This is a genomic window from Nonomuraea sp. NPDC050227, assembly GCF_044459705.1.
Classification (GTDB): domain Bacteria; phylum Actinomycetota; class Actinomycetes; order Streptosporangiales; family Streptosporangiaceae; genus Nonomuraea.
In genome coordinates this window covers 336,895-393,450 of sequence record NZ_JBITJF010000012.1, presented here as the reverse complement: position 1 = coordinate 393,450, position 56,556 = coordinate 336,895, and the positions used below count along the sequence as shown (strand labels likewise).

Genomic DNA, 56,556 nt, shown 5'->3' with positions numbered 1-56,556 from the left:
CGAGCGCATGCTGTGCAGCGCGAAGCCGCGCTCGGTCCTGGCGTAGATCAGCTCCTCCGACGACGGCGCCACCTCGGCCAGGACGCCGAGCCAGGCGAAGGGGTACTCCCGCTCGAACACCTCCAGGACCCCGTCCGGGACGCTCGGCCGCGAGACGCCGTGGAAGCCGTCGCACCCGGCGATCACGTCGCAGTCGAGCCGCTCGCCGCCGAAGGTGAGGTACGGCTCGGACTCCGGCGAGTGCACCTCGACGTCCTCGACCTCGAACCGCAGGTCGCCGCCCGCCGCCAGCCGGGCCGCGATCAGGTCCTTGACGACCTCCTGCTGCCCGTAGACGGTGATGGCCCGGCCGGGGACGAGCTTGTCGAAGGCGATGCGGTGGCCCGCGCCGCCGTACCGCAGCTCGATGCCGTGGTGCGGCAGGCCCTCGCGCAGCAGGCGCGCGCCGACGCCCGCCTCGACGAGCGTGTCCACCGTGCCCTGCTCCAGGACGCCCGCGCGGACCCGCCGCTCGACGTAGGCGCGGCTGCGCTTCTCCAGCACCACCGAGGAGATGCCGCGCAGGTGGAGCAGATGAGACAGCAGCAGGCCCGCGGGGCCCGCGCCGATGATCCCGACCTGAGTTCGCATGAGGGAAGTCTGCTGCCTGCCGGCCCTCGGAGCCGAGTAGCCTCTTCCACTGAGTGGAAGATGTGCGCAGGAGTGTGGTCATGTCCGGAGGAGCCCGGCGTCCCGGGCAGACGGTGACGTCCAAGGTGCTGGCCATCCTGGGGGCGTTCGACGCGGCCCATCCGCAGCTCACGCTGACCGACCTGGCCAGGCGGAGCGGGGTGCCGCTGAGCACGGCCCACCGGCTGGTGGCCGAGCTGGAGGAGTGGCAGGCGCTCAGCCGCTCCCCCGACGGGCGGCTACGGGTGGGGCTGCGGCTGTGGGAGCTCGGCCAGCTCGCGCCCGGCAGCCTCCAGGGCCGCGCGCACCCCTGGCTCCAGGAGCTGTTCGCCACCACCGGCGAGAACGTGCACCTCGCCGTCCGCGACGGCCTGGAGGTCCTGTACGTGGACAAGGTGTACGGCAGGCGGGCCGTGCCCATCGTCTCGCGCACGGGCGGGCGGTTGCCGATGCACCCGACCGGGGTGGGCAAGGCGCTGCTGGCCTTCGAGCCGGAGTGGTTCGTGCAGGCGTACCTGGCCCGGGCGCTCGAACGGCCCACGCCGCACACCGTCACCGAGCCGGGCCGGCTGGCCAGGGAGCTGGCGGCGGTGCGGGCGCAGGGCTACGCGCTGACGCACGAGGAGATGACGCTCGGCTCGTGCTCGGCGGCCGCGCCGGTCGTCGTGGACGGGCGGGCGGTGGCCGCCGTGGGGATCGTGCTGGCCTCGCGGCGCGCCCGCGAGCTGCCCCGGCTGGTGGACCCGCTGCTGGAGACCGCCGCCCGGATCGCCGCCGCCTGCCGGGCCCCCTGACCGGCCGCCGGACGGCGGTCAGTCGGTGAACTTCTGGATGCGGTCCTTGAACAGGGTGGTCGCGATGGCCGCCTTGTGCGGCTGCCCCTTCAGGAACGCCTGGGCGAAGCTCTTGGCCTGGTCGTAGGAGACCTTGCCGGGCATGGGCGGCTCGTTCGGGTTGACGTCCACGTCCACCAGGGCGGGGCCGTCGTGGGCGAGCGCCTGCCTGATCGCCGCGGCCACGTCCCCGGACTTGGTGACCTTGGCGCCGAACCCGCCGCATGCCCTGGCCCAGACCGAGTAGTCGGCCTCCGGCTGGGCGAAGCGCACGCCGTGCTCGGGGTAGCCGAGGACCATCTGCTCCCACAGGATCTGGCCGAGCGAGTTGTTGTTGTTGATGACGACCTTGACCGGCAGCCGGTGCTGGGCGGCGGTCAGGAACTCGGCCATCAGCATCGCGAAGCCGCCGTCGCCGACGTAGGCGATGACCTGCCGGCCGGGGAAGGCGTGCTGCATGGCGATGGCGTACGGCAGGCCGGGCGCCATCGTGGCCAGCGTGCCCGACAGGTAGAACTCGCGCCCGCCGCGGATGGTCCAGTGGCGGGCGGCCCAGGTGGCGATCGTGCCGCTGTCGCAGGTCAGGATGGCGTCGTCGGCGGCCAGGTCGTCCAGGACGGACATGGCGTACTGGGGGGCGATCGGGTCCCTGTCGGGGTTCTCCAGGCTGTCCATGTCGGAGCGCCACTTGGCCATGAGCTTCTGGTACTTGGCCAGGTGTCCGTCGCCGCCGCGCCGGGTGAGCAGCGGCAGCAGCTCGCGCAGGCCCTCCTTGGCGTCGCACACCACGGGCACGTCGGTCGGCACCCGCGCCCCGGCCCTGGTCGGCTCGGCCTCGAACTGCACCACCCGCGCCTTGCCCGGCTCGGGGAGGAACTTCGAGTAGGGGAAGTTCGTGCCGATCATGAACAGGACGTCGGCCTCGTCCATCAGCTCCTCGCTCGGCTTGGTGCCGAGCAGCCCGATCCCGCCCGTCGTGTACGGCGAGTCGTCCGGGACGACCGCCTTGCCGGGCAGCGTCTTGACCACCGGCGCGCCCAGCGCCTCGGCCACGGCCAGCACCTCCTGCCGGGCGTGCAGCGCGCCCTGCCCGGCCAGGATGGCGGGCCGTTCGGCGGCGTTGAGCACCTCGGCGGCGCGCGCCAGGTCCTCCCGGCGCGGCAGCCCCGGGGGCCGCAGGTAGATCGGCGCGGTCTCCGGCGCGCGCACCGGCGCGACCGTCCGGTACGGGTCCTCCCCCGCGTCGGCCACCTGGATGTCGTTGGGCAGCGTGAGATGGGCGACGCCGCGCCGCGCGTAGGCCGTCCGGACGGCCAGGTCCACCAGCGAGGGCAGCTGGGCCGGGTTGGTGATCATCATGTTGTACTCGGCCACGTCGGCGAACAGCTTGTCGAGGTGGACCTCCTGCTGGTAGCCGGTGCCGAGCACGGCGGTCTCCTGCATGCCGGTGATGGCCAGCACGGGGACGTGGTCGAGCTTGGCGTCGTAGAGGCCGTTGAGCAGGTGGATGCCGCCGGGGCCGGAGGTGGCCAGGCAGACGCCGATCCGTCCCGTGGCCTTGGCGTAGCCGGTGGCCATGAAGGCGGCGGCCTCCTCGTGGTGCACCAGCACGAACCGCACCCGATCACGATGACGGCGCAGCCCCTCCATGATGCCGTTGATGCCGTCGCCCGGCAGGCCGAAGACGGTGTCCACGCCCCACTCGGCGAGCCGTTCGATCAGGGATTCGGATGCGATACGAGCCATATTGGCGGCTCTACCCCGCACCGCCGTCCACAGACCTCGTCACGAAAATCATTGTCATCTCTGGGGATTCGCGGGTATGGACCCGGCATGCGCATTCTGGTCACAGGAGCCACCGGCACCCTCGGCAGGGCCCTCGTGCCCGTCCTGCTCAAGGCGGGACATCGAGTACGGGCGCTCAGCCGTACCCGGCACGAGGACCGCGGGGGCGTGGAGTGGGTGTGGGGCGATCTGGCCTCGGGCAAGGGCGTCGCCGAGGCCGTCCGGCAGGTCGAGGCCGTCGCGCACCTGGCCACCGGCGGCCGACAGGGCCGCGCCCAGGTGGACCTGGCCGGCACCCGCACGCTGACCGCGGCGGCCCGCGCGGCCGGGGCCTCGCACGTGCTGCTGCCCTCGATCGCCGGCGCGGACCGCGCGCCCGGCCACCGCCACAAGCTGGAGGCCGAACGGCTGGTCAGGGAGAGCGGCATGGCCTGGACGGTCGTTCGCGCCACCCCGTTCCACCAGTCGGTGGACCGGCTGCTGCGCGACCTGGCGGCGCTGCCCGTGCTGCCCATGGACCGCTCGCTGCTGTGGCAGCCGGTGCACGTGGACGACGTCGCCGGCCGTCTGGCCGCGCTGCTGGCCGGCGGCCCGGCCTGCGCCGTCCTCGAGTACGGCGGCCCGCAGGTCCTCGGCACCGAGGAGCTGACCAGGACCTGGCTGGACGCCCGCCGCCTGCGCCGCCTGTGCCTGCCGGTGCGCATCCCGGGCAGGCTGGCCGCCGCGCAGCGCGCGGGCGCGTTCACCACCGAGGCCGACCCCAAGGGCCGGATCACCTGGCACGATTACCTGTTCCCGCCGCCGCCCGTGCCCTCGGACGACTTCGCCGAGGAGCACACCGCCTCGCCGACCAGCCCGGCCACGCAGCCCGAGCGGGACCCGTCGGTGCGCGTCTACGGCGGCGACGAGGGCTACCAGCGGCCGACGCGCGGCTGACCCGCGGCCGATCCGCAGCCGATCCGCGCCGTCCCGCGGCTGGGACCGGTTACCGATTCGTTAGGCACCCCCCTCTTGCTGGGCTTTCTCCGCCGTCGGTACCGTCACTGAACAACTTGTTCAGCCTGACCGATCGAGAGGTTCGATGACGGACCTGGGCACCCGCATCCGGGTCTACCGAGGCATGCGCGGCATGACCGTGCGCGCCCTGGCCGGCGAGGCCAAGGCGAGCCCCAGCTTCATCAGCCAGCTCGAACGCGGGCAGACCAGCGCGAGCATCGGCATGCTGCGCAGGATCGCCTCCGCGCTCGGCATCACCGTGGCCGACCTGTTCAACGAGGACGACGAGCCCGCCCACCGCGTGGTGCGCCGCGCCGAGCGTCCCGAGCTGGCCACCGCGCCGGGCACCCGCAAGTTCCTGATCTCCCAGCGCCCGCTGCGCACTGTGGAGATGTACGCCGGCGAGTTCGACCCCGGCGCCTCCACCGGCGACGAGCCGTACACGCACGGCGACTCGCAGGAGATCTTCCTCGTGCTGCGCGGCAGCCTCACGCTCTGGCTGGGCCCGGCCGGGTCCGCCGCCGCGCACCCGCTGGGGCCCGGCGACAGCGTGGAGTACCGCACATCGGTCCCGCACCGGGTGGTCAACGACGGCGACGAGACCGCCGAGGTGCTCTGGGTGATCAGCCCGCCCACCCCGTCCGCCGGGGACAGAGCGGATGGGGAATCAGCGGAGGGGCACGTAGCAGCCGTGGAGGCAGAACAGTCATGACAGGCATCCCGCTCACCGACGACTACGCCAACGGGGGCGTCTCGTTCTGGTACCGGCAGATCGGCCTGCCCGCCAGGCGGCCCGCGCTGCCCGGCTCCCGCGAGTACGACGTGGCGATCGTCGGCGGCGGCTACACCGGCCTGTGGACGGCGTACTACCTGAAGAAGGCCCAGCCCGACCTGCGGATCGCGATCCTGGAGAAGGAGTTCGCCGGGTTCGGCGCCTCCGGGCGCAACGGCGGCTGGCTGTCGGCCGAGTTCGCCGGCTCCCGCGAGCGGCACGCCCAGGCCCGCGGCCGGCAGGCCATGATCGACCTTCAGCACGCCATGTTCCGCGCGGTGGACGAGGTCATCGACGTCACCCGCGCCGAGGGCATCGACGCCGACGTGCACAAGGGCGGTCTGGTGCACGTGGCGACCAACCCGGCCCAGCGGCGGCGGCTCCGCGAGGAGGTCGCCGACCTGCGCTCCTGGGGCTACGGCGAGGACGACATGCGGCTGATGGACCGCGACGAGCAGCGCGAACGCCTCCAGGTGGCGGGCACGCTGGAGGCCGCGTACTCGCCGCACTGCGCCCGCGTGCAGCCGGCCAAGCTCGCCGTCGGCCTGGCCTCGGCCGTGGCCGCGCTGGGCGTGGACGTCTTCGAGGGCACGACGGTGACCGAGATCCGGCCGCGCGTGGGCGGCGGCAAGGCGACCGCGCACACGCCGCTCGGCGTCGTCTCGGCCGACTACGTCATCCGCGCCACCGAGGGCTTCACCGCGTCACTGGCCGGGCAGCACCGGCAGTGGCTGCCGATGAACAGCTCGATGATCGTCACCGAGCCGCTGCCCGCCGAGGTGTGGAAGCACATCGGCTGGGCCGGGCACGAGCTGCTCGGCGACCAGGCCCACGCCTACGTCTACGCCCAGCGCACGGCCGACGACCGGATCGCGATCGGCGGGCGTGGGGTGCCGTACCGGTTCGGGTCGCGTACCGACCGCCGGGGGGCCACCCAGGCGCGGACGGTGGCGCTGCTGTGGCGGATGCTGGTGAAGCTCTTCCCGGCGGCGGCCGACGCGCGGGTGCAGCACTCGTGGTGCGGCGTACTCGGCGTGCCGCGCGACTGGTGCTCGACCGTGCACCTCGACCACGCGAGCGGGCTGGGCTGGGCCGGCGGTTACGTCGGCAGCGGCGTCACCACCACGAACCTGGCCGGGCGCACGCTGCGCGACCTGGTGCTGCGGCGGGACACCGAGCTGACGGCGCTGCCGTGGGTGGGCCGGCAGGTGCGGCAGTGGGAGCCGGAGCCGCTGCGGTGGGCGGGCGTGCAGCTCATCTACACGCTGTTCCGGGCCGCCGACCGCCACGAGAACGACCGCGGCACCGGCACCTCGCTGTACGCCCGCCTCGGCAACCTCGTCTCCGGCCGCTGACCCGCCCCACCGGACCGGTCAGGGGCCGCCGGCGCCCTGCCAGGGGTCGTAGTCGACCTCCAGCGGCTCCTGCGCCGGCCGCTCGCCCTCCGGCACGTGCTGGAGGTTGACCCGGATCCGGTACCACACGCTGCTGCGCCCGCGCATGCCGTCGACCAGCACGTCGGCGGGCTCCAGCAGGGCCGCGACCGCGGGGTGGCGGGCCTTCCAGCGGTCGAGCCCGGCCAGGGCCTCCTCCTTGTGCTGGGCCCTGGCGATCTCGATGACCGGCATGGTCTGCTGCCTGCGCCCGCTGCCCTTGGGCGGCTTGGGCGCGGGCCCGAGCTCCTCGGCCAGCTCCAGCAGGCCGTCGAGCGAGCCGGCGTGCAGGTCCATGTCCTCCCACGGGTCGCCGAGCTCGGCCAGCCGCTTCGGCACGCTGTCGACGGTGAACTCCTCGGGCCGGCAGCCGGGCACCTCCTCCCAGCTCAGCGGGGTGGACACGCGGGCGTCGGGCACCGCCCGCACCGAGTACGCCGAGGCCACCGTGCGGTCGTAGGCGTTCTGGTTGAAGTCGACGAACACGCCGTGGCGCTCCTCCTTCCACCACCGGCTGGTCGCCAGGTCGGGGGCCCGCCGCTCGACCTCGCGCGCCACGGTCTCGGCCGCCTTGCGCACCTGGGCGAACGACCACCGCCGGTCGATCCGGGCATAGACATGGAAGCCCCGCGACCCGGACGTCTTGGGCCAGGCGACCAGCCCGTGGTCGGCCAGCACCTCGCGCGCCACCTGCGCGGTCGCCAGCACGTCGGCCCACCCGACGCCCGGGACGGGGTCGAGGTCGATGCGCAGCTCGTCGGGCCTGGCCAGGTCGTCGGCGCGGACCGGATGGGGGTTGAGGTCGACGCAGCCGAGGTTGACCACCCAGAGCAACTGCGCCAGATCGGTGCAGACCACCTCTTCGGCGCTCAGCCCGGACCGGTAGCGCAGCTCGGCCACCTCGATCCAGTCGGGCCGCTTGGCCGGCGCGCGCTTCTGGAAGAACGCCTCCTGCTCGATGCCGTGGACGAACCGCTTGAGCACCATCGGCCGCCCGTGCACGCCGCGCAGCGCCGCCTCGCCGACCGCCTGGTAGAACCGGATCAGGTCGAGCTTGGTGTGGCCGGACTGCGGGAAGACCACCTTGTCGGGGCTGGTGACGCGGACGGAACGGCCCGCGACCTCGATGTCAGGCATGAGATCACGATACGCGGCGGGTCCGACAGTCAGCCGGGACGCCACCCCCGGCTGCGCGCCTCCCAGTAGGTCAGCCCGAGCCGCCGGTGCAGCTCGACGGCGGCCTCGTTGTGCTCGCGCGCCTCCCGTCCGCGGCCGAGCCGCCGGGCCAGCTCGGCCAGCACGTCGTGCACCGAGCCCCAGGCGGCGCTGCCCATGCCCATGACGATGAGCTGGCCGGCGCTGGGCAGCAGCCGTTCGTACAGCTCGGCGGGGTCGGGCGTGCCGAGGCGGGCGGCCACCAGCCCCCAGACGGGGTGCAGGAAGTCGGCGGCCCAGTCCTCGCGCAGCTCCACCCCCCACCGGCCGATCAGCTCCCGGGCCAGCTCCGGCCGCCCGGCCTCCAGCGCGGCGAGCACGGCCAGCGGGCGCACCGGGCTCATCAGCGGCCGCTCCCCCGCCGCCACCAGCTCCGCCAGCAGCTCCGCGCCCCGGCCCTGGCCGCGCCGGCAGGTGTAGAGGGTGCCCAGGCGGCGCGCCTCGATCCCCCACAGGCTGCCGCCGAACGCGAGCCCTGGGAAGCGGGCGAGCAGGGCCTCGGCCTCGTCCCAGCGGGCGTGCAGGGTGTGCGCGGCGGTCTGGGAGACGCGGACCATGGCCTCCAGCTCGGGCCGGGCGACCTCGTGCAGGAGCTGCTCGCAGCGGTCCAGGTCCCTGGCCCACTCGGCCAGGTCGCCCGCGCGCAGCAGGCACGACATGCGCAGGACGCGCCCGACCAGCCGGGCCTCCCTCGGCAGGCCGGGCACGGCCAGCATCTCCTCGGCCGCCCGGCGCCGCGCGTCGTTGCGGCCCGGGACGAACCCGGCGATCAGGTAGTTGTTCAGCGCCTTGGCCAGCAGCATCGGGTCGTCCAGGCCGCGGGCCAGCTCGACGGCCTCCAGCGCCAGCCGCTCGCCCTCCGCGCGGCGCGGGCCGTAGTGCAGCTCGATGCCGAGCGTGCCGAGCAGCGCCGCCCTGGACGCCGGGTCCTGGCCGCCGGCGAGCAGGTCCTCCAGCACCGCGACCATCGTCTCGTCCACGACGCCGTACGGCCGCCAGTTCCACACCGACAGCCCGCCGAACACCGAGACAGCGGCCACCAGCGCGTCCCGGTCGCCGAGCCGCTGGGCCTGCGCGACGGCCTCGTCCAGGTCGCGGTGGGCGCCGGCGGCGTCGCCCAGGCTGCGGCGGGCCCGGCCCAGCTCGGTGAGCAGCCGGCAGCGCCGCGGCGAGTCGCCGGGCGGGAGGTGGGCGAGCGCCAGCTCCCACAGCTCGACGGCCTCCTGGTAGCCGTGCCGGGCGGCGGCCTGGGCGGCGGCCTCGCAGGCGTGCGTGACGGCCTTGGGCGCGCCGCCCAGCCTGGCCGCCGCGGCGAAGTGGCCGGCCAGCAGCGCCGGGTCGGCGCCGGGCACGCTCTCCAGGTGCAGGCCGGCGCGCAGGTGCAGCCGGGCGCGGGCGAGCGTGGTCAGGCCGGCGTCCAGGGCCTGGCGGACGAGGGCGTGCGAGAAGCGGTAATCGGCGGCCTCGGTCAGCAGCCCGGCGGCCAGGGCCGGCTCCAGGCCGGTCATGACGTCCTCGACCGGCCGCTCCACGAGCGCGGCCAGCAGGTCCACCTCGACCTCGCGGCCCGCGACGGCGGCGGCCCTGAGCAGGTCCAGCGTCCTCCCGGGCAGCCTGGCCAGCCTGCGGTCGATCACGTCGCGTGCGCCGGGCGGGACGAGATGGCGTTCGCGTTCGGGCAGCCGCAGCAGCTCGGTGAGGTAGAACGGGTTGCCGCCGGAGCGGTCGAGCAGCTCTTCCGGGTCGGCGCTCACCTCGCGCAGGCGCAGGAAGTCGCGCACCCCGTCGGCGTCGAACGGCGCGAGCGGCAGCCTGCGGCCCTCCCTGGACAGGGCGGCCAGGGTCTCGCGGAGCTGGGCCGGGTGACCGTCCGGCTCGGGCCTGAGCGTGGCCAGCACCAGGGCGGACGTGCCCGCCAGCTCGCCGGCGACGTGGCCGAGCAGCTTCAGCGAGGAGGCGTCGGCCCAGTGCAGGTCCTCCAGCACCAGCAGCAGCGGGCCGCCGCGCAGCGAGTCGAGCACGGCGTCGTAGAGGTCGAACAGCTCGGCGTGCGGCGACGGCGGGATCATGCCCGCCCGCGTCCACGGCCAGAACGCCGGGGCCCTGGCGTCGTCCAGGCACCTGCCCCACTCCACCCGGAATCCACGGGCGGCGGCCAGGTCGGCGGCGGCCCTGGCCAGGCTGGTCTTGCCGATGCCGGGCTCGCCGGTGACCAGCGCCAGCCCGCCGCGCCCGGCCCGCGCCGCGCCCAGCAGCTCCTCCAGGGTCCGCAGCTCCGCCTCCCGTCCCACCAGCCGCTCCCCCGCGCCCCGGCCCGCCATGGGCGGCGGCTCCGGAGCGGCCTCCGCCCCCCGGTCCGCCGCCGGGCGGCCGATCGTCGCGCCGGGGACGTCCAGGGCCGGGGACTGGTCGAAGACGGCCTGTTCCAGGCGTCTGAGCTCCGGGCCCGGCTCGATGCCCAGCCGTCCGGCCAGCAGGCCGCGCACCCGGCGCAGGGCGGCCAGCGCGTCGGCCTGCCGGCCCGCCCGGTAGAGCCCGAGCACCAGCAGCCGCCACGCCCGCTCCCGGTACGGGTACGCCTCGGCCAGCGCCTCCAGGTCGGGCACGGTGGCCTCGCCCAGCTCCAGCCGCGCCTCCAGCCGGTCCTCCTCGGCCGCCAGCCGCAGCCGCTCCAGCCGGGCCGGCACCTCGGGCGCGAGCCCGGGGAACTCGGCCAGCGGCTCGCCGCGCCACAGGCCGAGCGCCCGGTCGAGCACCCGCGCCGCCTCGCCGTGCCGTCCCCGCCGCACCAGCCGGGCGCCGTCGGCCGTCCAGGAGGCGAAGCGGGCGACGTCCGTCTGGCCGGGCGCGATGTCCAGCAGGTAGCCGGGCTCGCGGGTGAGCAGCACCCGGGGCGGCGTGCGCGGCCTGCGTCCGGGTTCGAGCACCCGCCGCAGGTGCGACACGTACGCCTGGAGCGTGGCGGTGGCCCTGGCCGGGGCCTCCCCCGCCCACAGCTCGTCGATCAGCCGGTCGAGCGGCACGATGCGGCCCGGTTCCAGCGCCAGCATGGCCAGCACCGCGCGCTGCTTGCGGGTGCCGAGGTCGAGCCGGACGCCGTCGGCGTCGTCCACCTCAAGCGGCCCGAAAAGTCTGAACTCCACAGACCTCAAGTCAACCCCAATTCCCACGCAAGTGGGACGACGCATCATTGATCACATGAACGAACTGAGGAACATGACGGCCGGCCCGGTGCTGCTCCCCGGCGACGACGGCTTCGACCAGGCGCGACGTCCTTGGAACGTGGCAGTTGGCCAGCCGGTGCGCGCGGTGGTCGAGGCGGCCGACGCCGACGACGTGGCCGCCGTGATCGGCTACGCCCGCCTGCACGGCCTGGCGGTCACGGCGCAGCCGAGCGGCCACGGCGCGTCGGGCGACACCGAGGGGACGATCCTGCTGCGCACCGGCCGGCTGGGCGGGGTGGAGATCCGCGACGGCGTGGCGCGCGTCGGCGCGGGCGTGAAGTGGGGCGAGGTGCTGGCGGCCGCGAGCCCGCTCGGGCTGACCGGCCTGGCGGGCAGCTCGCCGGTGGTGAGCGTGACCGGATACACCCTGGGCGGCGGCCTGAGCTGGTTCAGCCGCAGGTACGGCTTCGCCGCCGACAGCGTGCGCGCCGTCGAGGCCGTGGACGCCGACGGCGGCAGGGTCAGGGTGACCGCCGAGCGCGACCCCGAGCTGTTCTGGGCCCTGCGCGGCGGCGGCGGCGACTTCGCGATCGTGACGGCGCTGGAGTTCGACCTGCACCCCGCGCCCGTGCTGTACGGCGGCCGGATCATCTGGCCGGCCGACCGCGCCGAGCAGGTCATGGCGGCCTTCCGCGAGGTCACCGCCGGCGCGCCGGAGGAGCTGTCGGTGTGGTTCCAGCTCCTGACGCCGCCCGGCGCCCCCGGCTTCGTCATGGCCGACTGCACCTACCTCGGGGCCGACCCCGGGGCGCTGCTGCGGCCGTTCGAGGCGGTGGGCGGGGCGATCGCCGACACCAGGCGGCGGCTGCCGGTGGCCGAGCTGGCCTCGATCTGCGACGAGCCGGTCGACCCGAGCCCGGGCGTGGGCCACACCGAGCTGCTGACCAGGCTGGACGACGAGGTCGCCGGCGTGCTGGCCGGCGAGCCGATCGAGCCGCTGCTGGCGGTGCAGGTCCGGCACCTGGGCGGGGCCGTGGCCAGGCCGGTCGAGGGCGGGGGCGCGGTGGAGCGGCTGGCGGAGCCGTACCTCGTGCACGCGCTGGGCCTGCCGTCGCCGGAGGTGGCCGAGCGGATGGAGCGGCTCGGCAAGTCGCTGGTGCCGTTCAGCACCGGGCGGCGTCCGTTCACGATGCTGCACGGCGGGGAGCAGGCGGCGGCGGCGTTCTCGCCCGAGACGCTGGCCCGGCTGCGCGACCTCAAGCGCGCCCGCGACCCGCTGAGCGTCATCAGGTCCAACTTCCCGGTGCTGGGCTGACCGGCCTACGGCTCTTCGAGGACCAGGTCGCACGTCGCCCGGGGATCGAGGAAGGCGCACAACCGGGCGGCCTCGGTCAGCAGGGCGTCGCGATCCGTGCGGCGCAACGGGGTGAACGGCCGGATGCGCAACGTCCGGTCCCGGATCTGCCAGGTGCCCTGCCACATGCCGTCGACCAGGAAGGTGCCGGTGGTCGCGCCGTTGCCCGGAGGGAGCGGGACGGGGCGGTTGCCGGGGATCACCCGGGTCCGGTCCTTGTGTGACAGCAGCAGATTGTCGTATTCGGGGAGGAATCTGGGCGGGGCGGGCACGTCCTCGGCCGGGCGGGGCGCGTCGGGCAGGTCGTACCGCACCTGCCGCTCCTCCCCGCGGAACACTCGCAGGGGCAGCCGCTCCACCACCTCGCGCAGGTGGGTCAGCCCGGACCACAGCTGCACGTCCGCGACGCTCGCCGGGCCGAACGCGCCGAGATGGCGCAGCACCAGCGCGTCCACCGGCACCGGGCGCAGCGGCGCGCCCAGCCAGCTCTCCACCGGCGCCCACGCGGCGGGGCCGGTGCCGCCCCAGACGCCCCGCGGCGGCACCTGGCACAGCGCGAGGTGATGCGTGACCGCGTAGGCCAGCGCGCTCGGATCGGCGCCCGGCCGGCTCCGCGCGAGCAGCCTGCCGAGCTCGCCGCGGGTGCGCGGCCGCTCCGCCAGCAGCCGCCCGGCCTGGTCGAGCAGCGCCTCCCGGTCCGCGTCGCCGAGGCCGTGGCGGAAGTGCGCGCGGAAGCCGGCGGCGTGCAGCGGACGGAACAGCGCGCGCCAGCCCAGGCAGTCGCGCGCGCTGACGAGGTGCACGGTGTTGCGCATCAGGTGCAGCCGCACCACCTGGCGCTGCTCGGTCAGCGCCGACAGCTCATCCGGCGCGAAGCCCCGCAGCCGGGTCCACAACCCCACGTACGGGGCCAGCGGCGCCTGGGACTGCATGCCCCCCAGGTGCTCGATCGTGTCGACCGCCCGGCCCGGCGCGCGTTCCAGCAGGTACTGGCGGGCCAGCGTGGCCCGGTTGAGACGACGCCGGCTCAGCACGTCGCTCACCGCAGCGGCCCGAAGAAGGCCCGCAGGTCGGCCGCCAGCAGGGCGGGGGCCTCCATCGCGGGGAAGTGCCTGCCGCGCTCGAACTCGCTCCAGTGCGCGCCGGCCGGCGCGGGCACCAGCCGGCGCACGGTCTCGTCGGCGCCGAAGACCGCGAACCCCTGCGGCACGGCGGGCGGCGCGCCCCAGTCGGCGGAGTGGGCCTGCTCGTAGAGGGTGTGCGCGGCGGAGGCGCCGGAGCCGGTGAACCAGTACAGGCTGACCGTGGTGAGCAGCTGGTCGCGGTCGACCGGCAGGTCGGTCCATTCGTGGACCTTCTCGGCGATCCAGGCGAGCTGCAGCAGCGGCGAGTCGGCCAGGCCGTAACCGATGGTCTGCGGCCTGGTGTTCTGGATGGCCAGGTAGCCGGAGCCGTCCTGCTGGAAGGCGTCCATCCGGCTCAGGATCAGCTTGTCGACCGGGTCGTCGGCGTCGAGCCGGTCGGCGATCCCCGGCATGAAGGTGGCGACGTTCGCGGCGGTGAACGGATCGGTCACCACGTGCACGCCGACGACGTGCTCGCCGTCGAGGCCGGCGAGCAGGCCGGACACGCCCGCGCCGACGTCGCCGCCGTGCACGCCGTACCGCTCGTAGCCGAGGCGGCCCATCAGCTCGGCCCAGGCGCGTGCGGTGCGCCCCATCGACCAGCCGGTCCCGCCCAACGGCGTGGAGAAGGCGTAGCCGGGCAGCGACGGCGCGACGACGTGGAAGGCCGGGCCCTCGTCCGGGGCGACCAGCGGCTCGATCAGGTGCAGGAACTCGGCGACGGAGCTCGGGTAGCCGTGGGTGATCAGCAGCGGCCTGGCGTCGGGCCGGTCGGACCTGACGTGCAGGAAGTGGATGCGCTGGCCGTCGATCTCGGTCGTGAACTGCGGGTACCGGTTGAGCCGGGCCTCCTGGGCGCGCCAGTCGTACTGCGTGCGCCAGTACCCGGCGAGCTCCTTCAGGTGGCCGAGCGGCACGCCGCGGGTCCATCCGACGCCGGGCAGCTCGCCGGGCCAGCGGGCGTGGGCGAGCCGGTCGCGCAGGTGGTCGACGTCGGCCTGGGGGATCTCGACGCGGAAGGGCTGGATGTCGTCGCGCACGGCGCTTCTCCTTGTGAACGGCTCGGCCATGAGTGCTCTTGCGCTCATGCGGAGAACACTAGGAACATACGCGGAAAGGATCGTTCCTAGATCGTCGTCAGGATCGAAGAATGCTGGAAACCTCGGCGCGGCTGCTGCGCCTGCTGTCCCTCTTCCAGGCCAGGCGCGACTGGACGAGCACCGAGCTGGCCGCCCGGCTCGGCGTCACCACCCGCACGATCCGCAACGACGTCGGCCGGTTGCGCGCGCTCGGCTACCCGGTCGACGCGCGGCCGGGCGTGGCCGGCGGCTACCGGCTCGGCTCGGACGGCGCCCTGCCGCCGCTGCTGCTGGACGACGACGAGGCGGTGGCGGTCGCGATCGGCCTGCGCACCGCCGCGAGCGGCTCGATCGCCGGGATCGAGGAGACCTCGATGCGGGCGCTGGCCAAGCTGCAGCAGGTGCTGCCCGCGCGGCTGCGTCACCGGGTGAGCGCCTTCCAGTCGTACGCGCTGCCGATGCCGTCGCGCGGCTCGCAGGTGGATCCCGACGTGCTGACCGTGATCGCGAGCGCGTGCCGCGACCATGAGCGGCTGCGGTTCGACTACCGGGCGCATTCCGGGGCGGCCAGCCGGCGCTCGGTGGAGCCGTACCGCCTGGTGCACGACCGGCGGCGCTGGTATCTGGTGGCCTGGGACGTCGACCGGGACGCCTGGCGCACCTTCCGGGTCGACCGGATCGAACCGCGGACGCCGGCGGGGCCGCGCTTCACTCCCCGCGAGCTGCCGCCCGACCACGAGATCACGGCGCGGGTGGCCCGCGGGGCCGGCGAGGCGACCTGGCGCTACCGGGCGCGGGTCATCGTGCACGCGCCCGCCTCGCACGTGCGCGACCGGCTGCCGATCCCGGTGGACGTGCAGCCGCTGGGCGAGGACCGGTGCGTGTTCGAGCCGGGCTCGGACCATCCGGAGATGCTCGCCCTCCACCTGGGCCTGCTCGACGCGGACTTCACGGTCGAGGACTCGCCGGAGCTGGTGGCCGCGCTGCGCACGCTGACGAGCCGCTACCAGCGCGCGATCGCCGCCGCCGACCAGCCACCCGGCACGCCTTAAAAGGCCGCGCCCGGCCAGGCGACGCCCGCCGGTGCCGCGTCAGGCGAGGTCGCCGTGGCGGCCCGCGCCGGCGGCGAATCTGGCGGCGCCCTCCGCGGCGTCCGGCAGCGAGACCAGGCCGTGGCGCAGCTCGTTGCGCATGGCCTCCTCCTCCGGCAGACCGTGCTGCTCCAGCAGCGACATGCGGTCGCCGCGCAGGCACGCCTGCGGGAACGCGGCGATCCGCGCGGCCAGCTCCTCGGCGTGCCGCCGGGCCGTGCCGGTGGGCACCAGGCGGTTGACCAGGCCCATGTCACGGGCCTCCGGGGCGCTCACCGCGCGGCCGGTGAGGATCATGTCCATGGCACGGGAGGCGCCGACGAGCCGGGGCAGCCGCACCGTGCCGCCGTCGATCAGCGGCACGCCCCAGCGGCGGCAGAAGACGCCGAACACCGCGTCCTCCTCGGCCACCCGCAGGTCGCACCAGAGGGCGAGCTCCAGCCCGCCGGCCACCGCGTGCCCGGCGACGGCCGCGATCACCGGCTTGGACAGGCGCATCCTGGTGGGCCCCATGGGGCCGTCGCCGTCCTCGCCGACGTGGTTGTCCAGCGCCTTGAGGTCGGCCCCGGCGCAGAACGTGCCGCCCTCGCCCCACAACACCGCCACGGCCGCGTCGGAGCGCTCGAAGCCGGCGAACGCGTCCGTGAGCGCGTCGGCGGTCTTCCTGTCCACCGCGTTGCGCGCCTCCGGCCTGCTGATGACGACGGTGGTGACGGGCCCCTCGCGCTCGACGCGTACGGTCATGCGCCCCTCCTCCGGGGAACGTGCGGCTTCGCCTCGGGGAAACCTGCCGAGCGTACCCTCAGGCGAGGGCCCCGGCCAGCAACGCGTCGAAGTGGTCGGCGGCCGGGGCGTCGATGCCGCGCAGCGGGCCCCGCTCGGCCAGGTGCGCCTCGGCGTACAGGCGGGCGACCAGGGCCTTGCGCCCGTCGTCGAGGCCCCAGCCGGCCTGGTCCTCCAGCAGGGCGGCGGCGTAGACGTCGGCCATGAACTGGGCCAGCGGGTAGAGGCGTTCCTCGGCGAGCGCCGGGTCGAGGCCGTGCCAGGCCGCGACGGCCTTGGACAGGTCGTCGATCCGCGCGTGCACCAGGTCGGAGGTGGCCAGGGCGCGCAGGCGGGCCAGGAACGGCACGTGGGCCTCCTCGCGGAGCATGGCGCGGCGCACGTCCAGGCACAGGATGTTGTCGCCGCCCTCCCAGATCGGGTTGACCTGGGCGTCGCGCAGCAGCCTGGCCACCGGCCACTGCTCGATGTAGCCGTTGCCGCCGTGCACCTCGATCGCGTCGCTGGCCGCCGTCAGGCCGAGCCGGGCGGCGCGCAGCTTGATCAGCGCGGGCCCGAGCCGCAGCCGGGGGCCGACCAGGCCGTCGAACACCATCGCCTGGGCGGCCTCGACCTCGACGATCAGCTCGGCCAGCTTGCGGCGCATCAGGGGCTGGTCGATGAGCGGGCGGCCGAACGCCTCGCGGGAACGCGCGTAGCAGACCGACTCGACCAGGGCCCGCCTGGCCACGCCGACGCCCATCATGGCCACGCCCAGCCGGGAGGCGTTGGTGAGCTTCATCATCGTGCCGAGCCCGGAGCCGGAGCCCCGGCCGGCCAGCAGGAACGCCTCGGCGTCGGTGAACTCGACCTCGGCCGAGGCGACCGAGCGGGTGCCCAGCTTGTCCTTCAGCCGCCGGATGCGCACCCCGTTGCGCGAGCCGTCGCGCCGCTCCCACAACGCCAGGAACGGCGCCACCGACCCGTCGGGCGTGCGGGCGAGCACCACGAACGCCGAGCCGTTGGCGTTGGAGGCGAACCACTTGAACCCGGTCAGCCGCCACGCCTCCCCGTCGGGCTCGGCCCACGCCTCCAGGGCGGCCAGGTCGGAGCCGCCGGTGCGTTCGGTGAACATCTGAGCGGCCTCGCCGGAGTAGTAGCCGTCGGCGAAGATCTCCCGGACCCGGTCGCGCACGTCCGGCGGCGCGTGCTTCTCGGCCAGCGAGACCACCATGTCGCCGCCGGTGCCGAGTGCGCAGCCCATCCCGATGTCGGCCTGGTCGAGCAGGTACGTCCAGGCCGCCGCCAGCGCGGCCGGATCCGCCCCGTTCGCCCGTGCCTCCTCGGCGAACGACGGCGAGGTGAAGTTGTCCTCCATGAGCGCCGCGCGCGCGGCCTGGAAGGACGGCGGCATGACGACCCGGCTGACGTCCCTGCCCCACTTGTCGTACTTCTCCAGGCGGGGCGGGTTGCGGTCGGTCTCCTCGGCGCACTCGGCGACCAGGCCGCCCATCAGCGCGCCGAGCCGTTCGAGGTGGGGCTCGGCCCAGGCGAAGCCGTCGCCGAGGTGGCGCCGCATGAGCAGGCGCAGCGTGGGGTCGCAGGTCCACCAGTTGCGCCCGGCCGCCCCCTGGTAGCGCTCGGTGGCGTAGCGGTCGCTGTGGTCGAAAGGTTCGATGAGATACCGGCCCATACTCGCGAGTGTTACATATAATCAACACGCGATGGAAGACCGTAACACCTCACTCAGCGCCCGGTCGGCGGTGCTGAGCGCGCTGCTCGGCAGCCACCCGCCCCGGCTGCCCGCCCGTCACCTGGTGCGCATCGGCGCGCTGTTCGGCATCGCAGAGGGCACGGTCCGGGTGGCGCTGTCGCGCATGGTGGCGGCCGGCGACCTGACCCAGCAGGGCGGCCGCTACACGCTGTCCGAGCGGCTCGTCGAGCGCCAGGCCCGGCAGGACGAGAGCCGCGACCCGCACACCAGGCCGTGGGACGGCACGTGGGAGGTGGCGGTGGTCACCGCCGAGCGGCGCGCCCCGGCCGACCGGGCCGCGTTCCGGCACACGATGTCCGCGCTGCGCATGGGCGAGCTGCGCGAGGGCACCTGGCTGCGTCCGGCCAACCTGGTGCGCGAGTGGCCCGAGACCGTCACCGCGCAGTGCACTTTGATCGACGGCCGCCCGCACGGCGACCCCACCCCGCTGCTGTGGGACCTCGACGGCTGGGCGGCCGAGGCGGGCCGGCTGGAGCGGGCGCTCGACCGGGCCGACGGGCTGGCCGAGGGCTTCCTGGTCTCGGCCGCCGTGCTGCGCCACCTGCTGGCCGACCCGCTGCTGCCCGCCGAGCTGCTGCCCGCGAGCTGGCCGGGAGCCGCCCTTCGGGCCCGCTACGACGCCTTCGACCGCCGCTACCGCGAGGTCCTGCGCGCGCACATGGAGGGCTGAGCCCCCTCCTGAATCAGAGTTCGACGCCGAAGACGATGCGCTTGTTCCTGAACTCGGTGACGCTCCACACCTTGCCGCCGCGCACCGTCAGGTCCTCGGGCCCGATCGGGTACGGCCTGGTCAGCAGCTTGTCGCCGCTGTGGACGAGCAGTCTGCCGTTGGTGGCGGCGTCGGCCGCCTGGCTCAGGTACCACTTGCCGCCCCACGAGACCGCGCCCTGGATCTTGGGGTGGCCCATGACGAAGGCGTCCTTGGGCGTGCCGTCGGTCAGCGGCAGGTTCCAGCGGGCGACCCACCCGCCGGGGTCGTTCTCCCGGTACTCGCCCGCGACCAGCGCGGGCGTGCCGCCGCTGCGGTCGACCGACAGGAACGAGAAGTGCGGCCCGCCGCGCGCGAGCTTCCAGCAGTCGCTCTGCGGGAGCAGGTAGCGGTAGCCGAAGGCGTGGAACCGGCCGCCGGAGCGCCCGATGCGCGCGGGGTCGCCCAGGTCGGGCTGGGCGGTGCGCAGGTCGAGCAGGTTGCCCAGGTCGAAGACGCGCAGGCCGTTGTAGGTGTCGGCGACGTAGAGCAGGTCGCCGTGGCAGGCCAGGCCGCCCGCGTGCACGTCGATCGGCCCGTACGAGCCGTCGGGCCTGGCCTCGACCAGCAGCGCGTGCTGGTACTTCAGCGTCCGGGGGCTCAGGAACGACACCCTGATCCCCCGCTCGCCCGCCGCCGGCTTGAAGTACCAGCTCACCAGCAGCACCGGCACGCCGATGGCGCCGGACTCCTCGCCGCAGGTCACGCCCTGCGGGTACCAGTCGACCGTGTCCTGGTCCTTGGCGTCGAAGGCGTACCAGTCCGCCGGCCTGGGCCGCATCGAGCCCAGCGCCGCCGTCGCGCCCTTGTGGACGGCGGTCCTGTTGGCGTGGGCCAGCAGGGCCTCGACCCCGGTCGCGCCGATCTCCCCGGCCAGCTTCGCCGCCCCCGTGGCCAGCGTCCCCGTGGCCCGCGTTAACGCGTAGGGCGCCTTGTCGGCCGGTACCATCCCCGTCGCCGCCATATCTGCCTCACTCCGTCCGTCTCTCGGAGTAGTTTGACGGACGCGCGGCGGCATTTGTTGGCGTTCAGTCCCACAGGTGCACCGGCAGGCCCGACAGGGCCAGCTCGCGGTAGCGGCGCACGAGCCGTTCCCGGTCGCCGCCGAAGCGCGCCAGCGCCTCGCGCTGCCAGACGGCGCCGGTGCGCCGCAGCCGGGTGCGCTGGGCGATGACGTCCAGCGCGGTGTCGGCGTCGTGCGGGGTCACCCCGGCCGCCAGCAGCGCGGCCCGCGCCTCGGGCAGCAGCCTGAGCACCAGGTCGGCGGCCTCGAACTCGCCGTCCAGCCCCGGCCAGGTCAGCTTGGCCTCCAGGCCGTCCTGGGCGGCGCGGTAGAAGTTCTGGTACGCCTCGGCGAACCGGTAGCCGGTCAGGTCCCGCTCGGCCTGCGACAACGTCAGCCCCAGCAGGAACGCCGTGTTCGCGGTCATGTCCGCGCACGAGGGCCCGGCGGGCAGCGCGCGCATCTCGACCCGCAGGTGGCCGCCGTCGGCCGGGTCGTAGACGGGCCGGTTCCACTGCCAGATCGTGCCCTGGTGCAGCCGCAGCTCGGGCACCTCGTGCGGCTCGGCGTCGTCGGACAGGTCGGGCACGATCGGCTCGTAGTCCTGGACGTACCGCTCGAACAGCTCGTGCGCGCCCTCCCGCACCCAGTCCGAGCCGAACGTGACCCGCCCGTCCCTGCGCCCGCGCCGCTCCACGTCGCGGTCGTCGGCCGCCTCCTCCATCAGCGCGATCCGCGTCTCCGCCCACAACTGCCTGCCCAGGAAGAACGGCGAGTTGCCGCACGCGGCCAGCACCGGCCCGATGGCGAGCTGGGCGGCGTTGAACAGCCGGGCGAAGCGGTCGGGCGGCGTGCGGATGTGCACCTGCCAGGAGGTGTTGGCGCTTTCCAGGATCACGTCCTCCACCGACAGCTCCAGGTCCTCGATCTTGACGAGGAACGGCTCCAGCCGCAGCCGCCTGATGCCCCTGCTCATGGCCCGGTAGCGGTTCTGGTCGCTCATCGCGCCGATGGTGAAGTCCTCGGCGGCCAGCGTGGGCAGAATGCCGATCGGCAGCGCGCCGCCGTCCTCGACGGCGGCGTCCACCTTGGTCACCGTCTCCTGGATCTCGGCCCCCATGCGCTCGAAGGGCGCGCCGGCCAGCGGCATCGGGGTGAGGTTGACCTCGATGTTGAAGCGGCCCAGTTCGAGCACCACGCGCGGGTCGTCGAGCTTGTCCCGCACCTCGTCGTTGCGCGGCAGCGGCCGTCCTTGCTCGTCAATGAGGAACAGCTCCAGCTCGGCCCCGATGGTGGCCGGCCCTTGGCCGAAGCCAGGGGTTTCGAGCAGCTCGCGAAGAGTGCCGAGCTGCTCCCGGATGCGTTCTCCGAAGCGCGCGTACTCCGCCTCGGAGAACCGCTCTTTGTCCAGATCTCGTCCCATCGCCCCCTTCTGTCCAGTACGCAAGTGTCCACACCTCACCAGCCGATCGGTCCGTCGTCCTCCAGGTAGGCGCCGGTCGGTCCGTCGGCGTCCAGGGTCGCCAGCCGTACGGCGATGGCCGCGCCCTGCTCGGCGGTGCGGAAGCCGGTGTGGGCGTTGAGGTCGGTGGCGCAGTAGCCCGGGTTGGCGGCGTTCACCTTCACGGAGGTGCCCATCAGCTCCTTGGCGTAGCAGACGGTGATCATGTTGAGCGCGGTCTTGGAGGAGTTGTAGGCGGCGAAGTTGAGGTCCCAGAACGGGCTGTCCTGGGTGAGCGCCAGGCTGATCGAGCCCAGCTCGCTGGACATGTTCACGATCCGGCCCGCCGGCGACCTGCGCAGCAGCGGCAGCATGGCGTTGGTCACGGTGACCACGCCGAACACGTTCGTCTCGTAGACGTCCCTGAACTGCTGCGCGGTGAGGGCGCTCGGGACGCTCCCGTCCAGCCCGCCGGCGACGCCCGCGTTGTTGACCAGGATGTCGAGCGAGCCGTACTCGGCCTCGATCCACTTGGCGGCGGCGGCCACGCTCTCCTCGTCGGTCACGTCGATCCGCACGTACGGCAGGCCCAGCCGCCCGGCGGCGGCCCGTCCGCGCTCCTCGTCGCGGGCCCCCACGATCGCGGTGATCCCCCGCTCCGCCAGCAGCCGCGCGATCTCGTGACCGATCCCCTTGTTAGCGCCCGTGATCAGGGCAGTCGTCGTCATGGCCCAACGTTCTCCCAGGCCGTGGCGGGGACGGGAGAGACCCGCGGAGGCTGGGATCAGCGGTACCACCTTCGCGCGCCCGCTCACCTGGCCTCAGGACGGAGGATGGAGGCATGAACCGCGACGAACTGGCCGGCTTCCTGCGCAGCAGGCGCGCCCGCGTCACCCCGTCCGACGTGGGCCTGCCCGGCGGCGGACGCCGGCGCACGCCCGGCCTGCGCCGCCAAGAGGTGGCCCAGCTCGCCGGGATGTCGATCGACTACTACATCCGGCTGGAGCAGGGCCGGGGCCCGCACCCGTCGCGGCAGGTGCTCGGCGCGCTCGGCCGGGCGCTCATGCTGGACCAGGACGAGCGCGCCCACCTGTTCCGGCTGGCCGGCCAGGTGCTGGAGACGCCCCGGATCAGGGAGGACGTGCCCGCGGGCATCCTGCACCTGCTCGCCTTCCTGGAGGACGTCCCCGCCTACGTCCTGGACGCCCGCTACGACCTGCGCGCCTGGAATCCCCTCGCCGGCATGCTCATGGGCGACCTGGACTCCCTGCCGCCCGACGGGCGCAACGTGATCCGCTGGGTGTTCAGGTCACCCGGAATCGCCGAGCACCTGTCGGACGAGGAGAAGAGCCGCTTCGCCCGCGCCTCGGTCGCCGACCTGCGCGTGGCCGCCGGCCGCTACCCCGACGACCGGGCGCTGCAGGCGCTGGTGGCCGAGATGCTGGCGCTCAGCCCCGAGTTCGCCGAGCTGTGGGCCCGGCACGAGGTGGAGGTGCGCAGGGAGCAGCGCAAACAGGTCACCCATCCGGCCGTCGGCACGATCGACGCCATCTGCCAGGTGCTCCCGGTGCCCGACCGCGACGACCTGCGGCTGGTGCTCTACACCACCGAACCCGGCTCGCCCTCCCACCGGGCCTTGCGCGACCTGCGGCGACTCACTCTAAGCTCATGAGATGCGAGCGGTTGCCTTTGACATCTTCGGCGGGGAGCTCGACGTGCGCGAGCTGCCCGATCCCACTCCCGCGCCCGGCGGGGCGGTGATCCGGGTCGAGGCGACCGGGCTGTGCCGCTCCGACTGGCACGGCTGGCAGGGGCACGACCCCGACATCAAGGTCCTTCCCCACGTGCCCGGCCACGAGCTGGCGGGCGTGATCGAGGCCGTGGGCCCCGACGTGCGCGGCTGGCTGCCGGGGGCGCGGGTCACCGTGCCGTTCATCTGCGCCTGCGGCACCTGCGCGGCCTGCGCCACGGGCCAGCAGCAGGTGTGCGAGCGGCAGACCCAGCCGGGCTTCACCCACTGGGGCTCCTTCGCCGAGTACGTCGCCGTCGACCACGCCGACGTCAACCTCGTCCCGATCCCCGAGGAGATGGCCTACGCCACCGCCGCCGGGCTCGGCTGCCGCTTCGCCACCGCCTTCCGGGCGGTCGTCCAGGTGGGCGAGGTGCGTCCGGGAGAGTGGGTGGCGGTGCACGGCTGCGGCGGGGTCGGGCTGTCGGCCGTGATGATCGCGGCGGCGTCCGGGGCGCGGGTGGTGGCCGTGGATATCAGCACCGACGCGCTGGAACTGGCCGAGCTGGCCGGGGCCACGCACTTCGTCAACGGCTCGGCCGGCGACGCGGCGGCCCAGGTCAGGGAGCTGACCAGGGGCGGCGCGCACGTCTCGCTCGACGCGCTGGGCAGCCCCCGCACGTGCGCGGCCTCGGTCGAGAGCCTGCGCAGGCGGGGGCGGCACGTCCAGGTCGGCCTGCTGCCGGGCGGCGCGACGCCGGTGCCGATGGACCGCGTGATCGGCCACGAGCTGCGGCTGCTGGGCAGCCACGGCATGGCCGCGCACGCCTACCCGCCCATGCTGGAGCTGATCAGGGCCGGGATCCTGCACCCCGACCAGCTCGTCACCCGGACGATCGGCCTGGCCGACGCCGGCAAGGCGCTGGCCTCGATCGGCTCGGTCCCGGGCGTGACGATGATCCTGCCGCGGGCGGGCGCGTGAGCGTCCGCCCGCGGCAGGATCACTCCTCCAGTTGCACGCCGAACGTCCTGAGCACCAGCGCCAGCATGGCGTAGTGCGCGACGAGCACGACCAGCTCGATCCTGCACACCTCGTCGTAGCGGTCGCACAGGGCCGCCCAGGTGGCGTCGGTGAGGTCGCCCGCGTAGTGGAGGTCGTCGGCCACCTGTAACACCAGGCGGTCCTCGACCGGCCAGAGGGCGTCGAGCTGGCGGACCGACTCGATCTCGACGTCGGTCAGGCCGACCTCGCGGGCGATGCGGGCGTGATGGGCCCATTCGTAGGCGCTGCCGCTGTGGAAGGCGGTGCGCAGGATGGCCAGCTCGCGGTCGCGGGCCGGCAGCGCGCCGTTGAGCAGCGCGCCGCCGAAGCGCAGCCAGCCCTGGTAGAGCGCGGGGTGCCGGCCCAGCGTCGTGAACACGTTCTGGGGGTTCGCCTGCTGAAAGTCGTCCCATTCCGCAGGAGGCAGGGGCTTCACTCGAGGCTTCATGGCCATGAGCATTCCCCAAATGAGCGTCCACTTGTCCGGCGGCGGCTTTACCGTCACTTAGGAGGACTTTCCACAGTGCGGGCTTTACGTCAGGATTGAGTGGCCCGCAGGACGTTGCAAGCCTGGTCGACCGCAAGGACCCCATGGTGATTCGAACGTTGCTCGCTGAGGACATGAACCTGGTACGAGGGGCGCTCGTGGCGCTGCTGGCCTACGAGGAGGACATCGAGGTCGTCGCCGAAGTCGAGCGGGGCGACCGCATCCTGGCCGCCGCCCAGTCGTGCCGTCCGGACGTGGCGGTGCTGGACATCGCCCTGCCCGGCATGGACGGGCTCGCCGCGGCCGGCGAGCTGCACGAGAAGCTGCCCGGCTGCGGCGTGCTGATCCTGACCGGCGTCGGCACCCCCGGGCTGCTGAAGCAGGCGCTGGAGGTGCACGTCCGCGGGTTCATGGCCAAGGACGCGCCGCCGGAGCGGCTGGCCGACGCCATCCGCCGGGTCGCCGACGGCGAGCGGGTCATCGACTCGGAGCTGGCCATCGCGGCCATGCGCCCCGAGGAGCCGCCGCTCACCCCCCGCGAGCTGGACGTGATCGGCGCGGCGGCCGACGGCGCCTCCATCGGGGAGATCGCCGCGTCGCTGTTCCTGGCCGAGGGAACGGTCCGGAACTACCTGTGCCGGACGACGTCCAAGCTGGGCGCGCGCAGCCGCATCGACGCCATCCGCATCGCCCGCGAGTCCGGCTGGATCTGACCTCCCTCCGCCGTCCCGGCCCGCCCCCGCCCGCTCAGTGACGGGTGTGGGCGGCCAGGAAGGCCAGGACGTCGGCGGCGAGCGCGATGGACCGGCTGACGGCGCGGGCGCCGTGGCCGACGTCGCGCTCATGGCGCAGCAGGACAGGACGGGAACCGGCCCCCCTGGTCCCCTGGGCCCACTGCATGGCCGCGCACATCTTGCGGGCGTGCATCGGGTCCACCCGGGTGTCGGCGGCCGAGACCGTGAACAGCGTCGCCGGGTAGTCGGCGTCCGGCCGGACGTGGTGGTAGGGCGAGTAGGCCATCAGCCAGGCCAGGTGGTCGGGGTCGGCGGGGTCGCCGTACTCGCCGGTCCAGGACGGGCCGAGGCCGCTGAGGTGGTAGCGGGCCATGTCCAGCAGCCCGGCCGAGCAGACGGCGGCGGCGAACAGGTCGGGGCGCTGGGTGAGGGCCGCGCCGACGAGCAGGCCGCCGTTCGACTCGCCCCAGATGCCGAGCTGCTCCGGGGTCGTCCAGCCGTCGGCGACCAGTTTCTCGGCCGCGGCGACGAAGTCGTCGAAGACGTTCTGCTTGCGTTCCAGCATGCCGTCGCGGTGCCAGGACTCGCCCTCCTCGCCGCCGCCGCGCAGGTTGGCGATGGCCAGCACGCCGCCCGACTCCACCCAGGCCAGCGAGTCGGCCGCGTAGCCGGGCATGAGGGGGATGCCGAAGCCGCCGTACCCGTTGAGTATCGCCGGGCGGGGGCCCGAGCCGGAGGACAGCGCGACCACGACCATGCGCACGGGGGTGCCGTCGGCCGAGGTGTACTCGACGTGGTGGCTCCGCACGTCGGGCAGCGCGACCCGGCCAGGCGGGGCGGCCCACAGGGTGGCGGCGCCGGTGCGGGCGTCGTAGCGCCAGATCTCGGCGGGGGTGACGGCGTCGGTGTAGGTGAACCAGGCCTCGTGGCCGCCCTCGGGCCGGGAGCTGAGCGAGGCGATCGAGCCGCTGCCGGGCAGGGGCACCTCGCCCAGCCGCTCCCCCGTCCTGGCGTCGTGCACGGCGATCTCGCCGATCGCGTGGCGGGTCCTGGAGACCAGCAGGCGGTCGCCGTCCAGCAGGGTGAACGCGCCGAGCACCGCCCGGGGGTCCTCGGGGACCAGCTCGCGCCACACCTCGGGCTCGGCCGGGTCGGCCACGCACAGCCGGCGCCGGGGGGCGTTGCGGTCGGTGAGCAGGTACAGGCGGCCGTCGGAGGCCACCGCGCCCGCCGTGCGCACGTGCGTCCCCTCCTGGACGACCCGCAGCTCCGGCCGGGCCGGGTCGCCGCCGGACAGGTCCGCCAGCCAGAGCGAGTTGCCGGCCGTGCCGCCCGCGGAGATCGTCAGCCAGCGGCCGTCCGCGCTGAGCTGCACGCCGTACGAGACCGGCCCGCCGGTCAGGACGGGCACGTCGTCGGGGACGCCGAGCCGGTGCAGGTGCACGCCCTCGTGGAAGCGCACGTAGTAGAAGCCCTCGCCGCCGGGCAGCCAGGCGACCGGCGAGTAGCGGCAGCCGCCGATGGGGCCGTCCACGAGCTTGCCGGTGTCGACCTCCTCGACGTACAGGTCGGCCTTCTCGTCGCCGCTGCGCGAGATCTGGTAGGCGACCAGGCGGCCCTGCGGGTCGGGCTGCCAGTCGTCCAGGGTGGTCAGGCCGGTGGGGTCGCGGTCGGCCGGGTTCAGGAAGGGCCGGTCGTCGCAGTACAGGACCGGGTGCTCCTGGCAGCCGGTCTGCCGCAGGTGGAAGCGCCGGCCGCCGCGCCACACGGGCGGGGTGACCAGGCCGGTGACGCTCAGCTCGGTGAGCCTGGCCAGGAAGCGCTCGCGGTCCGGCAGGCACGCGGCGGCCTCCCGCCACAGCCGGTCCTGCGCGGCCAGCCATTCCCCGGTCCGCGGGTCGAGGGGGTCCTCCAGCCAGCGGTACGGGTCAGGGATGTCGCGCCCGTGAAGGCGGTCGGTGACCGGTTGCCGTTCGGCGGGCGGGTACTCGTCTGCAAATGTCATGACACGGGCTCCGGTTGCCAGTGGCCGGCCAGGTCGGCGTACAGGGGCGAGACCCGGATCAGCTCGTCGTGCGTGCCGATCGTGATCCGGGGTCCGTCCATGAGCAGGACGCGGCGGGCGCGCAGCGCGGAGGTGAGGCGGTGCGCGACCACGATGAGCGTGCCGCCCCTGGCCGCGAAGGCGTTCTCGGCCAGGGCTTCGGCGGCGGGGTCCAGGTGACAGGTGGCCTCGTCCAGGATGACCAGCGGGGCATCGGTCAGGTGGGCGCGGACGAGCGCGAGGAGCTGGCGCTGCCCGGCCGACAGCGCCGCCGGGTCCAGCGTGGCGTCGTACCCGCCCAGGCTCTCGACCAGGTCCGTGGCGCCCAGGGCGGCCACGGCCTCGTCCAGGCGGCCGGACCCGGGCGCGAGGTAGGCGAGGTTGTCGCGCAGCGTGCCGCGGAAGACGTACGCCTCCTGGGGGATGAGCACGCGGGCGGCGGGGTCGGCGCGGTCGGCGGGCACGCCGCCGACCAGCACCTCACCCTCGCCGGGCCGCAGAACGCCGCTGAGCAGGGCGGCGAGCGTCGACTTGCCCGCGCCGCTCGGGCCGACGACGGCCAGGTGGTCGCCCTCGGGGACGGTGAGGTCCAGGCGGTCCAGGACCGGCGCCGAGTGCGGGCCGTAGGCGAAGGTGACCGACCGCAGCGTGACGTCTCCCCCGGACGGACGGACCTTGGGCGGGGACGGCGGCCGGGGCGGCGCGGCGGCGGCGATGCGGCGCAGCGTGGCCACGAGCCGCACGCCGCTCACCCCGAGCCCCTGGACGAGCCCGCCGAGCGCGGGGGCCAGCGACTGGGTGACGTAGGCCAGCGCGCCGACGATCACGCCGGGCCGGGCGCCGCCGTCGAGCAGCCAGGGCGTGCCGGCCAGCAGCAGGACGACGGGCAGCCAGCCGCCGACGGCCAGCGCGGCGGTGCGCACCGCGGTCACCCTGGCCAGGGCGCGGGCGGCGTCGCGCTGCGCGCCGACCTGGCGGGCCAGCCGCTCGTCCTCGCGGCCCTGCAGGCCGCACGCCTCGATGTCGCGCAGCCCGGCGGCCGTCGCGGTCATCGACCGGGCCAGCTCCTCGTCGGCCAGCAGGAACGCGCGCTGCCGCCGGGCCAGCGCGGGCAGCGAGGCCAGGAAGAACGCTAGCCCGGCCGCGAACGGCGGCAGCACCAGCACGAGCGTGCCCGGCGCCAGCGTCAGCAGCCCCAGCACCACGCTGACCAGCGTGAACGCGAACCCCCTGACCGTGGTGACGACGGCGGCGAAGGCGTCCCTGGCCAGCTCGACCTGGAGCCCGGCCCGCGCGGTGGCCGCGCTGTCGGGCCGCTCGTCGAGCGGGCGGCGCAGCGCTCCCTGCACCACCCGCGTCAGGAGGTCGTCGCGGAACGGCTCGGCCACGGCGGCCACGGCCAGCACCACCTGGCGGGCGCCGGCGGCCGAGACCAGCCACGCCAGCCCGAGCGCCGCCAGCCAGGCCAGCCCGGTCAGCGGCCGGGCGCGGGCGAAGCCGTCCTCGATGGCGCGGGCGACGGCGTGCCCGACCAGGAAGGCGGGCGCGGCCTCCAGCACCGACCAGAGCAGGATGGCGACCAGCCGCCGCGGATCGCGCACGAGCGCCCGCCGGAACCCGGCCGCCGCGCCGGGGACCGCGGGGACGCCGGGAGCCGCGGGGACGCCGGGAGCCGCGGGGACGCCGGGAGCCGCGGGGACGCCGGGAGCCGCGGGGACGCCGGGAGCCGCGGGGACGCCAGAGTCGGGGGTCATGGGCGGGCCTCCTGGAAGACGGCCCGGTAGGCGGGGTCGCGCCACAGCACGTCGTGCGGGCCGGCGGCGCGCACCCGGCCCTCCTCCAGCCAGACGACCTGGTCGGCGCGGGCGGCGGTGGCCAGGCGGTGGGCGGTGATCAGGCGGGTGCGGCCCCTGGGGTCGCCGGTGAGCGCCCGGCTGACCTCGCGTTCGGTGACGGTGTCCAGGCTGGAGGTGGCGTCGTCCAGCACCAGCAGCCGATCCCCCCGCGCGAACGCCCTGGCCAGGCCGAGCCGCTGCCGCTCGCCACCGGACATGGGGGTCTCGGCCAGCGGGGTGTCGTAACCGGCGGGCAGCCGGCGGACGAACCCGTCGGCGCGCGCCGCCAGGGCGGCCTCCCGTCCCGCCTGGGAGCCGGGGACGGCGCCGATCGCCTCGCCGACGGTGTCGCCGACCAGCACCGGCCGCTCGAAGGCGTAGCCGATGGCCGAGCGCAGGCCGTCGCGGGTCAGCTCGCGCAGCGGGACGCCGTCGAGCAGCACGTCCCCGCGTTCGGGGTCGGCCAGGCGGCCGGCGAGCGCGGCCAGCAGGGACTTGCCGGAGCCGGACCGTCCCACCACGGCGGTGACCGTGCCGCCGGGGATCGTCAGGTCGCCCACGGTGAGCCCGTCGGCGGCGACGTCGCGGAACTCGACCGTGCCGGGGCCGGGCGGCAGCGCGCGCGAGCCGTGGCGGACCGGGGGCAGGGTGAGGACGTCGGCGACGCGGGCGGCGGCGGCCCGCGCCCTGGCCAGGCCGCCGACGTAACCGAGCGAGGTGCTGAGCGCGGCGCCGAGGGCGGCGTAGCGGGCGGCGGCGTACAGGTCGCCGACGGTGAGCCGCCCGGCGGCCAGCATGAGCCCCCCGGCGGCCAGCACGGCGACCTCCAGCAGCGGGATCATCAGCCCCGACCGGACCCCGGCGGAGGCGTTCGCGCGCCACAGGGCCATGCCGTGCGCGCGCAGCCGGGGCAGGGGCGCGAGCACCCGGCGGGCCTCCTGGTCGGCGGTCCCGGCGGCGGCGATGGTGCGGGCGCCGTCGAGGGCGTCCACGAGGCGGGCCGCGATCTCGCCCTGGACCTCCTGGTAGCCGCCGGAGATGACGGTCGTGGCGCGCAGGAAGGCCCGCAGGACGAACACGATGACGACGATGCCCGCCGCGAGGGTGAGGGTCAGCAGCGGATGGATGAGGGTGAGCGCGACCAGGGCGCCGACGGTCGGCACCAGCAGTGCCAGGGCGCCGGTGACCGTCTCGGGGGCCCGTCCGGCCTCCTCGGCGTTCAGCCCGGCCCGGGTGACGAGGTCGCCCTCGGGGAAGCGGCGGGTGGCGGCCCGGCCGACGCCGAGCACGTGCCGCAGCACGCCGAGCCTGAGCCGGGCGGCCGCGTACGCGCTGCTCGCCCCTCTGGCCCAGCCGCCGAGGCTCTCGCAGAGCACCACCACGGCGACCACGCCCGCGCACAGCGCCAAGGCGGTGGCGGCCTCCGGCGAGCGGGCGAGGAGCAGGTCGAGCGTGCGGCCGACGAGGAACGGGACGGCCAGCTCACCGGCCGCGCCGGCGACGGCGGTGACCGCCAGCACGGCGGGCCACGGGCCGCAGCGCCGTACGGCGTCCGTCACCAGGCGGTCTCCCGGTCCCACCTGCCGGCCTCCTTAAGACTCGGGAGGTCCCCGCGCCACCACGAAACGGCGCGGGGACCCTGTCAGCTATCAGTGGCAGAGAGCGACACTGAGGTTGCTCGGGTGACCCGAGTGACACGTGAGAGCAGTGAGCGAGCTGCCGCCGCTGGCCACGTCGCTGGCCGCGGGAGCCTCCAGACCCTGCAGGTCGAGAAGAACCATGTTCTACACCTCCTTCCGCGGTTGATCATGCGCAGGCCGCTCTGGTGCGGCCTCCAGGAACGGCAGGCGTGCCGGCTGGTCTCCCAGCACCGCCCCGAGGGCGAACAGCACGCCGGCCGTACCGGTCGCGAAATCCATGGACAGGCGCAACAGCCCGTCGCCGGGGAAGGCCAGGCCGCCGCCGTACGGCATGGCGTGCCAGCTCAACCCCTTGATCAGCTCGCGGGCCACCGGATCTCCGGCGAGTGCCGCGATGATGCCCGCGCGGCCGGTGAACAGCCCCGGCTGGACGAAGAACCCGGCGCGGGCGACCAGCTTGAGCCGGTCCAGCTCGGCGGCGAGCTCGTCGTCGTCGCGGTGCGTGAGAAAGCGTGCGAGCACCATGGCGATGCCCACGGAGCCCTCGTCCAGGTAGGGCAGCATCCGCCAGCCCTGGTTCACCTGGAGCGAGCCGTCCTCCGAGGCCCGGCAGCGCCGCAGGTCCTGCCTGAGCGCGATCTCGGCCAGGTCGAGCAGCGCCCGGTCGCCGGTGTGCTCGTAGGCGTGCAGGAAGAGCAGGGCGGAGCCGGACGAGCCGTACATGAGGCCGGCTCTGGGGTTGTCGCCGCCGCTGATCTCGGGCACGTCCTCGGGGCCGCCGAGGCGGTCGGCGCAGATGTCCACCGCGCGCATGGCGTGCTCGGTCAGGGCGGGCTCGGTCCGGCCGAGGCGCAGGAGGTTCAGCCCGATGCCGGGCAGGCCGGAGAACAGGGCCGTCTCCAGGCGGTCCCACTGCTCGCGCAGGGCGATGTCCACGACGTCGAGCGCGTCCTGGCGGTGTCCGAGCCGGTCGAGGACGTGGGCGATGCCGTGCAGGCCGTCGTACAGGCCGATGCCGGAGCCGGCGGCCGGGCGCAGGGCGCGCCGGCGCAGCCAGGTCTCGTACTCGGGGAAGGGTCCGAGGCCGGTGGCCGACAGGGCGAGCAGCACGCCGGCCGCGCCGGTCGCCACGTTGAGGCCGCCGCCGGGCTTGAACTGGGCGACGTCGCCGGGGAAGAGGCGGTCGTCGCGCTCCGGGGTCGCGCCGGCCCGGATGGCCCGGCACATCGCCTCCCGCAGCTCGGCCCAGGTGGCCGTCCCCGGCGTCGGCACGGGGGTCTCCACGGCCTGGTCACCCGCGATGGTCGCGGCGGCGGCGTCCATGAAGGCACCGGGGACGGGGAAGGTCTCCTTGACGATCCGCGCGAGCTGGACGATCTTCGGCCGGTGGATCGGCAGCATGATCGTGCACTGCGGGGCGAACAGGGCGAAGCGCAGGCAGGCCAGCGCGTACCGGTCGACCTCGACGCCGTGGCGGTCGCGCGGGGCGGCGAAGGCGGGATGGGCCAGCGCGGCCCTGGCCCGGTCCGCGGCGAGGGTGGCGACCTCGTAGTCGATGAGCACGACCCGGCCGTCCTGGGTGAGCAGGATGTTGTCGGGGTGCAGGTCGCCGAAGACGACGCCGCGTCCGTGCAGCGACTCGACGGCCTCCTCGACGCTCTCCAGGGTCGTGGTGGCCCAGGCGGTGTAGTCGGCGAGGTCCTGCTCGTCGCAGGTGGCGCTGGTCAGCGGGAAGCGGCGCACCAGCCGCCGCTGGAGCGGGGTGCCGTCCACGAACTCCTGGACGAGGAAGTGGTGGCCGCCGATGGTGAAGTAGTCGCGCAGCTCGGGGGCGGCGGGCAGGCCGGCCAGGCGGCGCAGCATGTCGCGCTCGTGTTCGAGCCTGGCGACCGCGTCCCGGCCGGCCACGTCGAGGCCGGCGTGCGGCCTGCCCTCCTTGAGCACCACCCGTTCGTCGGTGCGGGTGTCGCGGGCCAGGTAGACGCCGCCGCCGTTGGAGAAGTGCAGCACGCTCTCGATCCGGTACGGCAGCCCCTCCATGGTCACCGCGTTGCGCGCGGCCAGGTGGGGTTCGAGGAACTCGGGCAGCGTCGTCCAGGGCGGCACCGAGAACGTCGCGCCGCGCACGTCGGGGATCAGCTTGCCGTCGCCGTCCTCGACGGCCAGCACCCGCTCCCCGGACGGGGACAGGCAGTGCCGCTCGGCGAACCCGCCGTACCGGACGAACATCGGCCCGTCGCCGTAGCGCAGGTCGCTCAGGATGTACGGCCCCTCGACGCCGCGCAGCAGCTCGTCGAGCTCCTTGAGCACGAGTTCGAGCTGCCCCTCGTCCCGGGGGTAGATGGTGACCAGCTTGCCGCTGGAGGCCCGGGAGGCGGCCTTGGAGTTGACCATGACCAGCACCGCCGGGCCGCGCAGGAACTTGAAGGCGACCCCGCGGGGCACGCAGTAGTCCCACACGGTGTCGACGACCTTCTCGGCGTCCTCGACGCGGGCCGACACGTGGATCTTCCAGCCCTGGGTCGGCAGGGGCGCCTCGCCGGTGGGCATGTAGTACGCCCAGGTGTCGCTGAGGTCGTGGGCCCAGCCGTCGGGGACGGGCCGGCGCAGCTGGGCGAAGTCGACGTCCGCCGCCGTGCTGTGGTCGGGAGTGTCGTAGAAACACTGGTCCACAAGGCAGTAGAGCTCGTACTTGTCCATTTGGCGCGGCCCTCCGAGGCGGTGTGCTTAGAGCCTGCCGCACCCGCGCCGGGTCGGACTAGTAACACGCAACATAAGCCATATATGGCTATGAAATGTGCTTTGATGCGTTTTTCACAAATGGTAATTATATGCGCGGGGCATAAACGCTGAAGGAGAATTCCCCGCTGCGCGACGTGGACGCCTCCAGCCAGCCGCCCACCGCCGAGACGCGTTCGGCCAGGTTGAGCAGGCCCTGACCGGCGTCTCCCGGCCGGCGCGGCGGGCGCACGCCGTCGTTCCTGATGGACAGGCGGACCACATTGTCGCGTTCCATGAGCTGGATCCAGCACTGCCCGGCCTCGGCGTGCCGCAGCACGTTCGTCACCCCCTCCCGCAGCGCGTGCGTGAGGGCCTCCTCCACCTCGGGGTGCAGGTCACGGCAGGCCACCCTGATCTGGCAGCGCACCCGCGCCGACTCCAGCAGCGCCCGCGCCGAGCCCAGCTCGGCCGCCAGCGAGGAGCTGCGCAGACGGCCGTGCGCGACGGCCCGGACGTCGGCCGACAGGTCCCGCAGCAGTTCGAGCGTCTCGCCCACCTCCTGCCGGGCCTTCTCGTCGCCCTCGGCCACCAGCCGCTGGATGAGCTGCGCCTTCAGCGTCAGGACGGTCAGCCGGTGCCCGACCAGGTCGTGCAGGTCGCGGGTGAAGCGGCGGCGCTCCAGCGTCACGGCCTGACGCATGACGTCGGTACGGGCCCCGGACAGCCGGCGCACCCGGGCCAGCAGGCTCAGCAGCGCGAACTCCACGACGCCGATCAAGGGGGTGACCAGCGCCCACACCGGCTCGACCTGCCACGAGCCCGGCGCGGCCAGCAGCACCGGCCCGCACGACAGCGCCAGCGCCACCAGCACGAGCGACCTGATCCGGGACGCGACCACGAGCAGCGCGCCGGCCAGCAGCCCGCACACCGGCGTCCAGGCCGGCCCGAGCACCCCGAGCGGCACGTACGTCAGCCACGCCTGGACGGCCACCAGCCACCACGAGCCGGCCCGCCGCACGGGCTCCTCCAGGACGAACCTGCCGTGCAGCGTGAGCAGGACGGCCAGCGCCACCGACCCCTCGACCACCAGCCCCGACCCGGCCAGCCCGGCCTGCACCGGGATCACCAGCCCGAGGCCCCCGGCCACCAGGCCGAGCCCGCCGGCCCAGCCGGGCGACGTCAGGACGTGCGCCTTGGAACGTAATCGAGGCGCCGGGCCACGGCGTGTGGCGTCCACCTCACCCCCGGTGTGCGGTTGACGTGACGGGACAGTACGCGTGGCGAGTGCGCTCACCGCTCCCTCGTTCCTCTAATCGACCTGACACGGCCACCTTGTGTAAAGACCGAGGCCGCTTCCGGACACGCTGACTTCCCACCCCACAAGGGGTTAGGCAGTTCATATCAGTCATAGGGTGTCGGTATGGATTACATGCGACTTGGCACCACGGGTATGAAAGTTTCTCGCATCTGTTTGGGGATGATGAGCTACGGCGATCCGGCGCGCCAGGAATGGGCATTGCCGGAGGAACAGGCCGAGCCGATCATCCGGCGGGCCGCCGACGCGGGCGTGACGTTCTTCGACACCGCCGACATCTACAGCCGCGGCCAGAGCGAGGTCGTCACCGGCGCCGTGCTGCGCCGGATCTTCCCCCGCCGCGAGGACTACGTGCTGGCCACCAAGGTCTACTTCCCGATGGGCAGGGGCGCCAACGACGGCGGACTGTCGCGCAAGCACATCCTCGCGGCCGTCGACGCCTCGCTCGCCCGGCTCGGCACCGACTACGTGGACCTGTACCAGATCCACCGGTGGGACGACGAGACGCCCATCGAGGAGACCATGGAGGCGCTGCACGAGGTGGTCAGGTCGGGGCGGGCCCGCTACATCGGCGCGTCCACGATGTGGGCCTGGCAGTTCGCCAAGGCCCAGCACGTCGCCGAGGCCAACGGCTGGACGCGCTTCGTCTCGATGCAGAACCACTACAACCTGCTCTACCGCGAGGAGGAGCGGGAGATGCTGCCCCTCTGCGCCGACCAGGGCGTGGGCGTGATCCCGTGGAGCCCGCTCGCGCGCGGCGTGCTGGCCAGGGCGGGCGCGGCCGGCCCGGCGGCCTCCGCGACCGCCAGGACCGGCTCCGACGCGCGCATCGACTTCCTGTACGACCCCGACAACGACCGGCGCATCCTCGACCGGGTCGCCCAGCTCGCCGCCGAGCGGGAGCTGCCGCCGGCCCAGATCGCCCTGGCCTGGCTGCTGCACCAGCCGGGCGTCACCGCGCCGATCGTCGGGGCCACCAAGGACGGGCACGTGGACGACGCCGTGGCGGCCGTCGGGGTGGAGCTGTCGGACAAGGAGCTGGCGTTCCTGGCCGAGCCGTACCGGCCGCGGGAGGTCAGGTTCTGAGCACCGGGATTGTCGGTCGGAGATCCTAAGGTAGGGGCATGCGGGCTAATGAGGAGGCGGCGGCGGCGCTGCAGGAATACGCGGAGCTGTTCGCGCTGAGCGGCGGCGACGCCTTCCGGGTGCGGAGCTACCAGAAGGCGGCCAAGGCGATCGCCGGGTTCCCCGAGGACATCTCGGAGGTCGACGTGCGCGGCGTCCCCGGCGTCGGGGAGGCCATCGCCAAGAAGATGGAGGAGTTCCTCCAGCGCGGCAGCTTCCGGCAGCTCGACGACCTGCGGGGCCGCGTGCCCGAGGGCGTGCGGCGGCTCACCCGGGTGCCCACGCTCGGCCCCAAGACGGCCATCATGCTGTTCGAGGACTACGGCATCGACTCCACGGTGGCGCTGGCCGAGGCCATCACCTCCGGCCGGCTCGACGGCGTCAAGGGCCTCGGCCCCAAGACGCTGGCCAACCTGCTCAAGGGCATCGAGCAGCTTGAGCAGGCGGGCCGCCGGGTGCACATCGGCGTCGCCATGGCGCTGGCCGAGCAGGTCATCGGCTCGCTCAAGACCGAGCGGGTGGCGTACGCGGGGTCGCTGCGGCGGATGAAGGACACGATCGGCGACATCGACATCCTGGCGGTGGCGCCCGAGTCGATCATGGCCGACTTCCGCGCGCAGCCCTACGTCGCCGACGTGATCGCCGCGGGCGAGAAGAAGACCTCGATCCGCACGACCTCCGGCGTCCAGGTCGACCTGCGCCTGATCCCGGCCGGGTCGTGGGGCGCGGCGATGCAGTACTTCACCGGCTCCAAGGAGCACAACGTGGCCATCAGGGAGATGGCGGTGAAGAAGGGCTGGAAGCTGTCCGAGTACGGGCTGTTCGAGGGCGAGCGGGTGATCGCCGCGGAGTCCGAGGAGGACATCTACGAGGCGCTCGGCATGCAGTTCGTGCCGCCGCCCATGCGGGAGGACGGCGGCGAGGTCAAGGCGGCGCTGCGCGGCGAGCTGCCGGTGCCGGTGGAGCTGGCCGACCTCAAGGGCGACCTGCACACCCACACCGACCTCACCGACGGCATCGCCTCCCTGGAGGACATGGTGGCCGCCGGCGCCGCGCGCGGCTACTCCTACTACGCGGTCACCGACCACGCGCCCGACCTGGCCATGCAGCGCATGACCCTGGACAAGGCGCTGGAGCAGCGCGGGCGGGTGGCGGAGCTGCAGAAGAAGTATCCGCGCATGCGCATCCTGCACGGGTCGGAGCTCAACATCGCGCCCGACGGGTCGGTCGACTGGCCGGGCGAGGTGCTGCGCGAGTTCGACGTGTGCGTGGCCTCCGTCCACTCGCACTTCGGCATGTCGCGGGAGGAGATGACCCGCCGGTTCATCACGGCCTGCGAGAACCCGTATGTCGACATCATCGGCCATCCGACCACCCGGAAGATCGGCAAGCGGCCGCCGGTCGACGCCGACTGGGACGCCGTCTTCCGGGCGGCCGCCCGTACGGGCACCGCGATGGAGATCGACTCCTACCCCGACCGCTCCGACCTGCCGGCCGACCTGGTGCGGCTGGCCAAGCACCACGGGGTGAAGTTCTCCATCGACAGCGACTCGCACGCGATCCCCCACCTGGCCCACCAGCGGTTCGGGGTCGGGATCGCGCAGCGGGCCTGGCTGACGAGCGACGACGTCATCAACACCTGGCCCCTCGACCGCCTCCTGGCCTTCCTGGGCCGCTGACCCACCGCCCATCCCGCGTCGGGGTGCCGGTCGGGTGCGGCCCGCACCCAGCGCGGGCCGCACCCGAGCCTCGACGGGGGCATCCGCCGCAGATGGTCGCGGCCCTGCTCCAGGAGCGGGCGTCCACCAGAATTCTGCTCTCAAATCCGGACTTAACACCATAAATCAGCACATTTGCCGCAACCGTGGAGTGGCGCCGCTCCAAGGAGTGTGGGCTGGCCTACACACCCGGCGCGCGGCCGAGCGGCACGCGCCGACCCCTCCGACGGACAACACGCGTACGGCTCCGCCGCGCGAGCAGCGCACCCAGACCCTTCTGGCGCCCGCGCGGACTACGTGCACATGGGCCCCGCGGGCAGCGCGCACGGCCTCACATGCGGACGGCGTACGCGGGCCCCCTCCCGAGGCGTACACAGGCCCCTCCCACGGACGGCATGCACACGGGCCGTGCCCGCAGGCGGTGCGCGCACGGCTCCGCCCGCGGACGGCGTGTGCAGCCCTCCCCCTACTAGCCGCCGTACCTGGATGGCTTCATTCGGCCAGGCGCGCCCGGACGACGCCGTCACTCGCCGACTCGGCCGCCGTCCGGGCCCCGGGCCGCAGGACCGGCAGCCCGGCCCGCAGCCGGTCCAGGAACTCGTCGACGTTCAGGCAGCGGTCCTCCGCGTCGACGACCTCGGGCACGAACGCCTCGACGATGCCGTCCCCGACGGCGAAGTCGGCGTCGTCGTCATCGTCGTCGTAATTGTTCACCCAGCGCCCGCCGGGGGCGTACACGTCCATGGCGTGGTCGTAGTCGATCACCCAAGGGGTGTCGACGGTCCCGGTCCGCAAAGAGCCGTGGTTGTACCAGCCGTAGACCAGGTGGGTGAAGGCGCCGTCGTGGATGTAGATCTCCGCTTCGCCGCCCTCCAGGGTCTCGGCCTCGGTGTGACCGCCGACGTACAGGCCGGGCCGGTCCTCATAGAGCGCGATCGGGCCGTTGACCTTCAGGTCGCCGGTGACCACGATCAACTCGACGTCGCCGCCGCGCAGTTCGTTGATGGCGTCCAGGAAATCCCCGTCGAGGGTGAGGTCGCCGTCGAAGAACAGCACCTCGTCGTAGCCGGGCGACGCTCCCGCACCCTCGAACACGGCGGACAACGCGCCGCCCAGACGGGCATCGGCATCGGCATAGGACAGGGATGCGGCGATGGCGGATATCGGCATGGGGAAGATCGTAAGTCCGTGTACTGACAATCCGGCGTGCGGCGTGTGCGGGGTTCCTCAGGAAGTGTGCGCGTGGCCCCGCCGACAGATGGCGCGCGCACGGTCGTCTCGGCAGATGACGCGCACAGGAGCCCTCCTGTGGTCGGTGCGCCAGGAAGCCGGTCCGGCAGCCCGCGCGGCACCCGTCCGGTGGAAGGGGACAGGGTCCGGCTGGTGGCGGGACAGCGCCCGGCCGTTGGCGGGTGTGCGCGTAGATCCTTCTGCTTCGCTAGCTTGGACGGCGATGGAGGACAACCAGCCCCCGCGCCCCGCAGCCCCGGACCCGGCCGCTGCGCCCCGGCCCGCCGACCCCGCCACCGGGCCAGCCCGCGATCCGGCCACCCCTCCCGCCGCCGCGCCTAATTCCAGCAAGGGTCCCGCCGCCGGTGGTTCCAGCAACGGTCCCGCCGCCGGCGGTTCCAGCAACGATCCCGCCGTCGGGGCGCCGGGCGGTCCTGCCGGGGCGTCCGCGCCGCGCCTCAGGACGGGGCGTCGGGGGCGGCGAGTGTGGAAGGTCGTCGTCGTCGCGCTGGCCGGGCTGGTGGTCGCCGCCGTCGGCGGGGTCGCCCTGGCCTATCCCTCGCTCGCCGCCACCACCTGCCCCGGCTGCTACGGCCTGATCGAGCTGAGCCCGGGGGTGCACGTCGAGGACGGCCTCACCCCCGCCCAGCGTGAGCGCGTCGGCGAGGTGGCCGACCAGGCCGCCCGCCGGGTCACCGCCTTCTACGGCGGCCGACTGAGCTCCCCCGGCCTCCTGGTCTGCCTGACCGAGGCGTGCTACCGGCGCATCGGCGGCGGCCAGGAGCGCGGCGTCGCGGTGCTCAACCGGTCGGTCATGCTCTCGCCGCGCGGCCTCGACCCGGTGATCGCCTCCCACGAGATGTCCCACGTCGAGCTGCACGCCAGGCTCGCCTCCTCCGCCGAGGTGCCGCAGTGGTTCGACGAGGGGCTGGCGGTGGTGGTCTCGGGCGACCCGCGCTACCTGGCCCCGGAGTCCGCGCCGGACCGCTGCCTGGTGGCGCCGTCCGGGCCGCTGCCGGTGACGCTGGAGGAGTGGCTGCGCACGGCGAGCGCCGACCCCGCCACGTACGCCAGGTCGGCCTGCCAGGTGAGCCGCTGGCTGGGCGAGAACGGCGGCCGCGCCGGGCTGCTCGGCCTGGTGACCAGGCTCAACGCCGGCGAGCCCTTCTCCGCCCTCGTCCGGACGCGCTGACGAACCACCTCGAAAGGCACGGTTGCCGCACCCGTGCCGCTGGGTAGGTCTTCGTACGGCTGGAACGGTCCCAGGATCGGGACAGCATTCGGCAAGCACGCGCACGCGGAGACAGCGCGAGGAGATTAAATGGTTTCCAGGTAGGAAATACGTCTTGCGAGAGGTGGCTCCCATGAAGCAAGTCGCGGCGACGATCGTCAAACCGCTGCCCGACCACCTGTTCCGGGTCCACGACGGGAACGCGGAGATGCGGTGGGAGGCGATGTCCGGGGTCGGCTACCACACGCCGAACGACCGCTTCTTCGTCCGGAACCACACCTCCACCCCGCTGATCGACGCCGCCGGGTGGCAGCTCCACCTGCACGGCGCCGGGCTGCGCGGGCCGCGCGCCTTCACCTACGACGAGCTGCTGTCGATGCCCTCGCGCACCCACGACGTGGCCATCGAGTGCGCCGGCAACGGCCGCGCGTTCTACGGCACCCAGCAGGGCGACCCCGCGCCCGGCACGCAGTGGGGTCTCGGGGCCGTCGGCGTGGCGAGGTGGCGCGGCGTGCCGCTGCGCGACCTGCTCGCCGAGGCCGGCCTGCGTCCCGAGGCCGTGGACGTGCTGCCCACCGGCCTCGACGCGCCCTTCGAGGACCACGGCCACGTCCGCCGCCCGCTGCCCATCGCCAAGGCGGTGCGCGACGTGCTCGTGGCGTACGAGATGAACGGCCGTCCGCTGCCGCCCGACCACGGGTTCCCGGTGCGGCTGGTGGTGCCGGGATGGGTGGGGATCGCCTCCATCAAGTGGCTGGGCGACATCGAGGTCTCGACCAGCAAGCTGTTCACGCCGTGGAACACCGTCTTCTACCGGGACGTCGCGGCGCAGCCCGTGAAGAGCGCCTTCGAGCTGCCCTGGGACGCCCGGCTGCCGATCCGCGGCCCGCACGCCTGGCGCGGCCGTCCGGGACCGCACGTGCTGCGCGGCCGGTCGTGGTCGGGGCGCGGGCGGATCGTCGCGGTCGAGGTCAGCTTCGACGGCGGGCAGTCCTGGCACCCGGCCGAGCATCACGGCCCGCACCTGGTCGGGGCGTGGTTGCCGTGGCACGTCCAGTGGGCGCCGAAGCACACCGGGCCCGCCGTGCTGATGGCCAGGGCCACCGACGAGACCGGCGCCACCCAGCCGCTGCGCACGCCCAAGCACCCCTTCGGCTACTCCTTCGACGCGGTCGTGCGGCATCCGGTGCAGGTGGTCAACGGATAGATAAGTGTCACGAACGCGGCTGAGCTGGCCGTTCATCAGAAAGTGGTTCGGAGGTGTGCATTTCATCTGAAAGACTCTCGCGGAAACGTTACGGAAATGACACCGTGCGAGGCTTTCGCACAAGACGAAGCACCCGTCGAAGCAGACGTCGAAGAACGCAACGAAGAAGGGAGAGCAGATGCGCCAGCTGACCCCGTTGGACGCCCAGTTCCTCCATGTCGAGTCCGAGACCACCGCGGCGCACGTCGCCGGGCTGGCGGTCCTCGACCCGGCCGGCGGCGCGGTGGACCGGGACGCGCTGGCCGAGCTGCTGCTGGACCGCGTCCACCTCTCCCCCGCGCTCAGCCTGCGCCTGGTCGAGGTGCCGTTCGGGCTCGACCGTCCCTACTGGTGCGCCGACCCGGACTTCGACCTGGCCAACCACCTGTTCGAGACGACGCTGCCGGCGCCCGGCGACGACGCCGCCCTGGCCGGGGCGGTGGCCGCGATCCACGAGCGCCGGCTCGACCGGTCGCGTCCGCTGTGGGAGATGCACCTGATCAAGGGGCTGGCGGGCGGCCGGGTCGCCGTCTACACGAAGGTGCACCACGCGGCCATCGACGGCGTGTCGGGCGCGGAGACCCTGGCGACCCTGCTCGACCTGAGCCCGGAGGGCGTGCGGGAGCGCGGGCCGCGCCCGGCGCCGCCGCGGCAGGACCCGCCGGGCCTGGTGGAGATGCTGGCCGGGGCCGCCGTGCGCTCGCTCACCCATCCGGTGCGCGCCGCCCGCTCGGTGGTCAGGGCCGCGGGCGACCTCGACGCGATCCCGCTGGCCGGCGCGCTGCCCGGCGCGCAGACGATCGCCAGGGCCGCCCGGCTGGTGACCGGCGACCAGAAGCAGCGCCCCGAGCTGCCGGGGCTCACCGCGCCGCGCACGCCGTTCAACGGGCCGATCAGCGCGCGGCGGGAGCTGTCGTTCGGGTCGGTGCCGCTGAAGGAGGTCAAGAAGGTCGCCAAGGCCAACGGCATCAGCGTCAACGACGTGGTGATGGCGCTGTGCGCCTCGGCGCTGCGGTCGTGGCTGGACGAACGGGACGCGCTGCCCGCCGAGCCGCTGGTGGTGGCCGTGCCGGTGTCGGTGCGTACGGGCGGCGCCACGGACGTGGTCGGGAACCAGATCTCGGCCATGGTGGCGCCGATGCCGACGAACGTCCCCGACGCCGGGGAACGGCTGCGGGCGGTCGGCGAGACCATGAGCAGGGCCAAGCGGCGCTTCGCCGTCGCGCCGGCGAGCTGGCTCGGCGAGCTGTGCTCGCTGCTGCCCGCGCCGGTCACCAGCCTGGCCACCCCGGCGATCTTCCGGCTGGCCGGGACGGCGTTCCCGCCGATCAACCTGATCATCAGCAACGTGCCGGGCCCGCAGTTCCCGCTCTACATGTGCGGCGGCCGGGTGCTGGCCTACTACCCGCTGTCGGTGCTGACCGACCTGTCCGGCGGCGTGAACATCACCTGCTTCTCCTACGACGGCATGCTCGACTTCGGCATCGTGGCCTGCCCCGAGCGCGTGGACGACGTGTGGGGCCTGCTCGGCCACCTGCGCGACGCCCTCGACGAGCTGCTAGCCGAGGGCGTGGGCGATGAGTTCGGCGACGGCGTCGGGGTCGATCTGGTGACCGGTTAGCTGGCAGAGGTTCTCCTGGTAGAGCAGCACGGCGGCGAACGTCGCCGCGGCCACCTCCAGGCGGGCCGCGTCGCCGCGCGTGCCGGGCAGCGCCAGCTCCAGCGCGAACCTGGCCCTGCTGATCAGCTCGCCGTTGAGCCGGCCGAGCCGCTCCTTGACCGAGCCGTGCGTGTCGGCCTCGCGGAACAGGATGCGCCGCATCGCCGGTGAGGCCCGCAGCGGCAGCCCGCGCGCCAGCCGGGCCAGCGTGCCGGCCGGGTCGCCGGGCACGGCGTCGACCTCCCGGCCCTCCTCGACCAGGGTGCGCTCGTCGACGAGGGCGACGAGCACGTCGATCTTCCGCGGGAAGTAGTGGAAGATCAGCCCTTTGGGGACTCTCGCGAGCCTGGCGATCACCGCGGTCGGAGTGGCTTCGTAGCCGCTGCCCGCGAACAGTTCCTCGGCCGCGTCCAGGATGCGCGTGCGCGCGTCACCGATCGACACAGCTCGCACCCTAACGCCACCTGCGGCTTCGTCGCCATCCCGCCGGGGCGAGAGCCTGCTGCCCTCCGACCGCCGTGTAGGATTGAGACGTAAATGTCTCATATTTGACGGAGTTGTCTCATGGTGGTGAGCCGGGAGCAGATCATGACCGCGGCGATCCAGCACCTCAACGAGCATCCGGCCGCCTCGATGGCCCAGCTCGCCGAGGCGGTGGGGATCAGCAGGGCCACGCTCCACCGGCAGTTCAGCAGCCGGGAGGAGCTGATGACGGCGCTCGGCCACCGCGCGCACGACCGGTGGCACGACCTCCAGGTGCGCGCGGACGTGCCGGCCGCCGCCGCCTCCGACGACCCGGGCGTGCTCCGCCGGGCCCTGGAGACCCTGCTGAAGGGGTGGATCGACGTGGCCGACGAGTACGGATTCGGCCTCACCGACTACGCGATGGCCGTGCACCCGGAGCTGCTGCGCCGCGCCGAGGAGCTGGAGGAGCGCGAGATCGCGCTCTTCGCCGCCGCTCAGCGGGCCGGCCTGCTGCGCGCCGACCTGCCGCCCCGCTGGATCAGCAACACGGTCTACGGCCTGCTCGTGGCCGTCCGGGAGAGCCTGCGACGCGGCGACGTCGCCCGCCGGGACGTCGCCAGGCTGCTGCGGGAGACGTTCCTGACCGGCGCGGGCGCCGGGGGGTGGTCGTGATGACGGTCACCGGCCTGTCGGCGCGCCGGCGGTGGGCGGGCCTGGCCGTGCTGTCGGCCAGCGTGCTGCTCGTGGTCATGGACATGACCGTGCTGAACGTCGCCCTGCCCGCGATCACCGAGGACCTGCGGCCGACCTCGGTCGAGCTGCTGTGGATGGTCGACGCGTACTCGCTGGTGCTGTCCGGGCTGCTGGTCACGGCGAGCGCGCTCGGCGACCGGTGGGGGCGCAAGCGCATGCTGCTGGCCGGGTTCACCGTGTTCGGGGTGGCCTCGACGGCGGTGCTGCTGGCCGACTCGGCCGCCGAGGTGATCGCCGTGCGGGCGCTGCTCGGGGTGGGCGGCGCGATGATCATGCCGTCCACGTTGTCGATGATCCGTAACCTGTTCACCGATCCGGGCGAGCGGGCCAGGGCGCTCGGCGTCTGGTCGGCGATGGCGGCGATGGGCGCGGCGCTCGGCCCGATCCTGGGCGGGTTCCTGCTGGAGCACTTCTCCTGGCAGTCGGCGTTCCTGGTGAACGTGCCCGTCATGGCGGCGGCCGTCGTCGCCGGGCTGCTCCTGCTGCCCGAGACGCGCAACCCCAGGCCGGGCCGGTGGGACGCACTGGCCACCGTCCTGTCGATGGCGGGCATGGCCGCGCTGCTGTACGCGGTCAAGACGTTCGGCAAGGACGGCCTGACCTCGCCCGCCGCCCTGGCCGCCACGGTCGTCGCGGCGGTCGCGCTGGGCTGGTTCGTGGTGCGGTGCGCGCGCCGGCCCGATCCGCTGCTGGAGATCAGACTGTTCCGCAGCGCGCCGTTCTCGGCGGGCGTGGTGACGGCGCTGACCACGTCGATCGCGATGGCCGCCGTGCTGCTGCTGCTCGCGCAGTGGATGCAGCTCGTCCAGGGGTACGCGCCGCTGGAGACGGGGGTGCGGCTGCTGCCGGCCGCGCTGGCCGCGCTGATCGCCTCGCCGCTCGCGCCGGTCCTGGCCGAACGCGTCGGTGCCCGGACGGTGCTGACGGGCGGGCTCGCGGTGACGGGGCTGGGCTTCCTGCTGGTGTGCCTGGCGCCGCAGCCGCTGGGCTACTGGCCGGTCGCCGTCGCGCTGGCGCTGATCGGCGCGGGCAACGGCGCGCTGGCCATCGCCTCGGCGGTGATCATGGCCGGTTCGCCGCCGGAGAAGTCGGGCAGCGCGGCGGCCATCGAGGAGACCAGCTACGAGGTGGGCGCGGCGCTCGGCGTGGCGGTGCTGGGCAGCGTGGCCGCCGCGGTCTACCGCAACGCCCTGGACTACGCGGGCCCCGGCGCGGACGCGGCGCGCGAGTCGCTGGGCGGCGCGCTCGACGTGGCCGCCGAGCTCGGGGCGCAGGGGGCGCGGCTGGTGGAGACGGCCAGGGCCGCCTTCACCGACTCGCTGGCGCTGACCTCGGGGGCGGGGGCGGCGCTGATGCTGGCCGGCGCGCTGGTGGTCTGGCTGCTCACCCCGCGCGCCCTCGACCTGGCCTCCGTGGAGCACTGACCGCACGTCTCCCACCAGCACGGACGTGACCGGGGCGCCGTCCGTGCCTGTTCGCGGGGGGCACGGATAATGGCCGTATGAGATCAATAGGCACGACGGACCTGTCCGTTTTCCCGATATCGCTCGGCACCAACGTCTTCGGCTGGACCGCGGACAAGGAGACCTCGTTCGCGATCCTCGACGCCTACGTCGAGGGCGGCGGCAACTTCATCGACACGGCCGACGTCTACCCCCACTGGGTGACCGGCGAGTCCACGTCCGAGCTGATCATCGGCGAGTGGATGGCCGACCGCGGCAACCGGGACTCGGTGGTCGTGGCCACCAAGGTCGGCATGCTGGAGGGGCTGGAAGGGCTGGCCCCCGCCACCATCCGGACGGCCGTCGAGGACTCGCTGCGCCGCCTGCGCACCGACTACATCGACCTGTACTGGGCGCACGTGGACGACCGCGACACGCCCCTGGTGGAGTCGCTGGCCGCCTTCGACGCCCTGGTCAAGGAGGGCAAGGTGCGCCAGATCGGCGCGTCCAACTACGGGCCGGCCCGGCTGGCCGAGGCCCTGCGCATCTCCCGGGACGAGGGGCTGGCCGCGTACGTCGCGCTCCAGCAGCCGTACAACCTGGTCGACCGGGGGTACGAGGGCGAGCTGCGGGACGTGGTGGCCTCGGCCGGCCTGTCGAGCACGCCGTACTTCGGGCTGGCCCGCGGGTTCCTGACCGGCAAGTACCAGCCGGGCGTCACGGTCGACAGCCCGCGGGCCGGGAAGGCGGCCGAGTACCTGGAGACCGAGCACGGGCGCAGGACGCTCGAAGGGCTGCTGAAGGTGGCGGCCGAGCGCGGCGCCGAGCCCGCCTCCGTGGCGCTGGCCTGGCTGGCCGCCCAGCCCACGGTCACCGCGCCGATCGCCAGCGCGCGCGACCCCCGCCAGCTCAAGCCGCTGCTGGCGGCGGCGGAGCTGGAGCTGAGCGGGGAGGAGCTGACCCTCCTCGACGAGGCCTCCCGCCCCTGACACCACGAACCAGGGTGGCAGGCGGCCCCGGGCCGGCAGGTCAGTGCGCGCGGCCGGCCAGGGAGAGGCAGAGCTCCTTGAGCTGGGCGGCGGCCGGCAGGCATTCGTCCAGCACGTCCAGCGCCGCGGTCAGGTGCCGGGCGGCCAGCCGGTCGGCGGCGTCCCGGCCGCCCGCCTCCTCGATCAGGCAGGCGGTCAGGGTCAGGGCCGCGTCGTCGGTCTCGCCGGCGGCGAGCGCGTCGGCCAGGCGGCCGGCGGCGGGCTTCCCCGAGCCCAGCGCGGCCAGGATCGGGACGGTCTTCTTGCGCGATCGCAGGTCACTGTGCACCGGCTTGCCGGTGACCTGCGGATCCCCCCAGATCCCCAGCACGTCGTCGGCGATCTGGAAGGCCACGCCGAGCTCCACCCCCATGGCCCACATGCGCTCGGACAGCTCGGGCCGGCCCCCAAGCGCGACCCCCGCCGCGGCGGCCGCCCCCAGCAGCGCGCCGGTCTTGCCCGCCGCCATCTCGGTGTACTCGGCCATGCTCACCTCCCCGGGCCCGCTCCAGGGACGGCTCTCGAACGCCATGTCGGCCGTCTGGCCCTGGACCAGCTCGACGAGGGCTCGCGACAGGTAGCCCATCGCCTCCGGACGGTCGGCGAGCCGGGCCACGGCCAGGGCCAGCAGCGCATCCCCGGCCAGGAGGGCCGGCCCCACCCCGTACGCCTTCCACAGGGCGTCCCGGTGCCTGCGTCTTTCGTCCTGGTCGATGATGTCGTCGTGCACGAGGGAGAAGGCGTGCACGAGCTCGACCGCGACGGCCCCCGGCAGCGCGGACTCGGCGGTGCCGCCGGCGGCCTCGGCGCTGAGAAGGGCGACGGCCGGTCGCACGCTCTTGCCGCCCGCACCCTCGTACGGGCGCCCCTCGGCGTCCGACCAGCCCAGGGTGTAGGAGACCATGTCGGCTCCCCGCGGGTGGAGGCGGGAGACGGCGGCGCGCATGGCGGGCTCCACCAGGCGGCGGCAGCGCGCGATCACGTCGGTGTCCGGCAGGGACGGTCCGGTGCGGCTGAGGTTCACAAGATGTTCCCGTCAAACTTCGATCTTGAATGTCTATGTACGGTCATGTGATACTCCAGCCTGAGTTTAACTTTCGTCATTAAATGTCCGTTATGTAAGACGGGCGCAGAGGAGACACGCCCGTGGCGGACAATGCCACTGCCACCAGAACTGTCCCTTTCCTCGGCAGGCTCAGCAGACACCACCGCATCCCGGTACACGCGCTGGAAGAGGCCGGCGCCGAGGCCGGCGGCCGGGTCGTACGGCTCAACATGGGCCCCTTCCGTCCCTACCTCGTCACCCACCCCGACCACGTCGAGCACGTGCTCACGGTCCGCCAGGCCAACTACGTGCGCGCGGGCATGTTCTGGGACCCGCTCGTGCCCCTGCTCGGCGAGAGCATCCTGTCCGACGGCGAGAACTGGGCCGACAGCCGCCGGATCCTCCAGCCGCTGTTCACCGCCCGGCGCGTCAACGCCATGGCGGAGAACATGGCCCGGATCATGGACGAGCTGATCGAGACGACCGTCGTCCCCGGACGGCCGTTCGACGTGACCGAAGGCATGGGCGCCCTGGTGCACCCGGTGATCGTGCGGCTGTTCTTCGGGGCGAAGATCTCCATGGCGGACATCGACCGGCTGGCGCCGGCCTATGACGTCGCCGTCACCGCCAAGGCGCTGCGCCTGGTGCTGCCGTTCGTGCCGCACCGGGTGCCGCTGCCGGGCGACCGGGCGTTCAGGCGAGCGATCAAGACCATCGACGAGGTCGTCTACGGCTGCATCGCGCGGGCCCGCCACGAGGAAGGCGACGACGTGATCTCGCGCCTGGTCAGAGCGAGGGCGGACGACGGCGGCGACGGCCGCATCAGGGACGACCTCGTCGCCATGCACGGCGCCTCCACCGAGACCACCACCACCGCGATGTCCTGGGTCTGGCCGACGCTCCAGGCGCATCCGGAGATCGCCGCGAAGGTGTACGAAGAGGTGGACCGCGTGGTGGGCGACGAGCCAGTCGGCATCGCCCACCTGCCGCACCTGCGGTACCTGAAGATGTTCGTCAGCGAGCTGCTGCGGCTCTACCCCCCCGGCTGGCTCCTGCCCCGCAGGACCGTCGAGGCCGACGTGGTCGGCGGGGTCGGCGTCGAGGCCGGCTCCACGATGATCCTCAGCCCCTACCTGACGCACCGGCTGCCGGAGTTCTGGGACCGCCCCGCCACGTTCGACCCCGGACGCTTCGCCCCCGGCGGGGACGCCCGGCGGCACCGCTACGCCTACTGGCCCTTCGCCGCCGGGCCGCACGTGTGCCTGGGACAGCACCTGTTCGCGTTGAAGGCGCCGCTGCTCATCGCCGGCATCCTGCGCAGGTACCGCCCCCACGTGCACCTCGACCGGCCGATCGTGCCGCGCCTGGCCTCCACGCTGCGCCCGCCGCACGGATTGACCATGACACTGGAGAAGCGACGGTGAACCCCTTCGACATCGGCCGCGCCTGCGCCCTGGCCGTGGCCGGCGGGCGGGAACTGGCCGGGCACGCCGCGCGCTTCGGTGACCTGTTCCCCGCCGGCGCCTTCGACGCCGGGCTGCACCTGTCCCTGGGCCTCGCCGGCGCCTTCGGCTCGCCCTTGGCGACCGCCGCCGAGCTGCGGGCCGTCAACCGGGCCTCGCTGCTGGTGTTCGCGGTGGACCGGCTGATCGACCACGAGGCCGGCACGCGCGAGGAGGTCGCGGCGCTGATCGGCGACTGCCTGTCGGAGTCCCCCGCCGGGCCGGCCGGCGCGTTCGCCGCCGACCTGCGGGCGGAGCTGGACACCACGCCGGAGCTCGCGTCGGCCTGGCGTGACCGGCTCGCGCGCATGCTCGCGGCCATGGCCCGCGAATGGGAGTGGAGCCGCGCGGACGAGCCGCCCGCCGTCGAGGAGTACCTGGCCAACGCCGACAGCTGCGGCGCCTCCTTCGTGGCCGTCTCGCACTGGATCGCCACCGGCCAGGTGGGCGCGCCGGGTGACCTTGAGGTCCTGCGCCCGGCGGACGAGGCGGTGCAGCGCTACCTGCGTCTGCTCAACGACCTGGCCACGCACCACCGGGAACGGGCGTACGGCGACTTCAACGCGTTCACCCTAGGCCTGACCCACGACGAGGTGACCGAGCGGATGGCCGTGCTGGCCCGCGAGGCGCACGCGCTGATCGAACCGCTGCGCGGCGACCATCCGCGCCCGGCCGACTACCTGGCATGGCAGATCGACTACAGCACAGGCTTCTACGGCCTGTCCGACTTCTGGGCGGCGACGTGAACCTCTCCGAACAGGCCTGTCTCCTGGTCAACGAGCTGATGGCCACGCCGTGGGGCCAGGTGTCGCCGTCGGTCTACGAGACCGGCCGCCTGGTCACGCTCGCCCCCGGCCTGGCCGGGCACCGGGAGCGGGTGGCATACCTGCTGGCGGAGCAGCACGGCGACGGCGCCTGGGGCGCGCCCGACGGCTACGGGCTGGTGCCCACGCTGAGCGCCACGGAGGCCCTGCTCACGGCGATCGCGCGCGGCGACGGCGACGACGGCCTCCTGCTCCCGGCCGCCAAGGCCGGGCTGGAGGCGTTGCGTCCCATGCTGGCCGCGGCGTCGGAGCCGCCGGACACGCCGGCCATCGACCTGATCGTCCCCGCCCTCGTCGAGCTGGTGAACCGCCACCGTCCGGAGGGCTCCCCGCTGCCGCTGCCCCCCACCATGGACACCACCCGGCTCACCCGGGTCAGGCGGCTGCTGGCGTCCGGCGCCGAGCCGCCGCAGAAGGTCCAGCACGTGCTGGAGGTCGTCGGGGCGACGGGGGCGATACGACCGGCGCCGATCGGCACCGTCGGCGCCTCGCCCGCGGCCACCGCCGCCTGGCTGTCGGCCCGGCCCGATCCCGAGGCCGCGGGCCCGGCCCTCCACCACCTGCGGGCCGTCGCCGGACGGTACGGCGGCCCGGTGCCGGTGGGGCTGCCGATCACCGTCTTCGAGCGGGCCTGGGTGCTGAGCTGGCTGCTCAGGGCTGGCGTCCCCGTGGACGTGCCGCCGGAGATGACGGCCGACCTGTGGGCCGCGATCGGGCCCGCGGGCACCCCAGCCGGGGCCGGTCTGCCCGCCGACGCCGACACCACCAGCGTCGCGCTCTACGCCCTGGCCCTGCTCGGGGTCCCGTACGAGCCCTCGTCGCTGACGACGTTCGACACCGGCGCGCACTTCTGCACCTGGCAGGGGGAGGACGGCACGTCCGTCAGCGTCAACGCCCACGTGCTGGACGCGCTCGGCCAGTACGCGCGGGTCAGGCCGGCGGCCGGGGAGGCGTACCGGCCACGGATCGAGCGGGTGGCGAGGTGGCTGGCCGAGCGGCAGCGGCCCGACGGGAGCTGGAGCGACAGGTGGCACGCCTCCCCGTACTACGCCACGTTGAGCTGCATGCTGGCGCTCGGCGAGTTCGGCGGCGCCCGATACGCCGGGGCCGTGCGCAAGGGGCGGGAGTGGATCCTGTCCACGCAGCGGGCCGACGGATCCTGGGGCCGGTGGGCGGGCAGGCCGGAGGAGACGGCGTACGGGATGCAGGCCCTCCTGCTGGCCGGCCCCGAGCCGGACGAACGGTGCGCAGGGGCGGCGCGGCGCGGTTATGAGTACCTGAATCGGACAGCTAATTTATCCGACTATCCTCCGTTGTGGCATGACAAGGAGCTTTACTCGCCGACAGCCATCGTGCGGGCAGCGGTCATCGCCGCTCAGCATGTCACGATATGTAGCACCGAAGGAAATTCCAGATGCGAAAACAGGACATAATACCCTTTATGGTGCCCTAGCGTGTTGAGGCAGTATTCCTGCGTTGCTAGGGTGATCCGAGTGCCGGATTCCTGGAGTGCCCCTTTTTCCGCCTTGACATGGCCTGCTGACCCCGCGGTCTTTTCTTCCGGAGGGCTTCATGCGCTTCCGTAATGCCAGTGTCCGGGCCAAAGTCACGGCGCTTATCGTGTCGCTCACGCTGTTGTGGGTGTTCGCGGCCTGGGTCACGCTGCGGGAAGGCGTCAACCTGCTCGGGGCCGCGACGGTCGACGGCAGGATCGTCGAGCCGAGCGAGCCGCTGCTGGTGGAGCTCCAGCGCGAGCGCCGGCTGACCGTCGCCCACCTCGGCACCGGATCCCGCGTCGTGGACAAGGGCATGCGCGACCAGCGAGCCAGGACCGACTCCCTGCGCGCCGAGTTCACCTCCATGGCCCAGGGCAACGTCGTCGACCTCGCCGCCGAAGACTCGCTCGTCCAGCGCATCGCCGCGGTCAACGCCGAGCTGGACAAGCTCGTGGCCGCGCGCAAGGCGATCGACGCCGGCAAGACGGAACCGTCCCGGGCGGCGCAGCAGTACAACACCACGATCGACGCGATGTACCGCATGTACGACTCCGTGGCCGCCTTCGACGACAAGGACATCGCCGCGGACGGCCGCGCGCTGTCGGACATGCACCGCTCCCGGGAGTTCCTGGCCCGCGAGGACTCGCTGCTGTCCGGGGTGTTCGCCAAGGGCGGGTTCACCGCCGACGACCACGCCGAGTTCCTCAGGATGTCGGCCGTCTTCCACTACACGCTGACCGACGCGCTGAACCAGCTGCCCGACGAGGACCGGGCCACCTTCGACGCCTGGCTGAAGAGCGAGCCCGTCGTCCGGCTGCAGACCATGGAGGCGCAGCTCATCCGGCACGAACCGGGAGCGGGTCCGCTTCCGGTGAGCGGCGAGAGCTGGCGCGTGGCGGCCGACGCGACGCTCTCCGGCATGCACGCGCAGGTGGTCGCGGGCGGTGACCGCCTGTTCGACCGGATCGTCCCCGTCGCGATCGGCGTCATCGTGCGGCTGCTCCTGGCCGGTGGTCTCGGCCTGATCGCCGTCATCGCCTCGATCGTGTTGTCCATCACCACGACCAGGCAGTTGCTCGCCCAGCTCAAGAAGCTGCGCGACGCCGCGCACGAGCTGTCCGACGAGCGCCTGCCCGGCATCGTCGAGCGCATCGGCCACGGCGAGGAGGTGGACGTCGCCAAGGAGGCGCCCGCGCTGGAGTTCGGCGACGACGAGATCGGCCAGGTGGGCCAGGCGTTCAACACCATGCAGCACACCGCCGTCAGCGTCGCGGCCGAGCAGGCCGAGCTGCGCCGCAGCATCCGCGACATCCTGCTCAGCCTCGCCCGCCGCACCCAGGGCCTGGTGCACCGGCAGCTCACCGTCCTCGACGTGATGGAGCGCCGGGAGACCGACCCCGAGGAGCTGAAGGAGCTCTTCCGCCTGGACCACCTGGCCATCCGGATGCGGCGCAACGCCGAGAACCTGATCGTCCTGTCCGGTTCGTCGCCCGCCCGTACGTGGCGGCGGGCCGTCCCCATGGTGGACGTGGTGCGCGGCGCGCTGGCCGAGGTCGAGGACTACACCCGCGTCACGCTCATGCCGATGGGCGAGGTCGTGCTCGTCGGCCGGGCCGTCGGTGACGTCATCCACCTGCTGGCCGAGCTGATCGAGAACGCCGTGTCGTTCTCGCCGCCGTACACGAACGTGCAGGTCAGCGGCCAGCTCGTGGCCAACGGGTACGTCATCGAGATCGAGGACCGCGGGCTCGGCATGAAGCCCGAGGACCTCGACGCGGCCAACGAGCGCATCGCCGACCCGCCGGAGTTCCGCATCTCCGGCACCGCGCGGCTGGGGCTCTACGTGGTCAGCCAGCTCGCCCGGCGGCACGACATCCAGGTCGTGCTCAAGCCCTCCCCGTACGGGGGCACCACGGTCGTGGTGCTGCTGCCGCAGGAGCTCGTCGAGCTCGACCCGGCGCCGCGGCACCCCGAGGGCGACACCCGGCCGAGCCTGCCGCGCCGGACGAGCACCGGGACCACGCTGGCGACGGTCGCGCGGCCCGCCGAGAACGTGCGCACCCTGACCCCGCCGCGTCCCGCCCCCATGTCCGCCCCGCTCCACGCGGTGGCCACCCCCTTCCCGGCACCAGCACCCTCGCCTTCACCTGAACCAGAACCGCCCGCGGAACCGGAGCAGCAGCCTGTGACCGAGTTCACGCCGTCCGGCCTGCCGTTCCGAGTCCCTCAGGCCAACCTGGCGCCAGCGCTGCGGGACGACACGCCGACGCAGCCCGACTTCGAGGAGGACGATGACGAGCGCTCGCCCGAGGAGATCCGCGCCATGATGGGATCCCTGCAGTCAGGCACCCGTCTTGGCCGCAACGAGGCGGCCAGGCTGATGGAAGAGCAGCCGGGAGGCGAGGCATGACCGCCGCGGCCCGGCTCCCGACGGGAGGCCCGACATGACGCCCACCGCGGGCACCGACCTCAACTGGCTGCTCGACGACCTGATCGGCCGGATCAAGGAGGCCGAGCACGCCATCGTGCTGTCCTCCGACGGCCTGCTCATGGCCTCGTCCGCCGGTCTGCAGCGCACCGACGGGGAGCACCTGTCGGCCGTCGCCTCCGGCCTGCAGAGCCTGGCCAAGGGCGTCGCGGACCACATCGCCGGCGGCGCGGTGCGGCAGACGGTCGTGGAGTGGAAGTCGCAGTTCCTGATCGTGACGACCGCGGGCGAACGCGCCTGCCTGGCCGTGCTGTGCGCCCAGAACGCCGACATCGGGCTGGTGGCGTACGAGATGGCGATGCTGGTGGCGCGGGTCGGCCAGTACCTCACCTCCGGTGCGCGCAACGCCGAGGCCGTCGCCAGGAGCGACCGGTGAGCACCACGGAGGAGTCCACGGACGAACACTGGATAGATCCGGAGATCATCCGGCCCTACGTCGTCACGCGCGGGCGGACCCAGCCCGCGCACGGCAAGTTCGACCTCATCTCCATGGCGCTGGCGGTGGGTCCGCCGCCGGGCCCCGACGCCGGGCTGGACCCCGAACACCTGCGCATTCTCCAGCTCTGCCGTGAACCCAAGTCCGTCGCCGAGATAGCCGCGCACCTCAACCTGCCGGCCGGCACGATCCGCGTGCTGCTCGGCGACCTGTTCGACCGCGAACTCGTCTCTGCCCAGGAACCGCAATCCGAGGTGGACATGCATGACATGAAGATGTACAGGGCGGTGCTCGATGGTCTTCGCTCGCTCTGAGCGCCCGCGCCTCCCGACGGCGATCAAGATCCTGATCGCCGGAGGGTTCGGGGCGGGCAAGACGACGATGGTCGGAGCCGTGTCCGAGACCCGGCCGTTGCGCACCGAGGAGGTGCTGACCGACCGCAGCGTGGGCGTCGACGACCTGACCTCCGTGGAGGCCAAGCGCACCACCACGGTGGCCATGGACTTCGGGCGCATCACCCTGGGCACCGACTACGTCCTGTACCTGTTCGGCACCCCCGGGCAGGAACGTTTCTGGTTCGTGTGGGACGAGCTGGCCGAGGGCTCCCTGGGGGCCGTCATCCTGGCCGACACCCGCCGCCTGGCCGACTGCTTCCCCTCGGTCGACTACTTCGAGCGGCGCGGGACGCCGTTCGTGGTGGCGGTGAACTGCTTCGAGGGGTCGCCGACGTTCGAGCTGGACGAGGTGCGGCTGGCGCTGCAGCTCAACCCGTCGATCCCGATCGTGATGTGCGACGCGCGGAAGCGGGACTCCAGCCGCGAGGTGCTGATCACCCTGGTCAAGCACTCGGCCCGGCTACGCGCGGAGCCGGTCGGAAGCTGACCGGCCGGCGGGCCCGTCCGTCCCTCGCGGGCGGGCGGGTCCGCCGGGCTCGTTCAGGACGTCCACCGGCGGGGTGCGGCTGGTCTCGCACGCGGACGGGGCCCGGCCGGTGAGCGGACGGGCCCCGTCAGGGAGAGCGCGGGTCAGTGCTCGGTGGCCTTCTCGGCGCCCACGCCGGTCAGCGAGCGCACCTCGATCTCGGCGTACTTGGCGGCGTTGTACTCCTTGCTGAGGATCGTGCCCAGCCAGCCGAACAGGAAGCCGAGCGGGATGGAGACGATGCCCGGGTTGCTCAGCGGGAACCAGTGGAAGTCCACGCCGTGGATCAGCGCGGTCACCGCGGCGCCCGCGGGCGGCGGCGGGGCCGAGACCACCGGCGAGAAGATCACCAGGATCAGCGCCGAGCCGAGTCCGCCGTAGATGGCCGCGACCGCGCCCGCCGTGTTGAACCTCTTCCAGAACAGGCTGTAGAGGATCGCCGGCAGGTTGCCCGAGGCCGCGATGGCGAAGGCCAGGGCGACCAGGAACGCCACGTTCTGGCCCTGGGCGAGGATGCCGAGGCCGATCGCGATGGCGCCGATGACCAGCGCCGAGACGCGGGCCACCACGACCTCCTGCCGCTCGCTGGCGCCGCCGCGCTTGAAGACGTGCGCGTACAGGTCGTGGGCGAAGCTGGAGGAGGAGGCCAGGGTCAGGCCGGCGACGACGGCCAGGATCGTGGCGAAGGCGACGGCGCCGATGAGCGCGAGCAGGATCGTGCCGCCGACGTCGCCGAAGATCTGCGCGCCGATCCGCTCGGCGAGCAGCGGGGCGGCGGTGTTGGCCGCCTTGTCGGCCTTGAGGATGTCGGTCTTGCCGACGATGGCCGCCGCGCCGAAGCCGAGCACCAGGGTCAGCAGGTAGAACACGCCGATGATGCCGATGCCCCACAGGACCGACTTGCGGGCGTCCTTGGCGGTGGGGACGGTGTAGAAGCGGATGAGGATGTGCGGCAGGCCCGCCGTGCCGAGCACCAGCGCGAGGCCGAGGCTGATCAGGTCGATCTTGCCCGCGAGCCCCTGGGCGTCGGTGCCGTACTTCAGGCCCGGGATGAGGAAGTTGCCGGGGTTGGCCTTCGGGCCGCTGGTGGCGGCGGCCTGGCCGAGCAGGGACGACAGGTTGAAGCCGAACTTGCCCAGCACCAGCAGCGTCACCA

Annotated in this window: 47 protein-coding genes (2 of these 47 cut by a window edge); 25 read left to right on the top strand and 22 right to left on the bottom strand. The window is 73.6% G+C overall.

Features of this window, described 5'->3' with window-relative positions:
* On the bottom strand, positions 1–630 hold the 5' portion of the coding sequence (locus ACIBK9_RS39540; RefSeq protein WP_397163936.1) for a 4-hydroxybenzoate 3-monooxygenase. Its footprint begins 543 nt before the window's first position; the window shows 630 of its 1,173 coding nt (coding positions 1–630); it begins with the start codon at positions 628–630; its stop codon lies beyond the left edge, outside the window.
* An 80-nt stretch (positions 631–710) separates the two neighbouring features.
* On the opposite strand from ACIBK9_RS39540, the gene ACIBK9_RS39535 reads away from it, so the two are divergent.
* A complete protein-coding gene (locus tag ACIBK9_RS39535; RefSeq protein WP_352356857.1) occupies positions 711–1,463 on the top strand; it encodes an IclR family transcriptional regulator in 753 nt (250 codons plus the stop codon).
* 18 nt (positions 1,464–1,481) lie between these two features.
* Here ACIBK9_RS39535 and ACIBK9_RS39530 read toward each other — a convergent pair whose 3' ends face one another.
* Entirely contained in the window at positions 1,482–3,248 is a 1,767-nt protein-coding gene (locus ACIBK9_RS39530; protein ID WP_387664702.1) for a thiamine pyrophosphate-dependent enzyme, read from the bottom strand.
* A gap of 87 nt (positions 3,249–3,335) precedes the next feature.
* Here ACIBK9_RS39530 and ACIBK9_RS39525 point away from each other — a divergent pair, with 87 nt between their 5' ends.
* From ACIBK9_RS39525 to ACIBK9_RS39515, 3 genes are all read left to right on the top strand, one after another.
* Entirely contained in the window at positions 3,336–4,223 is an 888-nt protein-coding gene (locus ACIBK9_RS39525) for an SDR family oxidoreductase (protein WP_397163934.1), read from the top strand.
* A gap of 145 nt (positions 4,224–4,368) precedes the next feature.
* Positions 4,369–4,995: a cupin domain-containing protein gene (locus ACIBK9_RS39520; RefSeq protein WP_352356863.1), complete on the top strand. Its 627-nt coding sequence runs from the start codon at positions 4,369–4,371 to the stop codon at positions 4,993–4,995.
* The gene (locus ACIBK9_RS39515; RefSeq protein WP_397163932.1) at positions 4,992–6,410 is read left to right on the top strand and encodes an NAD(P)/FAD-dependent oxidoreductase; all 1,419 of its coding nucleotides are present in this window, start codon (positions 4,992–4,994) and stop codon (positions 6,408–6,410) included. The genes ACIBK9_RS39520 and ACIBK9_RS39515 overlap by 4 nt, the downstream gene beginning before the upstream one ends.
* Before the next feature lie 18 nt (positions 6,411–6,428).
* On the opposite strand, the gene ligD is transcribed toward ACIBK9_RS39515, so the two are convergent.
* Both ligD and ACIBK9_RS39505 read right to left on the bottom strand, forming a co-directional pair.
* Positions 6,429–7,625, bottom strand: coding sequence for a non-homologous end-joining DNA ligase (gene ligD, locus ACIBK9_RS39510; RefSeq protein WP_397163930.1), 1,197 nt, complete (start codon positions 7,623–7,625; stop codon positions 6,429–6,431).
* 29 nt (positions 7,626–7,654) lie between these two features.
* Positions 7,655–10,846 (bottom strand): BTAD domain-containing putative transcriptional regulator, encoded by a 3,192-nt coding sequence (locus tag ACIBK9_RS39505; RefSeq protein WP_397163929.1) that lies wholly within the window; start codon positions 10,844–10,846, stop codon positions 7,655–7,657.
* A 55-nt stretch (positions 10,847–10,901) separates the two neighbouring features.
* Between ACIBK9_RS39505 and ACIBK9_RS39500 the strand changes: the two genes are divergently transcribed.
* Positions 10,902–12,182, top strand: coding sequence for an FAD-binding oxidoreductase (locus ACIBK9_RS39500; RefSeq protein WP_397163927.1), 1,281 nt, complete (start codon positions 10,902–10,904; stop codon positions 12,180–12,182).
* Positions 12,183–12,187: 5 nt separating this feature from the next.
* Here the strand turns inward: ACIBK9_RS39500 and ACIBK9_RS39495 are convergent, their stop codons facing one another.
* The gene (locus tag ACIBK9_RS39495) at positions 12,188–13,264 is read right to left on the bottom strand and encodes a winged helix DNA-binding domain-containing protein (RefSeq protein WP_397163925.1); all 1,077 of its coding nucleotides are present in this window, start codon (positions 13,262–13,264) and stop codon (positions 12,188–12,190) included.
* On the bottom strand, positions 13,261–14,433 hold the full coding sequence (locus tag ACIBK9_RS39490; RefSeq protein ID WP_397163924.1) for an epoxide hydrolase family protein: 1,173 nt from the start codon (positions 14,431–14,433) through the stop codon (positions 13,261–13,263). Before ACIBK9_RS39490 ends, ACIBK9_RS39495 begins: the two co-directional genes overlap by 4 nt.
* 62 nt (positions 14,434–14,495) lie before the next feature.
* On the opposite strand from ACIBK9_RS39490, the gene ACIBK9_RS39485 reads away from it, so the two are divergent.
* Entirely contained in the window at positions 14,496–15,476 is a 981-nt protein-coding gene (locus tag ACIBK9_RS39485; RefSeq protein ID WP_387664679.1) for a helix-turn-helix transcriptional regulator, read from the top strand.
* A 39-nt stretch (positions 15,477–15,515) separates the two neighbouring features.
* On the opposite strand, the gene ACIBK9_RS39480 is transcribed toward ACIBK9_RS39485, so the two are convergent.
* Positions 15,516–16,259: a crotonase/enoyl-CoA hydratase family protein gene (locus ACIBK9_RS39480; protein WP_397163923.1), complete on the bottom strand. Its 744-nt coding sequence runs from the start codon at positions 16,257–16,259 to the stop codon at positions 15,516–15,518.
* 58 nt (positions 16,260–16,317) lie between these two features.
* A complete protein-coding gene (locus tag ACIBK9_RS39475) occupies positions 16,318–17,970 on the bottom strand; it encodes an acyl-CoA dehydrogenase family protein (RefSeq protein WP_397163921.1) in 1,653 nt (550 codons plus the stop codon).
* A 31-nt stretch (positions 17,971–18,001) separates the two neighbouring features.
* Here ACIBK9_RS39475 and ACIBK9_RS39470 point away from each other — a divergent pair, with 31 nt between their 5' ends.
* Positions 18,002–18,721 (top strand): PaaX family transcriptional regulator C-terminal domain-containing protein, encoded by a 720-nt coding sequence (locus tag ACIBK9_RS39470; protein ID WP_352356883.1) that lies wholly within the window; start codon positions 18,002–18,004, stop codon positions 18,719–18,721.
* Positions 18,722–18,734: 13 nt separating this feature from the next.
* Here ACIBK9_RS39470 and ACIBK9_RS39465 read toward each other — a convergent pair whose 3' ends face one another.
* The 3 genes from ACIBK9_RS39465 to ACIBK9_RS39455 all read right to left on the bottom strand — a co-directional run bounded on the left by ACIBK9_RS39465 (position 18,735) and on the right by ACIBK9_RS39455 (position 21,971).
* Positions 18,735–19,763, bottom strand: coding sequence for a hypothetical protein (locus tag ACIBK9_RS39465; protein WP_397163919.1), 1,029 nt, complete (start codon positions 19,761–19,763; stop codon positions 18,735–18,737).
* A 64-nt stretch (positions 19,764–19,827) separates the two neighbouring features.
* On the bottom strand, positions 19,828–21,225 hold the full coding sequence (locus tag ACIBK9_RS39460; RefSeq protein ID WP_397163917.1) for a glutamate--cysteine ligase: 1,398 nt from the start codon (positions 21,223–21,225) through the stop codon (positions 19,828–19,830).
* Positions 21,226–21,260: 35 nt separating this feature from the next.
* Complete coding sequence (locus tag ACIBK9_RS39455; RefSeq protein WP_397163916.1) at positions 21,261–21,971, bottom strand: SDR family oxidoreductase; 711 nt, start codon at positions 21,969–21,971, stop codon at positions 21,261–21,263.
* Between the two features lie 113 nt (positions 21,972–22,084).
* Between ACIBK9_RS39455 and ACIBK9_RS39450 the strand changes: the two genes are divergently transcribed.
* Positions 22,085–22,915, top strand: a complete 831-nt coding sequence (locus ACIBK9_RS39450; RefSeq protein WP_397163914.1) for a helix-turn-helix transcriptional regulator — start codon at positions 22,085–22,087, stop codon at positions 22,913–22,915.
* A gap of 1 nt (position 22,916) precedes the next feature.
* Positions 22,917–23,954 carry a zinc-dependent alcohol dehydrogenase family protein gene (locus tag ACIBK9_RS39445; protein ID WP_397163913.1) on the top strand — a complete coding sequence of 346 codons (1,038 nt, stop codon included), beginning with the start codon at positions 22,917–22,919 and terminating at the stop codon, positions 23,952–23,954.
* Between the two features lie 19 nt (positions 23,955–23,973).
* On the opposite strand, the gene ACIBK9_RS39440 is transcribed toward ACIBK9_RS39445, so the two are convergent.
* A complete protein-coding gene (locus tag ACIBK9_RS39440; RefSeq protein WP_387664513.1) occupies positions 23,974–24,462 on the bottom strand; it encodes a carboxymuconolactone decarboxylase family protein in 489 nt (162 codons plus the stop codon).
* A gap of 143 nt (positions 24,463–24,605) precedes the next feature.
* On the opposite strand from ACIBK9_RS39440, the gene ACIBK9_RS39435 reads away from it, so the two are divergent.
* Complete coding sequence (locus ACIBK9_RS39435) at positions 24,606–25,214, top strand: response regulator (protein WP_387664510.1); 609 nt, start codon at positions 24,606–24,608, stop codon at positions 25,212–25,214.
* Positions 25,215–25,248: 34 nt separating this feature from the next.
* On the opposite strand, the gene ACIBK9_RS39430 is transcribed toward ACIBK9_RS39435, so the two are convergent.
* The 6 genes from ACIBK9_RS39430 to ACIBK9_RS39405 form a co-directional block, all read right to left on the bottom strand.
* Positions 25,249–27,240, bottom strand: a complete 1,992-nt coding sequence (locus ACIBK9_RS39430) for a prolyl oligopeptidase family protein (RefSeq protein ID WP_397163911.1) — start codon at positions 27,238–27,240, stop codon at positions 25,249–25,251.
* Entirely contained in the window at positions 27,237–29,033 is a 1,797-nt protein-coding gene (locus tag ACIBK9_RS39425) for an ATP-binding cassette domain-containing protein (RefSeq protein ID WP_397163909.1), read from the bottom strand. The genes ACIBK9_RS39430 and ACIBK9_RS39425 overlap by 4 nt, the downstream gene beginning before the upstream one ends.
* Entirely contained in the window at positions 29,030–30,694 is a 1,665-nt protein-coding gene (locus ACIBK9_RS39420) for an ABC transporter ATP-binding protein (protein ID WP_397163907.1), read from the bottom strand. The genes ACIBK9_RS39425 and ACIBK9_RS39420 overlap by 4 nt, the downstream gene beginning before the upstream one ends.
* Positions 30,695–30,763: 69 nt before the next feature.
* Entirely contained in the window at positions 30,764–30,895 is a 132-nt protein-coding gene (locus ACIBK9_RS39415; RefSeq protein ID WP_352327332.1) for a SapB/AmfS family lanthipeptide, read from the bottom strand.
* A 3-nt stretch (positions 30,896–30,898) separates the two neighbouring features.
* Positions 30,899–33,454, bottom strand: coding sequence for a class III lanthionine synthetase LanKC (lanKC, locus tag ACIBK9_RS39410; RefSeq protein ID WP_397163905.1), 2,556 nt, complete (start codon positions 33,452–33,454; stop codon positions 30,899–30,901).
* A gap of 127 nt (positions 33,455–33,581) precedes the next feature.
* Positions 33,582–34,712 (bottom strand): sensor histidine kinase, encoded by a 1,131-nt coding sequence (locus ACIBK9_RS39405; RefSeq protein WP_397163903.1) that lies wholly within the window; start codon positions 34,710–34,712, stop codon positions 33,582–33,584.
* 183 nt (positions 34,713–34,895) lie between these two features.
* Here ACIBK9_RS39405 and ACIBK9_RS39400 point away from each other — a divergent pair, with 183 nt between their 5' ends.
* Positions 34,896–35,876, top strand: coding sequence for an aldo/keto reductase (locus ACIBK9_RS39400; protein ID WP_397163901.1), 981 nt, complete (start codon positions 34,896–34,898; stop codon positions 35,874–35,876).
* A 38-nt stretch (positions 35,877–35,914) separates the two neighbouring features.
* Positions 35,915–37,594 carry a DNA polymerase/3'-5' exonuclease PolX gene (polX, locus tag ACIBK9_RS39395; RefSeq protein WP_397163900.1) on the top strand — a complete coding sequence of 560 codons (1,680 nt, stop codon included), beginning with the start codon at positions 35,915–35,917 and terminating at the stop codon, positions 37,592–37,594.
* Positions 37,595–38,125: 531 nt separating this feature from the next.
* On the opposite strand, the gene ACIBK9_RS39390 is transcribed toward polX, so the two are convergent.
* The gene (locus ACIBK9_RS39390) at positions 38,126–38,803 is read right to left on the bottom strand and encodes a hypothetical protein (RefSeq protein ID WP_397163898.1); all 678 of its coding nucleotides are present in this window, start codon (positions 38,801–38,803) and stop codon (positions 38,126–38,128) included.
* 544 nt (positions 38,804–39,347) lie between these two features.
* Between ACIBK9_RS39390 and ACIBK9_RS39385 the strand changes: the two genes are divergently transcribed.
* The 3 genes from ACIBK9_RS39385 (at position 39,348) to ACIBK9_RS39375 (ending at position 42,961) form a co-directional block, all read left to right on the top strand.
* The gene (locus tag ACIBK9_RS39385; protein ID WP_397163896.1) at positions 39,348–40,055 is read left to right on the top strand and encodes a hypothetical protein; all 708 of its coding nucleotides are present in this window, start codon (positions 39,348–39,350) and stop codon (positions 40,053–40,055) included.
* A gap of 172 nt (positions 40,056–40,227) precedes the next feature.
* Positions 40,228–41,301: a sulfite oxidase gene (locus ACIBK9_RS39380; protein ID WP_397163894.1), complete on the top strand. Its 1,074-nt coding sequence runs from the start codon at positions 40,228–40,230 to the stop codon at positions 41,299–41,301.
* A 178-nt stretch (positions 41,302–41,479) separates the two neighbouring features.
* Complete coding sequence (locus tag ACIBK9_RS39375) at positions 41,480–42,961, top strand: wax ester/triacylglycerol synthase family O-acyltransferase (RefSeq protein ID WP_397163892.1); 1,482 nt, start codon at positions 41,480–41,482, stop codon at positions 42,959–42,961.
* On the opposite strand, the gene ACIBK9_RS39370 is transcribed toward ACIBK9_RS39375, so the two are convergent.
* Positions 42,899–43,444 (bottom strand): TetR/AcrR family transcriptional regulator, encoded by a 546-nt coding sequence (locus ACIBK9_RS39370; protein WP_397163891.1) that lies wholly within the window; start codon positions 43,442–43,444, stop codon positions 42,899–42,901. The two genes, ACIBK9_RS39375 and ACIBK9_RS39370, sit on opposite strands and share 63 nt — an antisense overlap.
* A gap of 120 nt (positions 43,445–43,564) precedes the next feature.
* Between ACIBK9_RS39370 and ACIBK9_RS39365 the strand changes: the two genes are divergently transcribed.
* The 3 genes from ACIBK9_RS39365 to ACIBK9_RS39355 all read left to right on the top strand — a co-directional run bounded on the left by ACIBK9_RS39365 (position 43,565) and on the right by ACIBK9_RS39355 (position 46,649).
* On the top strand, positions 43,565–44,137 hold the full coding sequence (locus ACIBK9_RS39365; protein ID WP_397163890.1) for a TetR/AcrR family transcriptional regulator: 573 nt from the start codon (positions 43,565–43,567) through the stop codon (positions 44,135–44,137).
* A complete protein-coding gene (locus tag ACIBK9_RS39360; RefSeq protein WP_397163888.1) occupies positions 44,137–45,642 on the top strand; it encodes an MFS transporter in 1,506 nt (501 codons plus the stop codon). The genes ACIBK9_RS39365 and ACIBK9_RS39360 overlap by 1 nt, the downstream gene beginning before the upstream one ends.
* A gap of 77 nt (positions 45,643–45,719) precedes the next feature.
* A complete protein-coding gene (locus tag ACIBK9_RS39355; RefSeq protein ID WP_397163887.1) occupies positions 45,720–46,649 on the top strand; it encodes an aldo/keto reductase in 930 nt (309 codons plus the stop codon).
* Positions 46,650–46,689: 40 nt separating this feature from the next.
* Here ACIBK9_RS39355 and ACIBK9_RS39350 read toward each other — a convergent pair whose 3' ends face one another.
* The gene (locus tag ACIBK9_RS39350; RefSeq protein ID WP_397163885.1) at positions 46,690–47,712 is read right to left on the bottom strand and encodes a polyprenyl synthetase family protein; all 1,023 of its coding nucleotides are present in this window, start codon (positions 47,710–47,712) and stop codon (positions 46,690–46,692) included.
* A 122-nt stretch (positions 47,713–47,834) separates the two neighbouring features.
* On the opposite strand from ACIBK9_RS39350, the gene ACIBK9_RS39345 reads away from it, so the two are divergent.
* The 7 genes from ACIBK9_RS39345 to ACIBK9_RS39315 all read left to right on the top strand — a co-directional run bounded on the left by ACIBK9_RS39345 (position 47,835) and on the right by ACIBK9_RS39315 (position 55,361).
* Positions 47,835–49,157: a cytochrome P450 gene (locus ACIBK9_RS39345; RefSeq protein ID WP_397163883.1), complete on the top strand. Its 1,323-nt coding sequence runs from the start codon at positions 47,835–47,837 to the stop codon at positions 49,155–49,157.
* Entirely contained in the window at positions 49,154–49,981 is an 828-nt protein-coding gene (locus ACIBK9_RS39340; protein ID WP_397163881.1) for a hypothetical protein, read from the top strand. Before ACIBK9_RS39345 ends, ACIBK9_RS39340 begins: the two co-directional genes overlap by 4 nt.
* Complete coding sequence (locus tag ACIBK9_RS39335) at positions 49,978–51,492, top strand: prenyltransferase/squalene oxidase repeat-containing protein (protein ID WP_397163879.1); 1,515 nt, start codon at positions 49,978–49,980, stop codon at positions 51,490–51,492. The genes ACIBK9_RS39340 and ACIBK9_RS39335 overlap by 4 nt, the downstream gene beginning before the upstream one ends.
* Positions 51,493–51,679: 187 nt before the next feature.
* Positions 51,680–53,965: a nitrate- and nitrite sensing domain-containing protein gene (locus ACIBK9_RS39330; protein WP_397163877.1), complete on the top strand. Its 2,286-nt coding sequence runs from the start codon at positions 51,680–51,682 to the stop codon at positions 53,963–53,965.
* Between the two features lie 34 nt (positions 53,966–53,999).
* Complete coding sequence (locus tag ACIBK9_RS39325) at positions 54,000–54,419, top strand: roadblock/LC7 domain-containing protein (protein WP_358285281.1); 420 nt, start codon at positions 54,000–54,002, stop codon at positions 54,417–54,419.
* Positions 54,416–54,793: a DUF742 domain-containing protein gene (locus ACIBK9_RS39320; protein ID WP_352356948.1), complete on the top strand. Its 378-nt coding sequence runs from the start codon at positions 54,416–54,418 to the stop codon at positions 54,791–54,793. The genes ACIBK9_RS39325 and ACIBK9_RS39320 overlap by 4 nt, the downstream gene beginning before the upstream one ends.
* Positions 54,774–55,361, top strand: a complete 588-nt coding sequence (locus ACIBK9_RS39315; RefSeq protein WP_352324453.1) for an ATP/GTP-binding protein — start codon at positions 54,774–54,776, stop codon at positions 55,359–55,361. Before ACIBK9_RS39320 ends, ACIBK9_RS39315 begins: the two co-directional genes overlap by 20 nt.
* 143 nt (positions 55,362–55,504) lie before the next feature.
* Here the strand turns inward: ACIBK9_RS39315 and ACIBK9_RS39310 are convergent, their stop codons facing one another.
* A protein-coding gene (locus ACIBK9_RS39310) for a cation acetate symporter (RefSeq protein ID WP_387665301.1) crosses the window boundary here: on the bottom strand, positions 55,505–56,556 show its 3' portion. Its footprint extends 568 nt past the window's final position; 1,052 of the gene's 1,620 nt are visible here — the last part of the coding sequence; its start codon lies beyond the right edge, outside the window — the gene reads right to left on this strand; its stop codon occupies positions 55,505–55,507.

What these genes read in the sequence shown, in the direction of transcription:
- ACIBK9_RS39535 (WP_352356857.1), top strand. Translation starts at nt 711, where the DNA reads ATGTCCGGAGGAGCCCGGCGTCCCGGGCAGACGGTGACGTCCAAGGTG.
- ACIBK9_RS39530 (WP_387664702.1), bottom strand. Translation starts at nt 3,248, where the DNA reads ATGGCTCGTATCGCATCCGAATCCCTGATCGAACGGCTCGCCGAGTGG.
- ACIBK9_RS39525 (WP_397163934.1), top strand. Translation starts at nt 3,336, where the DNA reads ATGCGCATTCTGGTCACAGGAGCCACCGGCACCCTCGGCAGGGCCCTC.
- ACIBK9_RS39520 (WP_352356863.1), top strand. Translation starts at nt 4,369, where the DNA reads ATGACGGACCTGGGCACCCGCATCCGGGTCTACCGAGGCATGCGCGGC.
- ACIBK9_RS39515 (WP_397163932.1), top strand. Translation starts at nt 4,992, where the DNA reads ATGACAGGCATCCCGCTCACCGACGACTACGCCAACGGGGGCGTCTCG.
- ligD (WP_397163930.1), bottom strand. Translation starts at nt 7,625, where the DNA reads ATGCCTGACATCGAGGTCGCGGGCCGTTCCGTCCGCGTCACCAGCCCC.
- ACIBK9_RS39500 (WP_397163927.1), top strand. Translation starts at nt 10,902, where the DNA reads ATGAACGAACTGAGGAACATGACGGCCGGCCCGGTGCTGCTCCCCGGC.
- ACIBK9_RS39490 (WP_397163924.1), bottom strand. Translation starts at nt 14,433, where the DNA reads ATGAGCGCAAGAGCACTCATGGCCGAGCCGTTCACAAGGAGAAGCGCC.
- ACIBK9_RS39485 (WP_387664679.1), top strand. Translation starts at nt 14,496, where the DNA reads ATGCTGGAAACCTCGGCGCGGCTGCTGCGCCTGCTGTCCCTCTTCCAG.
- ACIBK9_RS39480 (WP_397163923.1), bottom strand. Translation starts at nt 16,259, where the DNA reads ATGACCGTACGCGTCGAGCGCGAGGGGCCCGTCACCACCGTCGTCATC.
- ACIBK9_RS39475 (WP_397163921.1), bottom strand. Translation starts at nt 17,970, where the DNA reads ATGGGCCGGTATCTCATCGAACCTTTCGACCACAGCGACCGCTACGCC.
- ACIBK9_RS39470 (WP_352356883.1), top strand. Translation starts at nt 18,002, where the DNA reads ATGGAAGACCGTAACACCTCACTCAGCGCCCGGTCGGCGGTGCTGAGC.
- ACIBK9_RS39465 (WP_397163919.1), bottom strand. Translation starts at nt 19,763, where the DNA reads ATGGCGGCGACGGGGATGGTACCGGCCGACAAGGCGCCCTACGCGTTA.
- ACIBK9_RS39460 (WP_397163917.1), bottom strand. Translation starts at nt 21,225, where the DNA reads ATGGGACGAGATCTGGACAAAGAGCGGTTCTCCGAGGCGGAGTACGCG.
- ACIBK9_RS39455 (WP_397163916.1), bottom strand. Translation starts at nt 21,971, where the DNA reads ATGACGACGACTGCCCTGATCACGGGCGCTAACAAGGGGATCGGTCAC.
- ACIBK9_RS39450 (WP_397163914.1), top strand. Translation starts at nt 22,085, where the DNA reads ATGAACCGCGACGAACTGGCCGGCTTCCTGCGCAGCAGGCGCGCCCGC.
- ACIBK9_RS39445 (WP_397163913.1), top strand. Translation starts at nt 22,917, where the DNA reads ATGCGAGCGGTTGCCTTTGACATCTTCGGCGGGGAGCTCGACGTGCGC.
- ACIBK9_RS39440 (WP_387664513.1), bottom strand. Translation starts at nt 24,462, where the DNA reads ATGAAGCCTCGAGTGAAGCCCCTGCCTCCTGCGGAATGGGACGACTTT.
- ACIBK9_RS39435 (WP_387664510.1), top strand. Translation starts at nt 24,606, where the DNA reads ATGGTGATTCGAACGTTGCTCGCTGAGGACATGAACCTGGTACGAGGG.
- ACIBK9_RS39430 (WP_397163911.1), bottom strand. Translation starts at nt 27,240, where the DNA reads ATGACATTTGCAGACGAGTACCCGCCCGCCGAACGGCAACCGGTCACC.
- ACIBK9_RS39425 (WP_397163909.1), bottom strand. Translation starts at nt 29,033, where the DNA reads ATGACCCCCGACTCTGGCGTCCCCGCGGCTCCCGGCGTCCCCGCGGCT.
- ACIBK9_RS39415 (WP_352327332.1), bottom strand. Translation starts at nt 30,895, where the DNA reads ATGGTTCTTCTCGACCTGCAGGGTCTGGAGGCTCCCGCGGCCAGCGAC.
- lanKC (WP_397163905.1), bottom strand. Translation starts at nt 33,454, where the DNA reads ATGGACAAGTACGAGCTCTACTGCCTTGTGGACCAGTGTTTCTACGAC.
- ACIBK9_RS39400 (WP_397163901.1), top strand. Translation starts at nt 34,896, where the DNA reads ATGGATTACATGCGACTTGGCACCACGGGTATGAAAGTTTCTCGCATC.
- polX (WP_397163900.1), top strand. Translation starts at nt 35,915, where the DNA reads ATGCGGGCTAATGAGGAGGCGGCGGCGGCGCTGCAGGAATACGCGGAG.
- ACIBK9_RS39390 (WP_397163898.1), bottom strand. Translation starts at nt 38,803, where the DNA reads ATGCCGATATCCGCCATCGCCGCATCCCTGTCCTATGCCGATGCCGAT.
- ACIBK9_RS39380 (WP_397163894.1), top strand. Translation starts at nt 40,228, where the DNA reads ATGAAGCAAGTCGCGGCGACGATCGTCAAACCGCTGCCCGACCACCTG.
- ACIBK9_RS39375 (WP_397163892.1), top strand. Translation starts at nt 41,480, where the DNA reads ATGCGCCAGCTGACCCCGTTGGACGCCCAGTTCCTCCATGTCGAGTCC.
- ACIBK9_RS39365 (WP_397163890.1), top strand. Translation starts at nt 43,565, where the DNA reads ATGGTGGTGAGCCGGGAGCAGATCATGACCGCGGCGATCCAGCACCTC.
- ACIBK9_RS39360 (WP_397163888.1), top strand. Translation starts at nt 44,137, where the DNA reads ATGACGGTCACCGGCCTGTCGGCGCGCCGGCGGTGGGCGGGCCTGGCC.
- ACIBK9_RS39355 (WP_397163887.1), top strand. Translation starts at nt 45,720, where the DNA reads ATGAGATCAATAGGCACGACGGACCTGTCCGTTTTCCCGATATCGCTC.
- ACIBK9_RS39325 (WP_358285281.1), top strand. Translation starts at nt 54,000, where the DNA reads ATGACGCCCACCGCGGGCACCGACCTCAACTGGCTGCTCGACGACCTG.
- ACIBK9_RS39315 (WP_352324453.1), top strand. Translation starts at nt 54,774, where the DNA reads ATGGTCTTCGCTCGCTCTGAGCGCCCGCGCCTCCCGACGGCGATCAAG.